Origin of the sequence: Novosphingobium sp. (genome assembly GCF_036803765.1) — a bacterium.
In the GTDB taxonomy this organism is placed as follows: domain Bacteria; phylum Pseudomonadota; class Alphaproteobacteria; order Sphingomonadales; family Sphingomonadaceae; genus Novosphingobium.
Map to the genome: position 1 here is coordinate 1 of NZ_DAIRTS010000023.1, position 53,786 is coordinate 53,786.

The window sequence follows — 53,786 nt, forward strand, 5'->3', positions numbered from 1 at the left end:
GCCCCCGCCCGGGCCGCCCCCGCCCGACGCCTGGCGCGTCCCGCGGGCATTCCGCATCCAGGTCGACACGCGTTCGCCGGCGCAGGCGGGCGACCTTGCGCGTCCCGATGTGGCCCAGGCCCTGCACGAGGTGCTCGTGACGCAAGGCTTCACGCACAAGACCGTGCTCGTGCTCGAGCGGGAGCCCGAAAGCGACGTGCTGATCGCCGGCTGGTTTCGCGACGTGCGCCAGCGCCTCGTGAGCTTTGGCGACACGCCGGGGCCGGCGCGGCTGTTCGTCGCCTCGGTGCGGCGCCCCGACGGGACCTGGCTTACCGCGCGCATTCTCAGTCCGGCCAACGAGCGGCAGGTGCTGGTCTCGTTGCTGATGCAGACGATCCTGCTCTATTTCGTGCTGGTGGGTGCCGTCGCGCTAATCCTGCGCCGCATCGCCCGCCCGCTCAAGGCGTTGACCCGCCGCGTCGAGGCCTTCGCCAGCGAGCGCAGCGTGGTGGGACAACTCCAGCCCGAAGGCCCGGACGACATTCGCGGCCTCATCGTTGCGCACAACGCGATGGAAGGGCGCATCATCGGCCTGCTCGACGAGAAGGATGTCATGCTCGGTGCGATCGGCCACGATCTCAAGACCCCGCTCGCCGCGCTGCGCGTGCGCATCGAGGCGGTCGAGGACGACACCGAGCGCGCGCGCATGGCTGCGACGATCGAGGACATCAACCGCTCGCTCGACGACATCCTCTCGCTGGCGCGTGTCGGGCGTCCCTCCGACCCGCTCGAGGTGACCGAACTGTCCGCGCTGGTGGCCGATGTCGTGGGCGAATACGAGGACATGGGCGAGGATGTCATCCTCGGCGATACCGTCCGCATCGTCCTGCCGCTGCGCGCCACCTGGCTGCGCCGGGCGATGCGCAACCTCGTGTCCAACGCCCTGCGCTATGGCCAGCGCGCGCGGGTCTCGTTGGCGCGCGAGGGCAACGACGCGGTACTTCGGATCGAGGACGACGGGCCGGGCATCCCCGAGCACGAGATCCAGCGGATGATGGAGCCGTTCACCCGGCTCGAGGCATCGCGCAACACCGCCACGGGCGGGACGGGCTTGGGCCTGACGCTCGCCCGGGCGATCGCCGACCAGCACGGGGGCGCGCTCGCGCTGGCCAATCGTTGGGAGGCCGGGCGGGTGGTCGGCCTTGTCGCCACGCTGCGCCTGCCGATCACGGGCTGAGCGCGACCGACCGGCCGAGGTAACGGCTCAGTTCGGCGCGGTGGCGGCGTTCCCCATGAGGCCGCGGGCGAAGATCCGCGCGGCGTGGGCACTGTGGTGCTGCAACTGGGCGGCGTCGGGCGGCGGCACCAGGCCGAGCGCGACGCGCATGTGCAGCTTGCCGCGCACCATGCCGAGGAACTGGTCGGCGGCGAGGCGAGGGTCGTCGAGGGCGATGCCGTGCAGCGCGGCATGGCGTTCCAGTAGTGCCGCCAGGACGATGCCGCCGCGATCGGGCCCGGCGCGGAAGAACATCTCCGCGGTCTCGGGAAAACGCAGCGCGGCCGAATGGACCATGCGATAGACCGTCAGCGCGCGCTCGGTGCACAGCGCCGACAGGAATTCGGTCCCGAATCGGGTCAGCAGGGCTTCCAGATCGCCGCTTGCACTCTCGGCCAGGGCCGCGAGGGCCTCGATCACGCCGTCGCAGCCGCGCCGCAGCACGGCCTCGAACAGGCTCTCCTTCGACGGAAAGTACTTGTAAAGCGTAGCCTTGCTGCCGCCGAGCCGGGCAGCGATCGCAGACATCGAGGTGCTGCCGTAACCGGTGCGGGTGAACGCCTCGGTGGCGACGCTGACGATGTGATCGCGCCGCTCGTCGGGCGCGCACCGCTTGAGGCGATCGTTAGTGACCATTCCGTACACATAGCTGTTGACACGCTGCGTACAAGGGACCAGTTATCCGCCTAGTGACCGATCCGTACACAAGCGGGTCGTGCCACGCGACATCCCCCATGAAGAGGCTCCCGATGCACCCGTCCCGCCCCGCCGCCCTCGGCGTTGCCGTGCTGATGGCCTCGCTGGGCCTCGTCGCCGGTTGCGCCCCTGTCCCCGATCTCGGCGAACGGCCGGTGATGCGCCAGGCCGCCGCCGCCGATCTGTCCCTTGCCGACGCGGCACCGGGCTCCACCGCCGCTGCTGCAGCCGCATGGCCGGGCGAGGATTGGTGGCAGGGGCTGGGCGACGCGCAGCTGCCTGCCCTGATTGCCGAAGGGTTGAAGGCGTCGCCCTCGCTCGCGATGGCCGATGCCCGCCTGCGTGCCGCACAGGCGCTGGTCCGCCAGAGCGATGCCGCGCTGCTGCCCCAGGCATCGGCCAATGCGGCGGCGTTCGAGACGAAGCAGAGCTATAACAACGGGATACCCGCAGCGTTCGTGCCCAAGGGGTGGAACGATGCCGGGCGCGCGACGCTCGACCTCTCGTACGAACTCGACTTCTTCGGACGCAACCGGGCCGCCTTGCGCGCGGCGACGTCGGAGGCTGAGGCCGCGGCGATCGAGGCGCGCGCCGCCCGGCTTGCCCTCGCGACCGGTGTCGCCGATGCCTATGCCACGCTGGCGCGCGCGGCCGCAGCACGCGAGGTGCGCGTCGAGGCCCTGCGCCTGCGCGAGGAAACCGCCAGGCTGGTGAGCCAGCGCGTGACCAACGGCCTCGACACGCGCGGCGAGCAGCGCCAGGCCGAGGCGGGCATCCCGGTCGCCCGCGCCGAACTCGTGGCGGCGGACGAGGCGATCGCGCTGGCCCGCCATGCCCTCGCCGTCCTCGTCGGCGCGCCGCCCGCGCGCGGGGATGCGATCACCTTGCCGCACCTGGCCACGATCACGCCGGCACCGCTGCCCGATCGTCTCGCGCTCGACCTGGTAGGGCGCCGCGCCGACATCGCCGCGGCGCGCGCCCGCGCCGAGGCGGCCGCCGCACGCATCCGCGTAGCGCACGCCGCCTTCTATCCCAACGTCAACCTCACCGCGTTCATCGGCGTCCAGTCGCTCGGGCTCGGCAACCTGACCTCTGCCGGGTCGGACATCGGGCAGGCAGGTCCTGCGATCAGCCTTCCGCTGTTTTCCGGCGGACGCATCGCGGGTGCCTACCGCCAGGCCCGCGCCGGGTATGACGAAGCCGTCGCCAGCTATGACGATACCCTGCTCCGCGCCATGCGCGACGTAGCGGACGCGGCCGCGACGCAGCGTTCGGTCGAAGGCCAGGTTGCGGACCTGCGCCGCGCGGTGGCCGCCTCCGAGGATGCCTGGCGCGTCGCACGGCGGCGCTACGAGGCGGGATTGTCGCCCTATCTCTCGGTTCTCTCGGCCGAAGACGCGCTGCTCGCCAATCGCCGCCTGCTCGCTGACCTCGAGGCCCGCCGGCTTTCGGCGCAGGTCGGACTGGTCCGCGCGCTGGGCGGCGGCTTCCGCGCCTCTTGACCTTCGGCAACCCCCTGCACAACCCCCGTTTCTTTCCAGAGGCCTCGTCCCATGGCTGATACCGAACCGCAAACCATCGAACATCCTGATGCCCAGGCCGAGGCTCGGGCCGAGGCGGGGGCCGACGCGCAGCGGCGCGCGAAGCGCAAGCGCGCCTTCCTCGTCTTTGGCGGCGTGGTGGTCCTCGTCGCCGCGGGCTTCGGGCTTTACGAATGGATCTTCGGCGGCCGCTATGTCGATACCGACAACGCCTATGTCGCGGCTGAAACCGCGCAAGTGACGCCGCTGGTGGCCGGGCCGGTGCTGCGCGTGGCCGTGACCGACACGCAAGTCGTGCGCAAGGGCGACGTGCTGGTCGAACTCGACGCCACCGACGCGAAGATCGCGCTGCAGACGGCCGAGGCTGACTACGCCGATGCCTTGCGCAAGGCGCGCCAGACCGTGGCCACCGGCGGTGCGCTGGCCGCGCAGGTGAGCGAGCGCGATGCCGAGATCGCGCGCATGGCCGCGCAGGTGCAGGTGGCCACCGCCGATCTGCAGCGCGCCGAGGTGGACCTCAAGCGGCGCCAGTCGCTGGTATCCGACGGCGCGGTCTCGGGCGAGGAACTGACCACGGCACGCAATGCCTATGCCCAGGCGCAGGGACAGCTTGCCGCCGCGCGCGCCAGCCTCGCGCAGGCACGGGCGGCACGCGGCACAGCGAACGGGCAGGAGGCCGCCAATGCGGCGCTGGTCGGCGGCACCGCAGCCGAGGCGAACCCGCAAGTGCTGGCGGCGAAAGCGCGGCTGGACAAGGCGCGCATCGACCTGTCGCGCACGATCATCCGCGCCCCGGTCAGCGGCGTCGTCACCCAGCGCAACGTCCAGGTCGGCCAGAGCGTGACGGCCGGCACCGTGCTGATGGCGGTGGTGCCGATCGGGCAGGCGCACGTCGATGCCAATTTCAAGGAAAGCCAGCTCACCAACGTGCGCCCCGGCCAGCCGGTGACGCTGACCTCGGACCTCTACGGCGACGAAGTCGTCTTCCACGGCCGCGTCGTCGGATTTTCCGGCGGCACCGGCTCGGCCCTGGCGGTGATCCCGGCGCAGAACGCCACGGGCAGCTGGATCAAGGTCGTGCAGCGCCTGCCGGTGCGGGTCGCGCTCGACCCCGAGGAGCTGCGCGCGCATCCCTTGCGCATCGGCCTGTCGATGGACGCCACGGTCGACACGCGCCCGCCGCACCGCTCTAGTACCGGAGCAGGCCAAGGCGCAGCCACGGGCGGGGCCCACTGACATGTCCGACGGACCGCCGATGGGCTTCGGCGACGCGACGGTGCCGCCGCTGCGCGGATGGAAGCTCGCGGTCGGCGGCTTCTCGCTCGCGCTCGCCAACTTCGTCGTGGTGCTCGACATCACGATCGCCAACGTCTCGGTCCCGCACATTTCGGGCAGCCTCGCCGTCTCGCCCACGCAGGGCACCTGGGTGCTCACCTCCTATGCCGTGGCGGAGGCGATCTGCGTTCCGTTGACCGGCTGGCTGGTGCGTACATTCGGGGCCGTGCGGGTATTCCTGACGGCGCTGTTCGGCTTCGGGCTCTGCTCGATGCTGTGCGGCATGTCGGGCACGCTCGGCCTGCTCATCGCCTTCCGCATCGCGCAGGGACTGTGCGGCGGGCCGATCATGCCGATGACCCAGACGCTGATGTTGCGCGTCTTTCCCAAGGAAAAAGCCGGCGCGGCGCTTGGTCTGTGGGCCATGACCACGGTCGTCGCGCCTATTGCCGGGCCGATCTGCGGCGGGCTCATCTCCGACAATCTGTCGTGGCACTGGCTGTTCTTCATCAATATCCCGATCGCGATCTTCGCGCTGGTCTCGGTTTGGAACCTTGTCCGACCATTCGAGACCCAGCGCCAGAAAGCACCGATCGACTTCGGCGGGCTGGCATTGCTGATCGTATGGGTGGGCGCCCTGCAGATCATGCTCGACAAGGGCCGCGAGGAGGAATGGTTCGCCAGCCCGATGATCGTGACGCTGGCGGTCACCGCGGCGATCGGCTTCGTCGCGTTCCTGATCTGGGAGATGACCGAGAAGCACCCGATCATAGACCTCTCGGTGTTCCGCAGCCGCGGCTTTACCGTGGCGGCGACGGCGCAGGCTGTGGCCTATGCCGCCTTCTTCGCCTTCCTCGTCCTCATCCCGTTGTTCCTGCAGACGAACCTCAACTACACCGCGACCTGGGCGGGCTTTGCCATGGGCTTCGTCGGGGTGCTGGCGGTGGTCTTCGCGCCGATCGTCGCGCGGCTGATCGGCAAGGTCGACACGCGCATGCTGATCATCTTCGGCATGTGCTGGCTGGGGGCGGTCGGCTGGCTGCGCACTGGCTGGATCAGCGGCATGGGCTTCTGGACCATCGCCTTTCCGCAGATGATCCAGGGGTTGGGCATGCCGTTCTTCTTCGTCGGCTCGACCGCGCTGGCGATCGCCTCGGTCCGCCCGGACCAGACCGCCTCGGCCGCCGGCATCCAGAGCTTCATGCGCACGATGGCCGGGGCCTTTGCGACCTCGATGTCGACGACGATGTGGGAACGCCTGACCAAGGCCAATCGCGCCGATCTCGTCGGGGTGATCCATCCGCCGATGCACACCGGTCTGCCGGCGGCGCAAGCCCGCGCCGCGCTCAGCCAGCTGGTGCAGACCGAGGCGGTCACGCTGGCAACGCGGCAGATCTTCACGGTATGCTCGCTGACGTTCTTCTTTGCGGCGGCGCTGGTCCTGCTCGCCCCGCGACCGCCCCAGCGATCGTGACCGTCCGCGCGGTCGTGGCCCTCAGCGCAAGGGCGGATCGCCGGGCTGCCGGCTCGACGGATCGACCATGATCATCGCCTCTGGCACCATCGGCGCATCCTCTCCATCACCGGCGATATTGATCGCCGCCGTTCCTCGGCTGCGATCCTTGGCGGCGTAGAGCGCCTCGTCGGCGAGCGACATCAGGTCGCTGCGATTGATCGCCCCGGCGCGGTGCAGGCAAACCCCGATCGTCGCGGTCGAATGCAGCCCGCCGCTGCCCGGTATCGGCAGGACCAGCTCGTCGAGCAGCCGCCGCACGGTTCCGGGCAGGTCGGAAATCAGCGCCGGGTCGGTGATGAGCAGCACCAGCTCGTCGCCGCCGAGCCGTGCGGGGAAACAGTTGGCCAGCCAGTCCGAGGTCAGCGCCGTTGCCGCGCGCAGCAGGACCCGGTCGCCGCAGTTGTGCCCGAAGCGATCGTTGACCTGCTTGAAATGGTCGAGGTCGATCAGGGCCAGTGCGAGCGGCTGCCGATCGCCGGCGCTGTCCATCAGCAGCGCGTCGCAATATTCGTTGAAGCGCCGCCGCGTGGCGATGCGCGTCAACTCGTCGGTGTCCGCCCGCTTGCGCAGCCGACGCTCGACCTCATAGCGTTCGGTCACGTCCTGCATCGCGCCGATCACGGCAACGAGGCTGGCGTTCTCGCGCTCGACATCGCCCATCACGCGAACCTTGCGCGGGTTGCCGCGTGCGGTGACGAAATCGAGGGTCAGGTCGAACGGCGCCCCGGTCTCGATCGTGTTAGCAAGCGCGCGTTCGAGAATGGTGCGATCGGGCTCGGGGTAATAGCCCAGCGCATCCTCGAGGGCCTTGACGCTCCCCGACGGCAACTCGTGAATGACGAAAATCTGGTCCGACCATTCGGCCTGCTGGCTGGGAAGGGCCAGACGCCACGAGCCGACCCGGGTCATTCGCTCGGCCTGTTGCAACTGGCGCTGGAAACGGTCGCGGGCGGCAAGCGTCTCGTGCAGCGCGCGGGCCATGTCCTCGGCGGTGACGGTGTTGACGCGCGCCTGGATCAGCTCGGACGCTGCACGGCCCAAGCCTTCGAGCAGCTCGCGGCAGTGGTCGTCGAGTTCGCGGGGTGCACCGCTGACCACGCAGAGCGCGCCGATCGGAACGGGTTTCTGGCCTGGCTCGACGCTGACGCGCAGCGGCTCGCCGGCATAGAACCGGATCGGCGGCTCGCCATTGGGTCCCGGGCCGGCGACGGTCGGGATCTCGGCGAAGCGGGCGTCGGCGCTGGCATCGGGCACCACCAGCATGCTGTCCTGCGCCACGGCCCAGCGACAGAACGACTGCTCGATCGGCGTTTCGGTGGCGACGATGCCGGCCATGGCGGGAAACCATTGCCGCTGTTCCTCGACGATCGAGACAAGCGCCGACGGGCATCCGGTCAATCGGGCGGCCGCGGCGGCCACCGCATCGAGCGCGGCGCGGGGGCGACCTTCGAGCGCGCGCTGCATTAGGATATCGATGTTCTGTTGAATCATTGTGCAACGGTTTGCCACAGGCAGACCCTGCCCGACCAGCAATTCCTTAAGCGATTAATCCATAAGCAGAATGGACATCCGGCGATTACGCGGATCGGTAATGTTGTCGGGCAGGAGTGGTTCCCGGTCTGCCACGCCCTCGATCCGGCGGAAGCGGGATTCGGCGACGCCGTCGTGCATCAGCGCCTGGCGCGTGGCTTCGGCGCGCCCGGCCGAGAGCGACCAGTTGTTGGCCGGGTCTCCCGGCTTCCACTGCAGCGCGTCGGTGTGCCCGCGCACGCTGATGCCGGCGGTGTCGGGCGCAATGGCCTGGGCGATCGCGCGCACCAGTTCGAGCGCGTCGGGGGTCAGGATCGTGGTGCCGAGGCGGAACATCGAGAAGTCCGCGTCATCGAGCATGTCGATGCGGATGCCCTCGGGCGTCATGGTCATTTGCACCTGGCGCGCCAGCTTGCGCAGCTTGTCGTTGGCGTCGAGCTTCTCCTTCAGCCGCTGTTCCATCACCTGCGTCCGCTTGACCTTGGAGCCGCCGTCCTTGGGACCGCCGGTGGCATCGCGCGGGATGGTCAGGGTGCGCGTGCCGGTCTGCCCGGCGCGGTGGGGATAATTGTCGGCATCGGTGAGCGAGGATCCGCCGAGCAGGCCGTTCGAGCCGGCACTGCCCTTGCGCGTCTGCGCCAGCGTCGGGGTGAAGTAGTCGGCGATGCCCTTGCGCTGCTTTTCGGTGGTCGCGCCCAGCAGCCACATCAGCAGGAAGAAGGCCATCATCGCGGTGACGAAGTCGGCATAGGCGACTTTCCACGCGCCGCCGTGATGGCCGCCGGCAACCACGGTGATCTTCTTGACGATGATCGGCTTGGGCGCTTCCTTGCCCTTGGGAGCCTTGGCCATGCCGCGCGCTCCTTACCGGCCGCGCAGCGCGTCGAGCAGTTCGGACAGGCCGGGACGAAAGGCATGGCCCAGGCCCGAGCGCGCGCTTTCCACCACCAGCGGCTGCGGCCAGCCGTGGAGCGAGGACACGATCACCTGCTTGACCGCCTGGAAGATCATCGCATCCTGGTCGAGCACCTGCTTCAGGCGCCCGGCGAGCGGCGCGACGATGCCATAGGCCAGCAGCACCCCCATGAACGTGCCGACCAGCGCCGAGCCGATCATCGCGCCCAGGATCGTCGGCGGCTTGTCGATCGAGCCCATGGTCTTGACCACGCCCAGCACGGCCGCGACGATGCCCAGCGCGGGCAGGGCGTCGGCCAGGCCCTGCAAGGCATGTTGCGCCTCGCCTTCCTCGTGGAAATGGGTCTTCATCGCGTGATCCATAACGTCCTCGACCGCATGGACCTCGAGCGTGCCCGACGAGACGACGATCAGCGTCAGCGTGTCGCAGATCAGCGAGACCAGCGCGCCGTGGGCCAGGATGCGCGGATATTCGGCGAAGAGCGCCGAGCTCTTGGGTTCGGCGACGTGGCTTTCGAGCGCGACCGGGCCGTCGCTGCGCAGGATCTTCATCAGCTTGGCGCAGAGTACGATGGCGTCGATGTGGTCCTGCTTGGTGTGGCGCGGGCCCTTGAAAACCTTGGCCAGCCCGCCGCCAATGCCCTTCAACTCGTGCATCGAATTGCCGGTGATGAGCGCGCCGATCGCCGCGCCGCCAATGATCAGCATCTCGTGCGGGATCGCCTCCGCGACGGGGCCGATCGCGCCGCCGGTGATGATGAAGCCGCCGAAGACCATGGCGAGCAGGACGACGATGCCGATACCAGCGAACATGAAGCGTCAACCTTGTCGATGAACCACGAAACACAGCAGGGGCGGTGCCGTCGCTGCGAGGGGAGGACGGCTTTTTCCCGGCAAAATTCAGGACATCAGGGCAAACAGCGACAGGCCCGAAATCTTGGTGAAGCTCGCCTGGCTGGCTTGCAACACGGTCGCCAGTTCCTGCAGGTGGGTATAGGCGGTGGCGATGTCGGTGGTGCCCAGCACCTGCTGCTCGTTGGCGCGTGCCTCGCTCATCGTTGTCTGGCGCTGGGTGTTGAGATCGATCCACGAGAGCCGCGCGCCGACCACCGTCTGCCCGGTGGAGACCGAAGTGATCGCATCGTCGAGCGTGGTGAGCGCGGCCCCCGCGGCCGACTGCGCCGCCGTGCCGCCCGCGCTGATCGCATCGGTGATCGCCTTCATCGCGGCAAAGACGTCGGTGGCGCTGCCGCCGCTGGAAAACGACAGGAACTCGGGGCCGGTAAGGCTGCGCTTCACGCTTTGCCCGTCGCCCAGCGACAGCGTGCCGGCGCTGCCCGTGCCGACATAGCTGACCGCACCGGTCGCGGCATCGAGCGTATAGGCATCGCCGGGCGCATCGCCGCCGAACAGCGCATTGCCCGCGCTGTCGCGCGCATTCGCCAGCGCCACGAGGTTGCCGCGCAGCTGGCCGAGCTCGGTGCCGATGCTCACGCGCTGCTGGTTCGACAGCGTGCCCGTGGCGGCCTGGTTGGCCAACTCGCGCGCGCGCTGCAGCGTGTTGATCATCTCGGTCATGGCCGAGTCGGTCAGGTTGAGATCGGCCGTGGCGCGCCCGGCCGAGGCGGCGTCGACCTTGGCCAGCGTATCGGCGCGCGACAGATTGCGCAGGCGCGAGGCGGCGAGCGGGTCGTCGGCGTCGTTGGCCAGCCGGTTGCCGGTCGCGATCTGCTTCTGCACTTCGCCCATCTGGACGCGCAGGGCCGTGAGGTCGAGCGCCGAACGTTCGTAGAAGGCGGAAGTCGAGGTGGTGACGCTGGGCATGGCGGCTCCTGTCTGTGACCGTTCAGCGGATGGCGAGGATGGCGTCGAACAGCGTGCCCGCGACCTGCATGACGCGGCCCGATGCCTGGAACGCCTGCTGGTAGCGGGTCAGGTTGATGGCCTCGGTATCGAGGTCGACGCCGGACTGGGCGGACAGCGCGGTGCTGGCGGCGTCAGAAATCGTCTTGAGCGCCGCGCGCGTGGTCGTGCTCGCCTTCACCGCCGAGGACGACTGGTAGAGCAGCGTGTCCATCGCGCCCGCAGGGTTTGCCGCGGTCAGGGCGCCGCGCATGGCGATGAGGTTGGAAATGTCGCGGCTGTTGGGCGCAGCACCCGCGCCCGCGGTGGCGATCGCGGCGCCGCTGGTGGTGGCCATGCCCATCGCGCCGGCGGTCGTGCCCGACAGCAAGGGCCCGCCCGGCGATCCATTAAGCGCGGTGCCCTGGGCCTGTGCGGTGTTGACCGTGCGCACCACGCTGTCGGCCAGCCTGTCGAGGTCGCCGTGCACCATGGCGAGGCGCGCCAGCACCTGCTGCTGCCCGGACAGAGACCCGGCGGCCAGCGCCACGGTCCCGCCGCCCACGGCATAGGTGATCGTGCCGTCCGCTGCGGTGGTGGCGGTCAGCGTCTGGGCGACGAGGCCCGTCACCAGCGGCGCGCCCGAGGTGCCGCCGAGCGTGACACTGACCGAGCCATCGGTCGCAAAGCTGGTGGCGATGTCGGCGTAGCCCGACAGCTTCTGCAGCAGCAGGTCGCGCTGGTCGAGCAGCCCGGCGCGGTCGGTCTGCGCGTCGGCCAGCCGCGACAGGCGGCCATTGACCTTGGCCAGTTCGGCCGCCAGCGAATTGACCTGCGCCACGCCGTCCGCCGCGCCCGATTGCTGCCCGGCGGCCACGGCGTCGAGCTGCGCGGCGGCGATGTTGAAGCTGTTGGTCATCGTCTGCGCCGAGGCGATGACCGCGGCACGCAGCGGCGTGTTGGTCGGGTCCTGCGACAATTGCTGCAGCGTCGATTCAAACCCGGTGATCGCATCATAGACGCCCGAGTCCGACAGTGCGGCCTGGATATCCTCCAACCCCGCAACTTCAGCATCGGCGCGCGCGGTATCGGCACCGGTGCGGCGCACTTCACCCTGGCGAAAGGCATCGGCGTTGCGGGTGATCCCGGCGATACGCACGCCCGAGAGCGAGACGTCGCGGTGGTGCGTCAGGTAGCCCGGCGTCATCACCTCCTCGGTGGTGGCGCTGCGCCGCACGTAGCCCTGGCTCGAGGCATTGGCGATGTTTTGGGCGGTCAGATCCAGCTGGATCCGCGCCGCCTTGACGCCGCTGCGCGCGATGGAAAGCAGGTCGGAGGCCATGGCGATCAGCCCTTCGTGCCGGTGGTGGCCGCGATGTGGGCCGACAGCTGCGCCTCGATCCGCGCGGCAAAGCCCAGCGCGCCGGCCTGCGACGCGATCTCGGCAAAGCGTTCGTCGCGCATCTGGGTGAACGTGTCGTCCTGATGGCCCAGCAGTGCCTCGCTCCCGCCCAGCGGCGTGCTGCGGCCCATCGCCAGGATCTGGCGCAGGAACATGGCCTCGAAACCTTGCGCGGCCTTGTGCAGGCGGGCCTGCTCCGTCGAGGGTGCCGGGGCCGAAGAGGCGGCGCGGGCGCCTGAAAGGGGACTTGTCGCAGTCATCAGATCACCACCATCTCGGCCTTGAGCGCGCCGGCCTGTTTGAGCGCCTCGAGGATCGCCACCAGATCGGACGGCGAAACGCCCAGTTTGTTAAGGGCATTGACCAGCGAGGAGAGCGAGGCGCCGGGCTTGAACAGCGCGACATGGCTGCCTTCCTCGCTCGCGCTGATCTGGCTGCTCGGCACCACGGCGGTCTGCCCATTGGAGAACGGCCCGGGCTGCGAGACCCGCGGCTTCTCGTCGATCCGCACCACCAGCTTGCCGTGGCTGATCGCGGCGGGCGACAGGCGCACCGCGCTGTTGATGACCACCGTGCCGGTGCGGCTGTTGACGATGACCTTGGCGGCAGCGTCGGCGGGGCTGACCTCGATCGTCTCGATCGCCGCCATGGCGCTGGCGCGCGCGTCGCTGCCTTCGGGCAGGCGCAGCGCCAGCGTCACGCCGTCCTCGACGCTGGCCGTACCCGGAAAGCGACGGTTGATTGCATCGCGCACCCGCGCGGCATTGAGGAAATCGGCGTCGAACAGGTTCCAGCGCAGGATCGCCGCGCTGTCGAACCCGGTCGCCACCGCCCGCTCGACGCTGGCACCCTCGGCAATGCGGCCGACGGTCGGCACGTTGACGGTCAGCTGCGACCCGTCCTTGGCGGTGATGCCCAGGCCCCCGACCGCGAGGTTGCCCTGCGCCATGGCATAGATCTGCCCATCCGCGCCATAGAGCGGGGCGAGGACCAGCGCACCGCCGCGCAATGACTTGGCCTTGCCGATGGTGGAGACCGTCACGTCGATGCGCTGGCCCGGCTTGGCGAAAGCAGGCAGGTCGGCGGTGATCATCACCGCGGCCGCATTCTTCAGCCCCGGTGCCACGCCCGGCGGCAATTGCACGCCCAGCCGGCCCGACACGCCGCGCATCGCCTGCGTCAGGTATTCGAGGTTGTCGTCGCCCGTGCCCGGCAGCCCGACGATGATGCCGTAGCCGGTCAGCTGGTTCGAGCGCACGCCCTGGAACCCGCCGAGATCGCGCACGCGCTCGGCGCGCACCGGCTGAGTCAGGATCGGCGCGGCCGCCATGGCGAGGGTGAGGGCCAGCATCACCCCGCGCCGGGGAAGCAGGGCAAGGGCCAGGCGCAGTACGGCGCCGATCGCGGCGGCGAGCATCAGGTCGGATGCGTCCATGACGGTCAGATCCTCAGAACGGGCTGATGATGTTGAAGAACCGGGTGAGCCAGCCCGGCTTGCCGGCGCGGCTGATGTCGCCGCTACCGGCATAGGTGATCCGCGCATCGGCGACCTGGCCCGACTGGATACGGTTGGCGGTGTCGATGTCGGCCAGCCGGACGATGCCCGACAGCTGCACCCACTCGCGGCCCTGGCTCAGCATCAGCTGCTTCTCGCCGCGCACCAGCGCGGTGCCGTTGCGCCGCAATTCGACGATCGTGACCGACACCTCGCCACCCAGCGAACTGGTCTGCGAGGCATTGCCGGTCCCGGAAAAACTGCTCGCGCCCGAATTGTTGAGGCCATTGGCCGAAAGGATCGACAGCGGACCCTTGCTGGGCGGCGTGATGCTGAACGCCGCAGACTTGGCGGTCTTGCTCGCCGCGGTCTTGGACGTGGACAGCTGTTCGGACAGCACGATCACCAGCGGATCGCCCACGGCGCGCGCGCGTGCGCCCTCGACCAGCCCGGCATAGCCGCCGGCCAGGTTGAGGATGCTGCCGTCGGCGGGCTTGTCGGGTGCGGCAACCGGAAGGGCGGCGGCATAGTCGGGCCTGGGCTTGCCGCGCGCCTCGGCGCGTTGCACCGGGATCGCGGCCACGATGATCGCCATGGCGGTGAAGGCCAACCCGGCCACGCGCAGGCGGCGTCGATCCTGGCGAGAGGCGATGTCCAATGCCCGGTCGAACGGCGATTCCATCATGGCTTGGTCGCCCCCGTCACAGCGTCTGGTTGGCGTTCTTGAGCATGTCGTCGATCGAGGCGATCATCTTGGAATTCACCTCGTAGGCGCGCTGGCACTCGATCATGTCCACCAATTCCTCCACCACGCTGACGTTGGACGCCTCGAGAAACCCCTGCTCGATCGAGCCGCGCCCGGCGTCGCCCGCCGGGCCGACTTGCGCGGGGCCGCTGGCGCCGGTCTCGGTGAGGAAGTTGTCGCCGATCGCCTTCAGCCCTTGGGGGTTGGCGAAGCTGGCCACGGTGATCTGCCCCAGCGTCGTCGCCTCGGTCGCGCCGGGCAGCGTCGCCGTCACCGTCCCGTCCTTGGCCACCGTTATCGCCCCGGCGGTCTCGGGCACGGTGATCGCGGGCTGCAGCGGATAGCCCTGCGCGGTCACGATCGTGCCATCGGCCGAGCGGCTGAAGTTGCCCGCGCGGGTATAGGCCAGCTGCCCGCCCGGCAGCGTCACCTGGAAATAGCCATCGCCCTGCAGCGCAAGATCGAGCGCGGCGCCGGTGCCCTGCAACTGCCCCTGGGTTTCCATGCGGCTGGTGCCCTGCAGCGATACCCCGGTGCCGAGGTTGAGGCCAGTCGCATAGGCCGTCTCGTTCGAGGACTGCTGCCCCGCCACGCGCGCGTCCTGGTAGGCGAGCGTCGCGAAATTGGTGCGGTCGCGCTTGAAGCCGGTGGTGGCGACGTTGGCGAGGTTGTTGGCGATGACGCGCATGCGCGTGTCCTGCGCCTCGAGACCGGTGCGCGCGACGAACAGGGCGGAACTGGGCATGGCTGGTACTCCGATGAAAGGGGCAGGCAGGTTCAGGTGTCGGGGCGTCTCAGGTGTTGAGGCGCATCAGGCTGGCGGATTTCTCGTCGACCTCGCGTGCCGTTGCGACGACGTGGGTGCGCATCTCGAACAGTCGCTGCGCCTCGACCATGTCGACGATGATCCGTGTGGGATCGACGTTGGACTGCTCGAGCGCACCCGGCGTCAGGCGGGCCTCCTCGTCCTGCGGCAGGGCGCCGGCGCCGCCATCGGCACCGGTCACGTGAAACAGCCCGTCGAGACCCTTGCCGACGCGGCTGCCCTCGACCGAGACGAGCTTGAGCCGGGCCACCGGCTGCGGCGGCGTGGTGGGGTTCTGCGGATCGCCGACCAGCACCGTGCCGTCCGGCCCGATCGTCACCGTGCCGCCGGGCGGCACCGTCACCGGGCCACCATCGCCGATCACCGGGCGCCCGTCGCCGTTCTGCAGCACGCCGTCCGCACTGACGCTGAGGTCACCGCGGCGGGTATAGGCCTCGCTGCCGTCCTCGGCCTGCACGCTCAGCATGGTCGTGCCCGACAGCGCGACATCGAGCGGATTGCCGGTGGGGACGGTGGTGCCCTGCTTCATGCTGGCGGCCTGGACATAGCCCTCGGTCATGGCGCGCGCCTCGAGCGCCGGGCCCTTGAGCGTGACCGGTACGGCGCTGAGCATTTCGGCGCGAAAGCCGATGGTCTGGGCATTGGCCATGTTGCTGGCGATGACGCGCTCGCGCAGCATCGAGCCGTTCATGCCCGAGTAGGCGGTATAGATCAGCCGATCCATCGCAGGCCGTCCCTAACCGTCAGCTGCGCAGGTTGAGCACGGCCTGGGTGGCCTGTGTCGCGGTGTCGATCGCCTTGGCATTGGCCTGGTAGTCACGCTGGGCGACGATCAGCCCGACCAGCTCCTCGGAAATCTCGACGTTGGAGCGCTCGCGATACCCCGACAGCAGCTTGCCGTACTGGCCGTTGGTCGGCTGGCCATAGCTCGCCGCCCCCGACAGGCCCGTCGCCGTCCAATTGGATGAGCCTTGCTGGCGAAGGCCCGTGGGGTTGAGGAACGTGGCGAGCCCGACCTTGCCAATCACCATGTTGCTGCCATCGGCATAGGATACCGCGACGTTGCCGTTCTCGTTGACGGTCAGCCCGGCGAAGGCCGAGCCGGCGCTATTGGTGGTCGGCACGAGGCCGTCGATCATGGTCGTGCCGGTGACGTTACCCGCAGCATCGGTGGGGAACAGCTGGACGCGATTGCCCGAAGGATCGACGATATAGCCCCCCGGATCGAGTTCGAAGGCACCGTTGCGCGAATAGACGGTCTGCCCCGTGGTGGGAGAGACCGAGGTGAAGAAGCCGTCGCCGCTGACCGCGAGGTCGAGCGACGAGCCGGTCGACTCCATCGGCCCTTGCGTGAAGTTCTGGGTGATCGCCTCGACTTTGGCGCCGATGCCCTCGATCAGGCGCGGATTGGTGAAGGCGGTGCCGGCGACGACGTCGGCAAAGGTGACCGTGCTCTTCTTGAAGCCGCCGGTCTCGGCATTGGCGATGTTGTTGCTCACCACGTTGAGGCTGGTCTGGGCATTCTTGATGCCGTTGAGCGACGTATAGAACGACATGGATCTGACCTTTCGAGGGGATGGTGGTTCAGGCGGCCTTGGCGGCCTGCTGCGCCGCGCCGATCGCGGCGAGCTGGGCCGAGATCGTCTTGAGCGTGGCGGCGATGTCGGCATTGGTGGCGCTCGCGCCGTTCAGCGTGTCGAGCTTGGCGGCGATGGCGGTGAGCGTGCCGCTCATCTGCGTCGAGTTCGACAGGGTCGAGAACTGGGCGAGCTGCGCCACCATCTGGGTGTTGTCGACCGGGCTGGTGGGGTCCTGGTTCTTGAGCTGCGCGGTCAGCATCTTGAGGAAATCGTCGGCGCCCAGGCTGCCCCAGCCACTGGCCTTGGTCGTGGACGGGGCGGACGCAGCGGACTTGGTTGCAGTCGTGGTGGTCATCACTTCATCCTCATCGTGTCGAGCATCAGCTGCTTGGCGGTCTGCATCGCCTCGACCACGTTCTGATACTGGCGGCTGGCCTCCATCATCTCGACCATCTCGGCGTTCTCATCGACGGGGCTGGCCCAGACATCGCCATTGGCATCGGCCATCGGGTGATCGGGATCGTGCGTCCGCACCGGGGTCGTATCGGTGCGATAGACGCCCTGGACCTTGACCGTGGCGAGGCCGCTGCGGGCATCGAGCTCGGCGGCGAAGACCGGGCGCAGCGGGCGGTAGGCGGCCTCGGCGCTGCCTGCGACGGTGCCGGCATTGGCGAGGTTGGACGCGGCGGCGTTCATGCGCACGAGCTGCGCCGACATGGCGCGGCCGGTCACGCCGAACAGGCTGAGCGGGGGCGTGGCGGGACGGCTCATGGTCACTCGCCCTTGAGCGCGCGGCTGACTTCGCCGACGCGGTCCTTGATGAACTCGAGCGTGGCGGAATAGCCGACGGCGTTTTCGGCAAAGGCGGTCTGCTCGGTCGCCATCTCGACGGTATTGCCATCGAGGCTGGGCATGACCGGCACGCGGTAGCGCGTCGCGATCGCCTCGGCCCGCGCTTCGCTGGCGCCGCGCAGACGGGCCTGCAGCGCGGCGGCGAAGTCGATGTCGCGTGCCTTGTATCCGGGCGTGCCGGCATTGGCGATGTTGGAGGACAAGAGGCCCAGCCGGCGGGCGCGCACTTCGAGCGCGGCGCCGTGGATGCCGAACAGGCTGTCGGGAGATGCAGGTTGGCTCATCGTCTGGGCAATCGCTCGTCGTTGCGGGGCGGGTGTTGCCAGGGGGTTTGCAAAGGGCGTGCCAAGTTTGCGGCCATGGCGGCGAACGCCACGGCGCAGGGTGAGCGAAATCTGCGAAAAGGCTGGTGCCACGCGGGCTTGCACGTAATGAACCGCGTCCGGGTCGTGCCCTTTGCCGGGATCGCGACGGCGCGTGCCGCAACGGCAACCGCTTGCCGAGGGGCGGCAAGGGCGGAACCGCGATCATGACGGGCATGACCCTGAATTTTTGTCGCGCCCGGCCGTCCTGCCGTCATCGCTTGCCGCCTGATGAGGCATCATGGACCTGACTCACCTGCTTGATGGCCAGTCGGCCGCCATCGTCGTCGGCGGTACGCTGCTCGGCACCGTGCTGCGCTGCGGATGGCAGGACAGCCGCGCCGCAGTAGGGGCGATCGGTGCCTTGCTGCGCCCCGGTTTCGATGCCGATGCGATGCGCGCCGACCTTGCGCACGAGGTCGCGCTGATCCGACGCGATGGCGTGATCCGCGCCAGCCCGCGCAAGCTGCGCGACCGCGAGTTCGACAATGCGACGGCAGCGCTGGTGCGCACGCGCTCGCTCGACGGGCTGGTCGAACAGCACGAGATCTCGCGCCGCGCCCGCTTGCGCCGCGCCACCGCCGCGGCCCGCACGCTGGCGCAAGGGGCAGACCTCGCGCCGGTGTTCGGCCTCGCCGGGACGCTCGTCGCGCTCAGCCAGCTCAAGCTCGAGGCCCTCGTGCATGGCAACTTCATCGGCGCCATCGCCACCTCGGTACTGACCACGCTCTACGGCCTGCTTTTGGCGCACATCGTCATGGCGCCGCTGGGCCGCGCGGTGGAGCGTGCCTCGGCCCGCGAGGAGGAAGCGCGTGCACACGTCATGACTTGGCTGGCCCAGCAGGTCGCACCGGCCTGTCCCGATCGCCCGCGCAGCCCCGTATCGATGCCGCGCGCAATCGGCCCGGCCGATCCCGACTTCGGGCTCGATGCTCGCTTCCATGCCGGGCTAGACGCGCAGGTCGGCCCGCAGGAGGCGGCATGATCGCGCGGCCGGGGCAGACCGGCTGGCAGACCATCCTAGCCGACCTGTCGCTGATCCTGTTCATGATCACCGCCTCGGCGCTCTCGGTCGCCGAAGCGCCGCACCCCGCGCCAGCAGCGCCCAAATCGGCCGCCGCGCCGCGCCCGGTCACGCCGTCCGCGCGGGCCGAGCCGGTGGGCGTGTGGCGCGAGGGTGAAGGTGCGCCCCCGCTCGCCCGCTGGCTGGCGGAACAGGGCAGCGACCCGCGCCTGCGCCTTTCGATCGTGGTACGTTATCTTGCCGGCGAAGGCCGGCGCGATGCGGCGCTGGGCCGGGCGGCCGCGCTGGCGGCGCAGGCCGGCCCGCGGGGGGCGAGCGCGCGGCTTGTGGTGGAACCGGGCGCCGTCGCCGGTGCCAGCGCGACTCTCGGCTACGACCGGGACAGCGACTGATCGGCACATGGCATGGTGTTTGCTGGATCGGGCACAGACCGTTCGACCCTCGCAAGGACATCGCCGATGCAGCGTTCCCTGATCCGACATCTCCCCCTGGTGCTGCTTGCGGCCACGGTGCTTGCCGTACCTGCGCTTGCCCAGACCCCGGTTGCTGGCACGACCACCGATCTCGCCGCGATCGACACCGCGGTGGCCGAGTTCACCGGGCGAGCGATCGGCCTGCCGGGCGGCGCGGCGCAACCGGTCGATCGGCGCCTGCGGCTGGCCCGCTGCGCGGCGCCGCTCGCGATCGGCTGGCGCACTGGCACGGCCGGCGAGCGCCGTGATACGGTGCTGGTGCGCTGCCCGGACGCCGGCGGATGGCGGCTCTACGTGCCGCTGGCGTCTGCACCGCCTGCGGCCAATGCGCCCGATGCCACGCCCGTCGTCCAGCGCGGCGAGGCGGTTACGATCGCGATGATCGGCGACGGCTTCTCGGTCGAGCAGGGCGGCGAGGCACTCGATCCCGGCCCCGTCGGCGGGTGGATCAGGGTGCGCAGCGCTGCCGCCCCCGGCACCGGCCCTGCCGCCCGCAGCGAAGCGATGCGCGCCCGCATCGTCAGGCCTGGCCTGGTCGAAGTGCCGGTCGAGTGACCTGGGCATAGCTCTAGCCACCTCTACGCAGAACCCGCATGGCGGCAAAAGTCCGCCGGTCGGTCTTAAAGCCCACGGCAAGGCGACGTTCTTCCCGGCATGATCCCCCCGAGGAGCTTCGACCATGTCCAGCTTTGAAATCGGACCGACGCGGCCGGTCGGCGCGACACCGGCGTCGGCACCAATCCCTTCCGGCCCAACGCCTTCGGTTCCGGCGGTTGCCGCCACGGCGGTCCCCGGTCCGGCCGTTGCGGCGGCATCGCCCGCCACAGCAGCGCCTGCACCCGCCGCGCCGCCGGCCAGTGCGGAAAAAGCCGTCGCGACCAGCGATGCCACCCGCGCCGGCGACGTCCCGGTCCAGAGCGAACGCGTGGCGCAAATCCGCCGTGCCATCGAGGAAGGCCGCTATCCGGTCCTGCCCGTGACCATCGCCGATGCCATGATTGCCGCAGGCATGCTGTTGAGGACCCCCGAATGACCCCTGACCTCGCGATCCGCAATCCCGCAGACCTGCGTGCCGCGCTGGCGCAGATGCTCAATGTCCTGGCCGAGGAACGCCAGGCCCTGTCCGGGTTGGACATGGATGCGATTCTGGGCTGCGCGGTCGACAAGGCGCAGCTGTGCACCCGGCTGGAAGACCTCGCCGAAGGTACGCTCGACATGGTGATGGACGAGGAATGCCGGGGCATGGCCGATGCCGCGCGCCGCATGAATGAAGCCAATCGTCGCGTGCGCAATCTCATCGCCGCCAATGTCTCGGCGCGGCTCGATGCCCTGACCGGCGCGCCGGCAATCTATCGCGCGCGCGCCGCCCAGGTGCATGCCCATCACGCCCGAACCGCCCGCGCGCGTTGACCTTCGGGCAATGCTGCGCCGCGAGGGGCGGCAGGATCTCTCCGCGCCGCGTGCCGCTTCGGTTTGCCGGAGCGGTGCGCGGCGATCGTGTTGCGCGGTATAGCGCTGCAAAAAATGGAGTTTGGCGCACAAGCCTGACTTGGCACGGCCTTTGCTGATCCCTGCTTGCCCGGCGCACCACGCATGGTTCGCGCCGGCCCAAGACAAGGGAATTCGCGTTGAGCTCAGTGCAAAACCCTGCCGGGTACGCTGCCGCATCGGCCGCCCCTGCAGTGCCGGCCACCCCCGTCCACGCTGCCATCGCGCGCGCCTCCGACGAGACCGGCGTCGACTTCGGCTATCTGCTCGCCCAGGCCCGGCTGGAGTCCGGCCTCGATCCCCGCGCCCGCGCCCGGACCTCCAGCGCCACCGGGCTCTATCAGTTCACCGGGCAGACCTGGCTGCGCACGCTGGCTCGCCACGGCGCGGACCACGGGCTCGACTGGGCCGGCGATGCGGTCGACGAGGCGGCAGGCGATCCGTCGCTGCGCCGCCGCCTGCTCGACCTGCGCACCGATCCGCAGTTGTCGGCGCTTCTGGCCGGCGATCTTGCCAACGACAACCGCGCCGCGCTGCAGGCAACACTCGGCCGCGTGCCCGACAATGCCGAACTCTACCTCGCGCATTTCCTCGGGGCCGAGGGGGCAGGGCGGTTCCTCGCCGGGTTGGCCAGCGATCCGGGGGCCAGCGCTGCGGCGCTGCTGCCCCGTGCGGCAGCCGCCAATCGCGGCATCTTCTACCAGCCCGGTGGGGCTTCACGCTCGCTGGGGGAAGTCATGGCCCTGCTGCGCCACCGGCTCGACGCTGCCGGCAATGCCGGCCCGGTGCTGCCCTACGGCGATCTCGCCGCGCTCGGCAGCGGGTGGGCTGACCAGCCATCGCCCTTGCCTGATGTGACCCCCGATCGCCCGTCGGGCGGCCCACTGGCCCAGGCGTTCGATCGCGCTGCAGGCGATCACGGCGCCGGCGCGCCATCCCACGGCTCGATGGCCGAAACGCTGCGTGCGACCTTCGCGCTCGGCGGGGCGGACGCCACGGCCCCGGCGGCGGCGCACGTCCGGCAGGCCTATGACCGGCTGCGGGCGATGGGGCTGTGACGATGGGCCTGATGCGAAACTTCGGCTCCCCGCGCGCGATGGCGCTGCCCGCCGGCATCCTCATGCTCATCGTGCTGATGATCGTGCCGCTGCCCGCAATGATGCTCGACGTGTTCTTCGTGCTCAACATCGCGCTCTCGGTCGCGATCCTGATGGCGGCGATGAACGCGGAAAAGCCGCTCGATTTCAGTGCTTTCCCATCGGTCCTGCTGTTCGCCGCGCTGCTGCGCCTCGCGCTCAACGTCGCCTCCACGCGCATCGTCCTGGTGCGGGGGCACGAGGGCGGGGCGGCCGCGGGCCATGTGATCGAGGCCTTCGGCGCCTTCCTGATCGGCGGCAATTTCGCCGTCGGCCTGTTCGTGTTCATGATCCTGATGATCATCAACATGGTCGTCGTCACCAAGGGCGCCGGCCGCGTCTCCGAAGTGTCGGCGCGCTTCACCCTCGATGCGCTGCCGGGCAAGCAGATGGCGATCGACGCCGATCTCGCCGCCGGGCTGATGAGCGCCGACGAGGCCAAGGCCCGCCGCCGCGAAGTGGCGACCGAGGCCGACTTCTACGGCGCGATGGACGGCTCGAGCAAGTTCGTGAAGGGCGATGCCATTGCGGCGCTGCTGATCCTGGGAGTCAACATCATCGCCGGCTTCTGCCTCGGCATGATCAGCCACGGCCTCTCGGCAGGCGACGCGGGGCAGCGTTATGTGACGCTGGCGGTGGGCGATGCGCTGGTGGCGCAAGTGCCCTCGTTGCTGCTTTCGATCGCGGCAGCCGTGATCGTCACCCGCGTGTCCGACAGCCGCGACCTTGCCGGACAGATCGGCCACCAGTTCGCCAATCCGGCCACCTGGCTGCCGGTCGCGATCATCCTCGCCGCGATCGGCGCGATCCCCGCGATGCCGCAATCGGTGTTCCTTCCCGCCGCCGCCGGTGCCGGCTGGCTGTGGTGGACGCTGCGCCAGCGCGCCCGCCGCCCCGCGCCGGTGATCGAGGAAGCGCCCGCCAGCGATCCAGCGCGCATCACGCTCGAGGATGTCAGCGACCATACGCTCGTCACCATCGAGCTGGGCTATGGCCTCGTCCACCTGGTCGACGAACGGCGCGGGGCACCGCTGGTCACGCGCATCACCGGCGTGCGCAAGCAGTTGAGCCAGGGCTTCGGCTTCGTCGTGCCGCAGTTCCGCGTCCGCGATTCGCTCGACATGGGGCCCAACGATTATCGCATCCTGCTGGGCGGCGTGCCGCTGGGCGGGGCGGTGGTGCGCGCCGACCGGGTGCTGGCGATCGACGCCGGCGAAGCGCGCGCGGGCCATGGCCTCGTCGGCGAGGAAACCCGCGATCCCAGCTTCGGCTGTCCGGCATTGTGGATCGACACACACCTGCGCGATGTCGCCATCGCCGACGGCTTCCTCACCGTCGATGCCAGCACGGTCATCGCCACGCATCTCAACCAGCTGCTCGCCGAACGCCCGCAACTGCTGCTTGGCCCCGACGAGGTCCGTGCGATCCTCGAGTCGGTACGCGAACGTGCGCCCGGCCTGATCGAGACGCTGCACCCGCAGCCGCTCTCGCTCGCCAGCATCACCCGCCTGTTCCATGCGCTGCTCGAGGATGGCGTGACGATCGCGCACCCCGTGCCGATCCTGCAAGCGCTGAGCCAGGCGGTCCTGCAGACCACCGACCACGACCGGCTGGTCGACCTGCTGCGCGCCGACCTCGGCGGCCTCATCGTCGCGCGGGTCTGCGGGCCCAACGAGCGCCTGCCTGTGCTGACGCTGGCCGCCTCGCTCGAAGGCATGATCGTGGGCGGGATGCACGATCCCGTGACCGGCCAGCCGGTGATTGAGCCGGACCTCGCACGCTCGATCGGAGAGCGCGTGAACCTCATCATCGACCAGCGCGGGCCCGGCGCCACCATACCGGCGCTCATCGTCCAGCCGCGTGCGCGGCGTGTGCTGGCAACGCTGCTGCGTCAGCGCGCGCCCGGGTGCCTGGTCCTGTCGATCGCCGAATTGCCACCGGCCCAGCCAATCGAGGTCGTCGCCGTCATCGGCGAGGAAGCGCCGCCCGGCACACCGCAACTCCCCGCCCCAATGCCGGCTGAAGCGCCGCTGGCCGCCTGATCCCCCCGCTTCGACGAGACGAGCTTCCCATGAAACACGACTATCGCAGCTTTGCTGCGGCGCGCGCCTATCGCGATCCCACGGCCGACCGCATCCGCCGGTTTCTCCCCATGGTCCGGCGGCTCGCCTGGCATGTCCACGGTTCGGGCCATGCCGGGGTCGATGTCGACGACCTCGTGCAGGCCGGTCTCGTCGCGCTGACCGAATGCGCGCAGCGGCATTCCGGCCCGACCGAGGATGGCTTTGCCGCTTATGCCAAGCTGCGCGTGCGCGGCGCGATGGTCGATCTCGTGCGCCGCACCATGCCGCTGTCGCGCACCGCCTCGGACCGGCGCCGCACCATTCGCGAAAAGACGCACCAGTTGACCATGGAACTGGGCCGCATGCCGAGCGAGCCGGAACTGGCGCGCGCGCTGGGCCTGACCGAGACCGAACTGGCGGAACTGCGTGCGGCGAGCGAGCCGGTGCGGATCGAGACGATCGACGACGCCTATTCTGACAGCGACCCCGCCTATGCCGACGAGCGCCCCGATGCTTTCGCGCAACTGGCGGACACGCAGACGCGCCAGCTGGTGGCGCAGGCCATCGCCGCGCTGCCCGAGCGGCTGCAGCTGGTGATCCAGCTCTATTTCGTCGAGGAACTCAACCTGGCCGAAATCGCGCAAGTGCTCGAGGTCTCGGTGCCGCGCGTCCACCAGCTCAAGGCACAGGCCCTCGATCGGCTGCGCGCCGGGCTGGGGGAGGGGTTCGAGGTGTTGTAAGTGAAAGTAATTTCAGGCCGCCACCACCCCCCGACCCCCTCCTCTGAAGAAGAGGGGGTTGGGGGGTGGTGGAACCCTTAAACGACGCCTAAAAAATCAGGCCGCCAGCTGGTACGGCGCGATCTCGCCCGACAGGTACAGCTTCTTGGCCTTGGCGCGGCTCAGCTTGCCCGAGCTCGTGCGCGGCAGCGTGCGCGGCGGTACGAGTTCGACCACGCAGTTCATCCCGGTGATCGCGCGCACCTTGTCGCGGATCTGCTCGCGCAGCTTCACCCGCTCCTCGGGGTCGGACACGCGGCAGTGGACCAGTACGGCAGGCGTTTCCTCGCCGTTTTCGGTCTCGACCGAGAAAGCGGCGATGTCGCCCTGGTGGAAGCCCGGCAACTGCTCCACCGCCCACTCGATGTCCTGCGGCCAGTGGTTCTTGCCGTTGATGATGATCATGTCCTTCGCCCGGCCGACGATGAACAGATAGCCCTCGGCGTTGACGTAGCCCATGTCGCCGGTGTCGAGCCAGCCATCGACCATGCAGGCCTCGGTCGACTCCGGATCGCGGAAGTACGAGTGCATGACCGACGAACCGCGGCACCACACCTTGCCGATGTGATGGTGAGCGACGGTGTCACCGTTCTCGCCGCGGATCGCCAGTTCCATGCCCAGCACCGGCAACCCGCAATTGACGATGGCGCGATAGCGCGCGGGCCGCGACAGGTCGCGCGGAGTGCCCGAGAGGCGCTCTTCCTCGACCAGTTCGACGCGGATGCCTTCGCCCGGGGGCATGATCGTGACCGCCAGCGTCGCTTCGGCAAGGCCATAGCTCGGCAGGAAGGCGCTGGCCTTGAACCCGGCCTCGGCAAAGGCGTTGACGAAGCTCTGCATCACGTCGGGGCGGATCATGTCGGCGCCGTTGCCCGCCACGCGCCAGCGCGACAGGTCGAAGCGTTCCGATACATGCGTCTGGCTCGAGATGCGGCGCGCACAGATGTCGTAGCCGAAGGTCGGCGAATAGGACAGCGTCGTGCCCTGGTTGCGGCTGATGAGATCGAGCCAAGCGAGCGGGCGGCGGGCGAAGTCCTCGGTGCGCAGGTAATCGACCGAAACCTGGTTGGCGATCGGCGAAAGGAAGCAGCCGACGAGGCCCATGTCATGGTACCACGGCAGCCAGCTGACGCAGCGATCGCCGGTGTCGATCTCCATCCCGTGCGAATGGCCGGCAAGGTTGGCCAGCAGTGCGCGGTGCGTGACGGCCACGCCGTGCGGGAAGCGGGTCGAGCCGCTGGAATACTGCAGATAGCAGATCGCGTCGGGATCGGCCTCGGGCAGCGGGGCCTCGGAAGGCGCGACGGCATCGAACGCAGCCCAGTCCAGCCCGGGGCAGCCCTGGCGCGCGGCGGCGGCGCCGCACATCTCAGCCAGTTCGCCGGGATAGACCAGCATCGCCGGGTCCGAGCTGGCGAGCTGCACCGACAGCTGGTCGATGTAGTTTTCCTTGCCGCCGAAGCTGGTGGGCAGCGGCAGCGGCACCGGCCAGGCGCCGGCATAGATAGCGCCGCAGAACAGCGCGGCGAATTCCGGGCCGGTTTCGGCGATCAGGGCGATCCGGTCGCCGGGCACGATCCCGCGCGCCAGCAGGCGGCGCGCGGCGACCAGCGCGTCGGCGCGCAACTCGGCAAAAGGATAGACGCGGGTCAGCGTGCCGCGCGGATCGTGGAAATTGAAGCCGCGTTCGCCTTGCGCGGCGTAGTCGAGCGCCTCGCAGAACGTGGCGAAGTCCGCATAACGACGCGGCTGGGCGTCGTCGTTTGGCGTGGAAACAAGGGCCGTCTTTTCTGCGACGGCGGCCGAAACGGTCATGCGAAACCCCGAGATATTGTCTGTCGGACCCTGCGCACCGCGTCCGGACCATGCAGGCGGGCGGCGGCTGGGGAGCCGCGCTCCTTGCCCCGGAAACGGTCCGGCGCAAGCCCGAATGGTCAAGAAACCGTAGCGCGAGGTTCTCATTTAATCCGGAGTGTGGCACGAATAAGGCGTGAACCGGCCGCCTGTATCAGACCGTCGCGCGCGCAGCGCACCCCGCCCTCTCGATGCCGCCCGACTCGACGAAATGGCGTTGGCCTACGTCGCGCGCTTCGCCACCAGCACCGGTAAGCTCGGCACCTATCTCAAGCGCAAGCTGCGCGAGCGCGGCTGGGATCCCGATGCGCCGGCCCCGCCCGACGTGGACGGCATCGTCGCGCGCATGGCCGGGGCGGGCTATGTCAGCGACGAGGGCTATGCCCGGATGCGCGGCGCGAGCCTGCGCCGGCGCGGCATGGGCGCGCGCCGCATCACGCAGGATCTAGGCCAGGCGGGCATTGCCGCCGACCTAAGCGCCGAGGCTGTGGGCACGCAAGCCGAGGCACGCAGCGCGGCGCTGGCCCTGGCCCGCAAGCGCCGCCTCGGGCCGTTCGGCCTGCGCGAGGAAGGCGCCGCGCTCGATCCCGCCGCGCGCGAAAAGCAGATCGGCGTGTTCCTGCGGGCCGGGCACCCCCTTGCCACGGCGCGTGTGCTGGTCAATGCAGGCTCCGTCGCCGAAGCGGAAGAATGGGTTTATGAAGCTGATGAATAAGATGGTCGCCCCTCGCAGCCTCGCCGCCATGATGGCGCTGGCCATCGCGGGCAGCATGGCCGCTGCCACCCCCGGAGTTGCCAAGCCGGCGCACCACGCCGCCCGTGCCGCGGCGGTCCACCCGGCTTCGGGGCTCAAGGTCGTGCCGCTGACGGTCACCACCGCCAAGGGGCGTCACGTGTTCCGCGTCGAAGTCGCCGTCACCGAAGAGGAGCAGGCCAAGGGCCTGATGTTCCGCACCGCGATGGGCGCCGACGAGGGCATGATCTTCCCGATGAACCCGCCGCGCGGCGCCGCGTTCTGGATGAAGAATACAGTGATCCCGCTCGACATCGTTTTCATCGGCCCCGACCACCGCGTGCTCAACGTGGCCGCCAATGCCGTGCCTTACGATCTGACGCCGCTGCCCTCGATCGGCCGCGCGGCCGGCGTGCTCGAACTGAACGGCGGGCGCGCCGCGCAGATCGGTCTCAAGGCCGGCGACAAGGTTGTGTGGTAAGCGCATCGCACAGGGCGGGCACCACAAGTCAGGCGGCGTAAGTCTGTCGTTCGGGCCAGCACTCTTGCCCCTCGCGCCCATCGGGGCTAAGCGGCGGGCTTCAACGGGAACACAGGTTTCATGAGCATCCTCGGCACGATCTTTACCTGGTGGAACGGCGCCACCTTCGGCACCTCGCTCGACAGCGCGCGCAATGGCGAACGCGTCGGCCACGATGCCCAGGGCAACGTCTATTACCGTGCGAAGAAGCCCTATCCCAAGGGCCACCCGTTCCAGGGGCGCGAGCGCCGCTGGGTGATCTACAACGGCGCCAACGATGCCAGCCGCGTTCCGGCCGAGTGGCACGGCTGGCTGCACGGCACGCTCGACGGCGTGCCCGAAAGCAACCTTCCGCCGCCGCGCATCTGGGAGGTGGAATACACCCCCAACGCCACCGGCACTGCGCAGGCCTATCGCCCGCAGGGCGCGCTCGAGCGGGGCGGCCACCGCGCCCCCGCCACCGGCGACTACGAAGCCTGGTCGCCCGAAGGCTGATGCGAAGCCGGTTTCTGCCGGCTGCTGCCTTGCTGGCTGGCCCGCTCCTGCTGGCCGGCTGCAACCGCGATCCCGCTGAAACCGCACCGCCGAGCGAGGCGACGGCTGCTGCCGCGCCGATCGCCATGGCCAGCGGCGCCTCGGGCGCGGCGGATTATGGCACGCCGGTCAAGGACCGCGTGGCGACGCTGGGTTTCCTCAACAAGCGCAACAACATCACCCAGGACATCGTCCTGCGCTCGGGCGAGGCGAAGCAGATCGGCAACGCGATCATCCGCCTCGGCACCTGCGAGCGCACTGCGCCGTGGGAAGACCCTGCGGAAACCGGCGCCTTCGTCCAGCTTTTCGTCGAGGAACGCGCGACCACCGCGCAGAAGCTGACTTGGCACAAGGTCTTCTCGGGCTGGCTGTTCAAGAACTCGCCCTCGCTCAACGTGGTCGAGCACCCGGTCTATGACGTCTGGGTCAAGGACTGCGCGATGAAGTTCCCTGGCGAGGAAGAATCGCCGGCATCGGCCGCATCGGCCAAGAGCGCGGCGAAGCCTGCGGGCAGGTCGAGCACGGTTACGGCGCCTGCCGCGGCCGACGATGCCGACGCCCCGGCCGACGAAGCGCCGGTCGAGGAAGACGGCGGCGCCGACACCACCGGATAGCGCAGGGCTTCTTCCAGCAGCGCAAGATATTCGACCTGCGGAATCTCCACCGCGCCCAGTGAGGCGAGGTGGCTTGTGGAAAACTGGCAGTCGAGCAGCGCGGCATTGCCCCGGCGCATCGCCGCGACCAGCCAGGCCAGCGCCACCTTCGAGGCATCGCTCTGTCGGCTGAACATGCTCTCGCCGCAGAACACGCGCCCGAATCCCACGCCGTACAATCCGCCGACAAGCTGGCGCTCGCCCGATTCGTCGCGCGCCCAGGTCTCGATCGAGTGGGCGTGGCCGAGCGCATGCAGCGCACGATAGCTGTCGCGGATGCGCTGCGAGATCCAGCTGTCGTCCGCGCCGGCACGCGGCGCCGCGCAGGAATCGATGACCGCATCGAACGCCGTGTTGCACGTCACGGCAAAGCGCCCGCGCCGCAGCGTCCGTGCCAGCGAGCGCGAACAATGAAAGCCGTCGAGGGGCAGGATCGCCCGCAATCGCGGCTCCACCCAGTAGATTTCCGGGTCGTCGCGGCTGTCCGACATCGGAAAGATTCCCGCGCGATAGGCCCGCAACAGGAGGTCGGGCGGGATGAGGGGGGCGGTCGTTTGCAACATCACGGTGAAAATCTTCATCCGCCGGTTGCACTGTCCGCGTCAACCCACTAGAGGCGCGTCTCCGGCACAGGAGTGTAGCTCAGTTGGTAGAGCATCGGTCTCCAAAACCGAGGGCCGGGGGTTCGAGTCCCTCCACTCCTGCCACCTCCTAGCAAGACGCTAGGACATACCGGTGGCTCCAAGCCTGGTTCGACAACCAGCGAACACACCGGTCAGCCAAATCCCACATCCGCCCGCTCAGCCATTGCGTGTGCGCGAGCGGATGAACGCCCAGAGCAAGAAGCCCAGACCCACCACGAACAGCACTGCGCTGGCACGGCCGAGGATCGCGATCAGCGGGTCCGCCTGCGGGCGCGCAAGGGCGGCGAGGGCGAGGGCGGCCACGAGCATGACGAGGCTCGTCATGAACGAGGACCAGATCGCGGGCTTCAGCATGGCAGGGGCACTCCGGTTCGCACCGTGGTGGCGCCGGCGGATGGCATATCGCGTCTTTCCCGGCCTATGCAATGACTTGGGGTTCGGCATGACCAAGCGCACGCGCGCCGCGCTTTTGCGCAGGGCGCACGCATGCTAGCCCATCGCGCATGGAGCTTGTGTTCGGGTGGCGCAGCGCCACGTTGCTGGTCGTCGTCGGCATTCTCGTGCCGCTTGCCATCGCCTTGGCGCGGACGCTGCGCAACCGGCTGGCCAATCGGCTGCTGGCGATCCTGATTCTCGTGCTGGCCGGCGTGCTGGTGCCCTGGCTGATCGGGTTCATGGGCGCCTACGATCGTTGGCCCTGGTTGACCTTCCTGCCGGTCGCCGTACCGCTGGCGGTGCCGGTCCTCCTGCGGTTCTACGTCGACGCGCTGCTGGGCGGGCGGTTGCCGCCGCGCTGGCGGCTGATGCTGGCGCCGGCGCTCGTCCAGTTCGCGTTCCAGGCGATCAGCTTCGCCCTGCCGCAGCCGCTCAAAGGGCGCTGGGCAGGCATCGTCTTTTCCGCGATCGACCCGCTGTTCACGCTCGCGCTGATCGCCACCTTCGCACTCCACGTTGCCCATTCCGCCCGTGCGCTGCGGCGCTATCGCGCGGCGCTTGCCGACGTGACCGGGGACGAGGCGCGGTTCGCCGCCCGGTGGCTGACCGCGGCGCTGATCGCCTTTGCGGTGCTGTGGATGGTCTGGGGCCTGGTGCTGCTGTGGGACTGGGCCTGGCCACTGGGCTATCTAGGGCTGCAGTGGCTCTATCTCGCCATCGCGGCGGTCGCGCTGTTCCTGGGAATCGAGGGGTGGCGCCATTCGGGCGATCCGTTCCCGACCTGGCCCTTCGTGACACCGACTGCGCCTGAAGCCGACGGATCGGCCGGCGAATCGGAAGCCGCCTCGGAACCTGCGAAGGCGGCGCGCGACTGGCAGGAGACGGGGGCGGACTGGGCCGCGCGAATCGAGACGCAGGGCTGGGCGCTCGATCCCGACATCGACCTTGCCGGGCTGGCGCGCCTGCTGGGCACCAACACGGCCTATCTGTCGCGCGCGCTGAACGAGGGGCTCGGGGTCAACTTCGCTACCTTCATAAACGGCCTGCGCAGCCGGGCGGTGATGCAGGCGATCGCCGCGGGGGACCGGCGCGACGTGCTGACGCTGGCGCTCGACGCGGGCTTCTCGTCGAAGGCCAGCTTCAATCGCGCCTTCGCGGCGACCGCAGGCATGACCCCCTCTGCCTGGCGAAAGCACGTCTCAGAACATGAAAAAGGCGCATGATCGGGGAAAGTGAGGCGACCTTGGGGCCAGGTAGCCGCCATCACCGGGGCATCGACACCAAGCTGAAGGAGTTCGACATGCCCAAGATCACTGCCGCCCCCATTGCCCTCATCGCCTCGCTTCTGACGCTCGCTGTTCCCGGCCTGGCCAGTGCCGCAGACATGACCCCGGCCACCGCGCTCGCCGCCACGGCCGGCGAATGGCGCGGCGAACTGCAGTACCGCGATTACCAGAGCGATCGCTGGGAAGGCCTGCCGATGACCGTTGCGGTCGTGGCACAGCCCGACGGCGTGACCACGCTTCGCACCGCGCAGTTCGACGATGGCCCGAAGGCCGGCATGGTGACCATCACCACCGCCACGATCGTCGATCCGGCGCGCGGCACGGCCGGCTATGCCATGTTGCGCAAGGGCCGCGCCGTCGATGCCGGCGAAGCGCGGGTGACCAGCTTCGTGCCCGGCGCCGATGCCGCCCACTGGACGCTCGTAACGCAGGAGCGCCGCCAGGACGGTGACGGCATGGCACAAGTGCGCGAGACGACGGTGCGCGACGGCGACAACCTGACGACCACCAAGGACGTCGATCCCGAGGGCGACGGCAAGACCGGCTGGCTGCCGCGCAACCGCACCGTGCTCAAGCGCATCGGCTGACCGGCTGCGACATCACCCCACACGCAAAGGCCGCCGTCCCGGGGAGGGGCGGCGGCCTCGTCGCGCGTACGGCGGGGGAAAAGGGGGCGCGGAGCGAACCGGGGCGGGGCTCAGAGCCCGGGAAGCCGTCCGCCTGCGCCGGCCATGGCGCCGGCCATAGAGGGGGCCATCGGGTCGATCGTGCTGCGCCCCGTGGAATTGAGTGCGCTGGCGGCGCTGCCCGTCGCGCCACCCTGGGCGCTGACGCTGTTGCCAGTGATCCGTGCCCCCGCATAGCCATCGGCATCGATGGCATTGCGTGCGCGCAGCGGATCGGTCGAGGGGGTGCCCGGCATCGGCGCGGTGCGCGTGGTTTCGATGCGGTTGTCGTGACGCATGGTCGTTGCCGTATTGGCGTTCACGCCCGACGGGCTGGCCGAGACGGTGGCGGCAGTCCCGCCTCGATGCGTGGCTGTGGCGGTCTGGGCCAGGGCGGCAAAGCTGGTTCCGGTGCCGATCACGAGGGCGGCGGTGGCGATGATGGCGCGCATGGTCGGTGCACTCCTTTTGCTGGGGTTACGCGCCGTGGCGGCGCATGTCATGGAGAAAGGAACCGCGCGGCGCCGGGTTGTATCCCCCCGGCTGCGCCGTAACGCCCGCACCGTGCGCCAGTGTGCCGAGCGCGCCGGTTTGCCTCGACCCTTGCCAAGCGGCGCCGATCGCCCTAGATAGGCCGGACTTTCCGACATCGGAGACCTGACCTGCCCCTCCCGGACCTGTCCGGGGCGGCGATGGCCCCTAGGCGGAAGGCGCGAGATTCATTCAGGCAACGAAGGCACCACGGCGATGGCCAAGACCAGCCCCGGCGAATTCTTCAATCAGGTGAAGGCGGAAGCGCGCAAGGTCGTGTGGCCGACGCGCCAGGAAACCACTACGACCGCGATCTTCGTGGGTTTGATGATGCTGATCCTGTCGGTGTTCTTCCTCGGGATCGACACCGTGTTCGGCATGATCGTCCAGTGGCTGCTGAAGCTGGCCTGACCTTTCAACACCGGTAAAGAGACGCAACAATGGCCCGCTGGTACATCATCCACGCCTATTCCGGTTTCGAGAACAAGGTTCGCGAATCGATCATCGCCGAAGCCGAGCGCATCGGCCTGTCGCAGCTGGTCGAGGCGGTCGAAGTGCCGACCGAGACCGTGACCGAGGTCAAGCGCGGCAAGAAGGTGGCGGTCGAGCGCAAGTTCATGCCCGGCTACGTGCTGGCCAAGCTGGCGATGAACGACGACATCTACCACCTCGTCAAGAACACGCCCAAGGTCACCGGCTTCCTTGGCCACAACGGCAAGCCGCAGCCGATTTCCGAGCGTGAGGCCGCCCGGTACTTCGGCGCGCGCGAGCAGGCCGCGGCACAGCCCGCCCGCCAGGTCGCCGTCGATTACGAGATCGGCGATTCGGTCAAGGTCAACGCCGGGCCCTTCGCGACGTTCAACGGCGTCGTCGAGGAGCTCGATTTCGACAAGCACCGCGTCAAGGTGTCGGTCTCGATCTTCGGCCGCGCCACCCCGGTCGAGCTGGGCTTCGACGAGGTCGAGCTGGTCAAGAACTGATCCCGGTCAGGAGCGCGGCCGACGTGCCGCGCCGCATGACCCATTGCAATTCGGGCGCATCCTGCTAGGGGCGCCCGCTTCCGGCAGGCTTTTTCGAAGGCCTGCCGATTCCGCTGCGGTAGGCGCACCGTCCAACAGCGCGCCGCTATCACCGCTAAATCTGCGGGGCCTCGTGCCCCAACAGGACGACAAAGGAGGCCATCATGGCCAAGAAGATCGAAGGCTACATCAAGCTGCAGATCAATGCCGGCGAAGCCAAGCCTTCGCCGCCGATCGGCCCCGCGCTGGGTCAGCGCGGTGTCAACATCATGGGTTTCTGTAAGGAATTCAACGCCGCCACCCAGGAAGTGGAAAAGGGCACCCCGCTGCCGACCGTGATTACGGTCTATGCGGACCGCTCGTTCACCTTCGTGACCAAGACTCCGCCCGCCACCTACTTCATCAAGAAGGCCGTGGGCATCAAGTCGGGCTCGAAGACCCCGGGCAAGGCTTCGGCCGGCACCATCACCCGCGCGCAGCTGGAAGAAATCGCTCAGTCCAAGATGAAGGACCTGAACGCGAACAGCATCGAACAGGCCGCCAAGATCATCGAGGGCTCGGCCCGTTCGATGGGCCTGCAGGTTGTGGAGGGCTGAGACCATGGCAAAGCAGACCAAGAAGCAGAAGGCCCTGGTTGAGAAGCTGGGCGACAATCAGCAGCTGCACGGCATCGACGCCGCGATCCAGACGCTGAAGGACCTCAAGAGCGCCAAGTTCGACGAGACCCTCGAGATCTCGCTGAACCTGGGCGTCGACCCGCGTCACGCCGACCAGATGGTCCGTGGCATGGTCACGCTGCCCTCGGGCACCGGCAAGGACGTCAAGGTCGCCGTGTTCGCGCGCGGTGACAAGGCTGAAGCCGCTCTCGCCGCCGGCGCCGACAAGGTCGGTGCGGAAGACCTGCTCGAGGACATGCAGAACGGCAACCTCGATTATGGCCGCGTGATCGCGACGCCCGACATGATGGGCATCGTCGGCCGCCTCGGCAAGGTGCTGGGCCCCAAGGGCCTGATGCCGAACCCGAAGCTCGGCACCGTGACCCCGAACGTCGCTGACGCCGTGAAGGCTGCCAAGAGCGGCCAGATCGAGTTCCGCGTCGAAAAGGCCGGCATCATCCACGGCGGCATCGGCAAGCTCTCGTTCTCGAACGAAGCGCTGCGCGCCAACTTCGACGCCTTCGTCGATGCGATCGTCAAGGCCAAGCCGTCGGGCGCCAAGGGCAAGTACCTGCGCAAGGTCGGCCTGTCGTCGTCGATGGGCCCCGGCATCAAGGTCGACGTGGCCGAAGTCCACGGCGGCTGATCGCCGGCGCAAGCCCGCACCGCAAAAACGGGGTCGGAAGGGTTCGCCTTTCCGGCCCCTTTTCTTTTGGCAGGGCGTTCCCTAGCACCATGCCGATGACGAAATCTGCGCCGGACACCTCGCCAGCCACGCTCGCCCCGCGCCTCGTCGACGAGGCCGAATGCGTCGCCTCGGTGCTGCTGGCGATCCTGGTGGCGCATGTCATCGGTGCAACCCATGTCTCGTGGGCCGCGTTTACCGGCTACATGGTCATGCGCGGCGATCCTCTCGAAACGCTGCGCCGCGCGATCCTGCGCATCATCGGCACTGCGGTCGGCGTCCTGCTCGGTCTTGCCGTGCTGGAGACCGCAGGTCACCAGCCGGCCGTACTGATGATCGCCATCGCACTGGCCGGCACGATCAGCCTTTATGGCGCGATCACCGCGCGCCATGCCTATGCCTGGCTGTTCATGGGCCTGACTTTCGCGATGATGCTGTTCGATCGCATCGCCATGCCCACCGCCGACCCGCGGGCCTTCGCGCATATGCGGATGATCGAGACGCTGGCGGGGACGGCGGCCTGCATGGCGGTCAGCCTTGCCTCGTCCTTCACGCTGCGCCGCCGCTGGCCCGCGATCCGCGCGCCCAAGCCCGTGGGCGTGGGCTGGCGGCCCGACGCGCTGTGGCATGGCGGGCGGGGTGGGGTGGCCCTGGCGCTGCTGCTGGCGCTGGCGACGATCACCGACCTTCCTGCGCTGGTCTCGGGCGCGATCACGATCATGGCGGTCATGCTGATTCCCGTGACGGCGGTCGATGGCGCGAACGGGTTGCGGCATGTCAGCCGCCGGCTGTGGCAACGCTTGCTCGGCTGCGCGGCGGGGGGGCTGCTGGCGGCGCTGGTGCTGGCGCTGGCCGGGCTGCTGCATGGCGAGGCGCGCGCAGTGGTCATGCTGGTCGGCACCGCTGCGGGGGTGGCGCTGGGCCGGCACCTCGAGAACGGCGATCATGGACGCGGCTATGTCGGCACGCAGTTCACGCTGGCCATGCTCGTCGTGCTGGTGCCCGACAGCTGGGACGCGGCGCACATCGCGCCCGGTTACGATCGCCTGCTTGGCGTGCTTGTCGGCATGGCGGTGCTGGAACCGGTGCTGCTTGCTTCCGCCGCGCTCTCACGGGCGCGCAGCGTGGTCATGCCCGATCAGCGCAGCGAGGCCGGCGGCGTCTGAAGCGCCGCGCGGGTATAGCATTCGACCACCACGCTGATCGCCGCGCCATCGGGCCGGCGGAGCACGGCGCGGTGCGACAGCACGGTCCCTGGCGGACACAACGCGAGGCGCCCACGTCGCTGCTCGAGCCGCTGGCGCGTGAACTGCAGCGGCGCGACGACCGTGCCGAAGGGGGTGTCGGTTTGATCGAGCGTGTCGGTCATCGCCCGCGTCAGCCGTTCGGGCACGAACCAGTTGTGCGCCACCGACAGCACCACGCCGCCGCACACCAGCCTCACCCGGCGATGGCCGAGTGGCGTGTCGGCGGCGATGCCCAGGGCCGTGCGCACCGCATGCGGGGCAGCAAGCGGCGTGCGGTCAGCTTCCGCCCGGATCACCGGCGGATCGGCCAGCCGGCGCTCCGCGCACCAGCCCTGTAGCGCCGCCGTCGCGCTGGGCTGTGCGGCCAGGGTCGCCTCCAGCCGGGGCAGGGCATGGCGGTCGGCCATCCCCGCACAGCCTTGCAGGCCCCATGCGGCGGCGAGGCCGATCCCCATGCGGAGGCGGTTGCGGGTCAGATCCCGCCCTCGGCAGGATCGAGACCGATGCCGCGAAGCCCCGCGATCAGGTCTGTCCGGCATGTCTCCAGCACGCCGGCATCGGTCGAGCGGATGACGAAGTTGGCCCCGACGCGGCCCTCGCGGAAGAAGGGGTAGGAGCCGATCTGGCACCCGGCATGGCTGCGTTCGGTCTCGCGCAGCAGGTCGGCCACCTCGCTCTCGGCAACCCAGCATCCCACGGTCGCCGACAGCATCGGCAGCCCGCCCTCGAGCGTCCCGGTCAGCGCGGCGAGCATTTCGCCCGCGATATGCGGCACGCCCGCCAGGATGAAGATGTTGGCGACCTTGATGCCCGGCGCGCCCGACAGAGCGTTCTCGATCAGGCTGGCCCCGGCGGGCACGCGCGCCATGCGCAGGCGCGCCTCGTTCACCCCGCCGCGCGGGGCATAATAGGCCTCGAGGATCGCGCGGGCCTGGGGGTGGACCTCGACCGGCACGCCGATTGCTGCGGCGACCGAATCCACGGTGATGTCGTCGTGCGTGGGGCCGATGCCGCCGGTGGTGAACAGGTAGTCGTTGCGCGCGCGCAGGGTGTTCACCGCCTCGACGATCGCGGCCTCGTCATCGGCGACGATGCGCACTTCGGCCAGGCGGATGCCCTGGACGTTAAGCCAGGTCGCCACTTGCGCGATGTTTTTGTCGTGCGTCCGGCCGGACAGGATCTCGTCCCCGATCACGAGGAGGGCGGCGGTGAAGATGCGATCGGTCATCGGCTGCGATGGTTAGCGCAAAGCGGGGCGGGCGCAAGCGCGCCTATCGTCATGTGAAGCGCAGGTGCCCGTCGTCGATCGGATCGCGGGCAAGAAAGGTACGGTCGGCCAGATAGTCGTGGTTGAGCCGCCAGCGCTGGTCGGTGGTGTTACGCGGCATGATCGCCCAGCCGCGCGCCAGATAACCCGACGAGAACGCCAGTTCCGGGTCCGGCTCCAGCCCGTGGTCTTGCGGCAGCACCGGCGTCGCCACCCGGGTGCCGGTCGCGGCCATGTGGTTGAGAACGCGCGTGGTGAAGACGGCGACGAGGTCGGCGCGCAGCGTCCACGAGGCGTTGAGATAGCCGAACACCAGCGTCAGATTCGGCAGGTTGGACAGCATCGCGCCCTTGTAGGGCACGTGGTCGGGAAAGTGCACCGGCCTGCCATCGACGCCAAGCGCGATCTTGCCGGCGATCGCGAGCTTGAGCCCGGTCGCCTTGACGATCACGTCGGCACCAAGCCGCTCCCCGCTGTCAAGGCGAATGCCGTCGGGCTCGATCCCGGCGATCGTGCCGGTGACGACGCGGGCCTTGCCGGCGCGGATCGCGGCAAACAGGTCGCCATCGGGCACCAGGCACAGGCGCTGCTGCCACGGGCCATAGGGCGGGCTGAAAGCGGCCTCGTCCCAGGCCGGGCCAAGCGCGCGCGCGGCCTGCCGCTTGAGCCAGGCCCCGACCTTGTCGGGCGCGCGGCGGGCGCGGTTGTAGAACCAGCCGTTGAGGCGGATGTTGCGCGTGCGGATCAGCGCTGAGGCCCAGCGCGCCGGGAGCAGGCGGTGGAGGGCAGCGCCGATGGAATCGCGCCGCGGGCTGGCGATGTACCAGGTGGGGGTCCGCTGCAGCATGACGACGCCTGCCGCCTCGTTGGCAAGAGCAGGCACCAGCGTCGCTGCGGTCGCGCCCGAGCCGATCACCACCACGCGCTTGCCCTGCCAGGCAAGATCGCGCGGCCAGAATTGCGGATGCACCATCTGCCCGGCAAAGGCCGCCTCGCCGGGAAGGGCCGGGTCATGCGCCTCGTCCTGGTCGTAGTACCCCGCGGCCAGCACCAGCCAGCGCGCGCGGATGCGATCTTCGCGCCCCGCCTCATCGATCGTGGTGCAGGTCCAGCAGGCGGCCTCCCTGTCCCAGTTGGGGCTGTCCCAGTCGGCATGGGTCACGCGCTGGCCAAAGCGGATGTGGCGCCGCAGGTCATGCTCGTCGACCACGCGGCCCAGATAGCGCAGGATCGCATCGCCATCGGCGATCGCTTCCGGGTCGGTCCAGGGCGCAAAGCCGAAGCCCAGTGTATGCATGTCGCTGTCCGAGCGCACGCCGGGATAGCGAAACAGGTCCCATGTCCCGCCCAGGTTGGCGCGCCGCTCGATCAGGGTGAAGCTGCGCCCGGGGCAATCGCGCGCGATGTGCGCGGCCATGCTGATGCCGCTGATCCCCGCGCCGATGATGGCGACATCGATGTCGGGTGCGCGCGAAACGGTGGTCATGCTCACCGCTATAGGCCACGCGCCCGTCTACGCCACAGCATTGGCGCAGGCCAGCTGCATTGCGCTTTTGCCCGCGCCGCCCCAAGTAGCGCGCCATGACGATCATTGCCGCGCGCCGCTACGTCCAGGATCCCAGCCATCAGTCGACCGTGCGGCAGCCCGGCCCGCTCAGCCTCGACGGCAGCCCCTGCAACGTGCCCGAGGGCGGCTTCGACTGGGTCGGGCTATGCGAGCCGACGCCCGAGGAAATCGATCTCGTCACCCGGCAATATGGCCTGCATCCGCTCGCGGTGGAGGATGCGATCAACCCGCAGCAGATGCCCAAGGTCGATGTCTACCAGCGCCACCTGTTCGTCGTGGCGCGCACCGTCACGCTCGGCAGCGGCGAAGTGCTGTCCTATGGCCAGACCGCGTTCTTCCTCGGCGCCGACTTCATCATCTCGGTCCGCTACGGCTCGAGCCGTGCGCATCACGACGTGCGCCGCACGCTCGAGGCGGACCCGGAGCGCCTGTCGGAGGGCGCCGACTACGTGCTCCATGCCGTGCTCGATTTCGTCGTCGATGGCTACATGCCGATCATGGATCGCCTCGAATCCGTGGCGCACGGCATGGAAGAATCGGCGATCGATACCTTCCCCGACCAGCAGACCATCCGCCGCATCTTCCGCCTGCGCCGCCAGTTGCGCGGGTTCGAGCGGATCATCGGGCCGATGGAGGAAGTGTGCCAGCGCCTGGCCGAGGCCGAACTGGCGATGATCGACCCGACCGCGCGGATCTGGTTCCGCGACGTGCTCGACCATGTCCGCCGCGCGATGGCGCGGATGCGCGCGGTCAAGGAAACGCTGGCGGCGATCGTCGAGACCGCCAGCCTGCTCGAACAGCACCGCCAGGGCGAAATGACGCGCCAGCTGGCGGCCTGGGCCGGGCTGCTCGCCGTACCGACCGCGATCGCCGGGGTCTATGGCATGAACTTCGAATTCATGCCCGAGCTGCACTGGCGCTACGGCTACTACTTCGCACTCGGCCTGATCGCGACGGTCTGCGGCTTCCTCTACCTGCGTTTCCGTCGGATCGGCTGGCTCTAGGCCGTGTAGTTCGGCGGGTTGGAAAGACGGGGGCTAGTGGATTCCCGCCTGCTCGGGAATGACAAGGAATAGGGCCGGAAGTGGTGCGCAGCGGCCTTTGTCGCATCCAACCTCGTCATTCCCGCGAAGGCGGGAATCCAGCGGCTCCAGAACAAGCTGGACTGTGTACCGGTTTCCGATCCTGGTCCGGGAAACGGATTGCCGCCTACGCGGGAATGATGAGTGAAATGACCCGAAGCGGCGGAACGTCCCCACGCCCCATCAGCGGGATGGGGGCTGCATCAGTTCAATCGTGATATGATCGGGGCCTGAAATATAGACCACCAGGGTTCCCTTGCGTGGCCCCCCCGCAATGGGCAGCGGGCCACCCTTCGCCTTCCATCCTGCTGCCTCGACGCGGGCAATCGCGGCGTGGATATCCTTCACGGTCAACGCGAGGTGGGCTGCACCGATCGCTCCCGCGCTATCGGGCACCGCCCCGTTCTGGTGCCCTTTTGAATATTGCAACAGCTCGACCACGTAACCGCTCGGCGCCCTGACGATCGCGGTTTTCACAGCCGGATCATCGACGCCTGTCACCTGATGCAGGAAGTCGCCCCCCATCTCGGATTGTCGCTCCAGTGTGAAGCCGAGCGCTTCCGTCCAAAATCGGATGGCTTCGTCCAAAGACGATACGGCGAAGCCCGTGTGGTCCACGGCAATCACGTTTGTCGCGTCGTTCATTGTTGCACTCTCACTGGGGCGTGCTTGCGCTGCCTGGACCTGCACTGCGGCTGTCGCTGATGCCAGCAGCATGACGAACATGATCTTCATCGCGATGCCCTAACGCGTCAGGCCCCTCCGGAGAAGGAGCCTCTTTCGAAAGGGAGTTGCCCTCGCGTTGCGTTTTGATGCCCGAGGTCTCCAGCCTTCGGTAACCCGCAAATGTCCCTATGCCGGCGCGGTCGCGGCCTTAATCGGTAAGCCGCCATCACCCCCGGGTACCGCGCGCAACGCAGCGCGCTCTGGCCTATGGGGATACGCGCATGGCGATGTTCGGCAATCTGAAGATCGGGGCAATCACCTACCTCGGCGTCGGCCTGCTGGCCGTTGCCGCGCTGTCCGGCGCGGGCACGGCCTATCTTGCTGCATCATCGCTCGGGCACGAGCTTGACCAGGTCGCCAACCAGTCGGTCCCCGCGCTCGATGCGCTGACCCAGCTGCGCGGGCTGAGCGGTGATACCCGTTCGCTGCTGGCCAGCGATATCGTCTCGACCAACGACGCCGAGACCCGGCGGCTGGATCAGGCCTTCCAGGACAAGCTCGATGCACTCAAGCAGCGGCTCGACGTCTATCGCGCCCACGTTCCGGCCTCGGATACGGTCAACGTCGCGGCGATCGAGGACCTGCGCGAGCGCGTGAAGGCGTGGGAGGACAAGGCGAGGCCGGTGCGCGACCTGTCGCTCGGCCAGCACAACACCGAGGCCTATGCCGCGTTCACGCGCACGCTCAACCCGATGGCCGAGGACATCGGCGATCGCATCGCGACGCTGGCCTCGCGCAACTCGAAGCAGGCGCAGGCCGACGTGGCCCGCGCCGTCGCCCATTCGCATATGCTCAATCGCATCGCGCTGGCCGTGGCGGCCGCCTCGCTCGCCCTGGCGATCGGTGTCGGCCTGGTGCTGCACCGGCGCGTGACCCGCGCGCTGGCGACGCTGGTCGCCGCGATGGAGGACATGGCCGGCGGCAACCTCGATCGCGACGTGCCCGGCCGCGATGCCCCCGACGAGATCGGCGCCGTCGCGCGCGCGCTCGATGCGATCAAGGACATGGTCGCTGTCCGCGCGGCCAAGGCGGTGGAACGCCGCGTGGCGGTGCAGCAGCAGGTGGTGGGGGCTCTCGGCAAGGGGCTTGCCGCCATGCGCGACGGCCGGCTCGACCATCGCATCGACGAGACTTTCCCCGAGGATTACGAGCAGTTGCGCGTCGACTACAATGCCTCGGCGCAGAGCCTGGCCTCGGCCCTCGCCGCGGTCAACCGGGCCGCGCAAGGCGTCCAGCTCGGCGCCGGAGAGATCGCATCGGCCAGCCACGACTTGTCGAGCCGCACGGAGAACCAGGCCGCCGCGCTCGAGGAATCCGCCGCCGCCGTGCGCCAGCTGTCGACGACCGTCGCCCAGACCGCGCAGACTGCCAAGGAAGCCAGTGACACCGCGCGCGAGACCAGCAACGAAGCGCGGTCGAGCGGCGACACCATGGCCCACGCCGTCGCCGCCATGGAGGAGATCAGCAAGTCGAGCCAGCGCATGCAGGAGATCGTCGCGCTGATCGAGGGTATCGCTTTCCAGACCAACCTGCTCGCACTCAACGCCGGGGTCGAGGCGGCGCGCGCAGGCGATGCCGGCCGCGGCTTTGCAGTCGTCGCCAGCGAAGTGCGCAGCCTGGCCCAGCGCTCGTCCGACGCCGCCAAGGAAATCACCGCGATCATCCAGACCAGTGGGCGCGACGTGGGCAACGGCGTGCGCATGATCGGCGACACGCAGGGCGCGCTCGGCCAGATCGTCGAGCGAACCTCGCGCCTGTCGGGCATGATCGAGACGATCGCGCGCTCGGCCGAGGAGCAGGCGGCGGCGATCCGCCAGGTCGATTCGGTGGTGTCCGACATGGATCGCATCACGCAGGCCAACGCCGCGCTGGTCGAGGAAGCGACCGCCGCCTCGCGCAGCTTGTCCAACGAGGCCAATGCGCTGGGCGGGCTGGTCGGCAAGTTCGCGGTGGGCAATGCCGCGGCGCTGGATGCCGCCGGGGGCCTCTCGCGCCTCGCGGCTTAGAGTGCTCTAAATTCTTTCGGGTGACATCCCCCGCCTTCGCGCGTTAGCCGGGTCAGGACCGCACTGACAGGGGATAGACACGGCGATGGCCGGGGGATCGACACGCACCATTCTCATCGCGCTCGGCGCCAATCTGGGCATCGCCGTCGCCAAGTTCGCCGCCGCGGCGGTGACCGGATCGTCGGCCATGCTCACCGAGGGCGTCCACAGCCTGGTCGATTCGAGCAACCAGCTGCTGCTGCTCCATGGTCGCCGCCGCGCGACCAAGCCGGCCGATGCGCTGCACCCCTTCGGCTATGGCCGCGAGCTCTACTTCTGGAGCTTCATCGTCGCGATCCTGGTCTTCGCGCTGGGCGCGGGCGTCTCGGTCTACGAGGGCGTGCTGCATATCCTGCATCCCGAACCGGCGACCAGCCCGCTGATCGCCTTCATCGTGCTGGGTGTCGCCTTCGCGCTCGAAGGCTGGTCGATCCTGGCGGCGCTGGGCGATTTCAACAAGGGCCGGCGCGGCACGGTGTGGGCCGCCATACGCGACACCAAGGACGCGCCGACGCTGGTTATCCTGCTCGAGGATTCAGGCGCGCTGACCGGCCTCGTCGTTGCCGCTGCGGGCCTGGCACTCAGTCTCCTGACCGGCAACCCGGTGTGGGACGGCCTCGCCTCGGTGCTCATCGGCGTCGTACTCGGTGGGCTGGCGCTGGTCCTGCTCTACGAGGCCAAGGGCCTGCTGATCGGCGAGAGCGCCGACCCCAAGCTGGTCGCGGCGATCCACCGCCTTGCCGCCGGGCGCCCCGGCGTGTGCAAGGTCCACGAGGTCCTGACCGTCCATAGCGCGCCGACGATGGTGACCGTCATCATCAGCGCCGACTTCGAGGACACGATCACCGCCCGCGACGTGGAGCGCATCGTCCTCGCGATCGAAACCGACGTCGCGGCGCAATTCCCGATCGTGGCGCGCGTGTTCGTCCGCCCGCGTGACAGCAAGGTCGAAGCGCTCGACGGCTGAGAAGGCCTCAGCCCCTCCGTCAGCCCGCTGCGCGGTCTGCCACGTCCCGATCGCTGATGGGGCGGACCTTATGATGCTCCCTGCCGGAGGCGGGGAGGGGGACCGCCCGCGCAGCGGGTGGTGGAGGGGCCCTCAGGCGCCCGCAATCACCCCGTACAAGTCGTGCGCATCCGCTTCCTCGACCAGCACGTCGACGAAGTCGCCGGCCTTGAGGCTTGCCGGCACTTCGCGCAGGTAGACCGCGCCGTCGATCTCGGGTGCATCGGCCTGGCTGCGGCCAGTGGCGCCGATGTCGCCGTCCTCGTCGGGTTCGCCCACCTCGTCGATGATGACGCGGATCGTCCGGCCGACCTTGGCGGCGAGCCGCGCGGCGCTGATCGCCTCGGTCTTGGCCATGATGCGCGCGAAGCGTTCTTCCTTGACCTCTTCGGGCACGGCATCGGGCAGCAGGTTGGCAGCGGCGCCCTCGACCGGCTCGAACCGGAAGGCACCGACGCGATCGAGCTGGGCTTCGTCGAGCCAGTCGAGCAGGTACTGGAAGTCCTCCTCGGTCTCGCCGGGGAAGCCGACCACGAAACTCGAGCGGATCGCGAGGTCGGGGCAGATCGCGCGCCAGCTCTTGATCCGGTCGAGCACCTTGGCCTCGTTTGCCGGGCGCCGCATCGCGCGCAGCACCTTGGGGCTGGCGTGCTGGAACGGAATGTCGAGGTAGGGCGTCAGCAACCCTTCCGCCATCAGCGGAATGACCTGGTCGACGTGCGGATAGGGATAGACGTAATGCAGGCGCACCCACGGCACCTGGCCGTCGGGTGTGCGCAACTGGCCCAGCTCGCGCGCAAGGTCGGTCATGTGCGTGCGCACCTCGTGGCCCTTCCACTGGCGCGTCTCGTGGCGCACGTCCACGCCATAGGCCGAAGTGTCCTGGCTGATCACCAGCAATTCGCGGGTGCCCGCAGCGACCAGCTTCTCGGCCTCGCGCAGCACGGCGTCGATCCGCCGGCTCGCCAGCTTGCCGCGCAGGTCTGGGATGATGCAGAACGAGCAGGCGTGGTTGCAGCCCTCTGAAATTTTCAGATAGCTGAAATGGCGCGGCGTCAGCTTGACTCCGCCCTCGTCGTCGAAGGCCTGGGGGATGAGGTCGAAGTACGGGCCCATCGACGGGGGCGCGGCCTCGTGCACGGCCTCGACCACCGCCTCGTACTGGTGCGCGCCGGTAACCGCGAGCACATCGGGGAAGCGGGCGCGGATTGCGTCCGCCTCGTTGCCCATGCAGCCGGTCACGATCACGCGGCCGTTCTCGGCGATCGCCTCGCCGATCGCGGCCAGGCTCTCTTCCTTGGCGCTGTCGAGGAAGCCGCAGGTGTTGACGAGGACGACGTCGGCGCCGGCATAATCGGCGCTCATGGCATAACCGTCGGCGCGCAGGCGCGTCAGGATGCGCTCGGAATCGACCAGCGCCTTGGGGCAGCCGAGGCTGACCATGCCGACGCGGCGCGGCTCGGGGGCGGGAAGGGCGGTGTCGATGGACTCGGGGGGAAGACTGGCCATTATGCGCGCGCCCATACGCGCAAATGGCGCCGGCGTCACCCTCTGGTGCATGGGGCCGGTGCGTCGGGGCCGGTTTGCCCGGCCTTGCGGCAGGGCGTGGCGGAAATTGCGTCGAAATCCAGTCACAGGTTTGCACCGGGCGGCCATGGGGTCTAGGCACGGCGGACACGGGGGCGTGGCACAGGAAAGAGGTGCAATGGGTCCGGTTAACTGGTTCGCGGTGGTCTTGGCGGTGCTTGGTGCGCTGGCGGTGCAGGGCCTGTGGTATGGCCCGCTGTTCGGCCGCGCCCGGCTCGCCGAAGTCGGCCCCGGCGGCCTCGGCCTGCGCATCGCGCCTGCACGCACGGTGCTGATCACCGCCGCGCTGCTGTTCGTCAGCGCCAGCATGATGGGCCACATGTTCGCCCGCGTCGGCCCGGCCACACTGGCGGTGAAGCCTTGGCTCTACTTCATGATGTCGGGGGGGCTGGCGGGGGCCTTCGTCATCCCGGGCCTGTGGATCAGCTATACTCAGCAACGCATCTCAACGCGCCTCGCGCTGATCGACGCGGGCTGCGTGCTGCTGAGTTATCTGGCAATGGGGCTGGTGTTCTTTCTGCTGCACTGAGGGCGCTTGCCCCCTCCACCACCGGCTGCGCCGGCGGTCCCCCTCCCCATTGCATGGGGAGGATCTGTTCCTCCCTGCCGCGCAGCGGCGGGGAGGTGGCAGCCCGCAGGGCTGACGGAGGGGTCGTGTTTAGCGTCGACCCAAGCGATCATGGCAGAACGCCGCGATGCCCTCGGCCACGCGGACAGGATCACGCAGAACGTCCTTCGCCGCAATGCGCAGCACCGTCATCCCGCGCTCCTTCATCCACTGGTTTCGCACACCATCGCGTTCCGGACGATCGCCCGTATCGTGGGCAAAACCGTCTATTTCGACCACCACCCTGGCTGCGGCGCACCAGAAATCGAGGACGTAAGGCCCGCAAGGATGCTGGCGCCGGAATTTGATGCCGGCGACCTGGCGTCGAAGGTGCTGCCAGAGCAGCACTTCGGGCAGTGACATCTCGCGGCGTAGGCGGCGGGCGAGGGCGATGGACATGCAGCATTGATGCGTCCGTCGTAGCCAATCCTGAACTTGAGTTCCTGCGGAAATGGCGGGATCACCCCTCCACCACCGCTTCGCGGCGGTCCCCCTCCCCACCTTCGGCAGGGAGGATTGGATCCTCCCCATGTGATGGGGAGGTGGCAGCCCGCAGGGCTGACGGAGGGGAAGGCGGCCTAGAACCGCACCGGCAGATAAGGCGCGGGGTCCCTCGGCACGTTGTTGCGCCGCAGTTCGAAGTGCAGCGTGGGCTTTCTGGCTTCGCCGCTGCGGCCGATGCGTGCGATCGACTGGCGGGCGGCGACCTGCTGGCCCTCGCGGACCTCGACCTTGCCGAGATAGGCATAGGCGGTGACCCAGCCGCCGCCGTGGTCGATCACGATCAGCTGGCCGAAGCGTTCGGGCTCGGTCCCGGCAAAGGCCACGCGGCCCGCCGCTGCGGCGTGGACCATCGTGCCGGGCAGCGCGGCGAGGTCGACGCCGTTGTTGGGGCGGCGGTTCACCAGTTCGCCAAAGCGCACCGCGATGGCGCCCGAGGTCGGCCATGACAGACGCGGGGCGCCAGCTTCTGGGCGATTGGCGGGCAGGGGGCGCGGCGCGGGTCTGGGGGCCGGCATCGGGCGGGATGGCGGTGCGCTGCGAGGAGGAACCGGGCGCGGCACGGGCGACGACGCGGGGATCGGCATCGGCGTCGTCGAGGGCCGGCGCAGCACCTGGCCCTCGGTAATCAGGTAGGGCAGCGGGATGTGGTTTTCCGCCGCCAGCGCCGCCATCGGCACGCCCATGCGCTGCGCGATGGTGGCGAAGGTATCGCCTGCGCGGACGACATAGGTCCACGCGACGATCGGAGGCTGGGTTTGCTGGGCCGGCTGGGCGGCGCGAACCGGCGTGGCGAGCGACAGCAGGGCGAATGCGCTGGCGCTGGTCCACCGCATCCTCATCGCCGCCGCCCCGCTCAGCCTTGCGGCACGAGGCGGGTGAGCCCGCCCATGTAGGGGTGCAGCACGGAGGGCAGGTCGACCGAGCCGTCTTCCTGCTGTCCGTTTTCCAGCACCGCCACCAGCGTCCGGCCGACCGCGAGGCCCGAGCCGTTGAGCGTGTGGACGAATTCGGTGCCCTTGCCCCCCTTGGGCCGGTAGCGCGCGTTCATGCGGCGCGCCTGGTAATCGCCGCAGTTCGAGCACGAGGAAATCTCGCGATAGGCACCCTGGCCGGGCAGCCAGACCTCGAGGTCGTAAGTGATGCGCGCGGTCGCGCCCATGTCGCCGGCGCAAAGGAGGACCTTGCGATAGGGCAGCTCGAGCGCCTGCAGCACCGATTCCGCCGCCAGCGTCATCCGCTCGTGCTCGGCCTCGGACTGCTCGGGCGCGCAGATCGTGACCAGCTCGACCTTCTCGAACTGGTGCTGGCGGATATAGCCGCGCGTATCGCGCCCGGCCGCACCCGCCTCGGAGCGGAAGCACGGCGTCAGCGCGGTGAGGCGCAGCGGCAGCGTCGCCTCGGGCAGGATCTGCTCGCGCACCGAATTGGTCAGCGACACTTCGGCGGTGGGGATCAGCCAGCGCCCGTCGGTGGTGCGGAACAGGTCCTCGGAAAACTTGGGCAGCTGGCCGGTGCCGAACACGGCCTCGTCCTTGACCAAGAGCGGCGGGGCGCATTCGACGTGGCCGTTCACGCCGGTCTGGTGATCGAGCATGAACTGCGCCAGCGCGCGCTGCAGCCGCGCCATCTGGCCGCGCAGGAAGGTGAACCGCGCGCCCGAGATCAGCGCCCCGGTCTCGAAGTCGAGCCCGAGCGCGGGGCCAAGGTCGGCGTGCTCCCGGGGGGTGAAGGCGAAGCTGCGCGGCGTGCCCCAGCGCAGCACTTCGACGTTGTCGGCCTCGTCGGCGCCATCGGGCACGCTGTCGAGCGGCAGGTTGGGCAGCGCGGCAAGGGCGGCCTGCGCCTCGGCGCTCAGCTGGCGCTCTTCTTCCTCGAGCGCGGGCAGCGTGGTCTTGAGCGTGGCGACTTCGGCCTTGAGCGCCTCGGCCGCGTCCTTGTCGCCCTTGGCCATGGCCGCGCCGATCAGCTTCGAGGCCTCGTTGCGGCGTGCCTGCGCCTCCTGCATCCGTGTCGCCACCTCGCGGCGGCGGCTGTCGAGCGACAGCAGGGTGTCCGAGGCGGGCGCGGCCCCACGGCGGGCAAGGGCGGCGTCGAAGCTTTGCGGGTTTTCGCGGATCAGGCGGATATCGTGCATGGTGCCGCGGGCTATGCCCGCAAGCCCGGCGCGATGCAACGCACGATGCACGGGGTGCGGGCTGCACAAGAGCCGGGCAGGAGAGAGCGGGACTTGTCTTCGCGCGTCATGCGGTGCCATGTCGGACCGCCCCAGAACCGCTACACACAGGAGACCCGAGGCGATGGCCAGTACGCAGACGCTCGACGCCGACCAGGCCGCACCCGCCGGACTCGACCTGTCGCATTTCTGGATGCCGTTCACCAACAACCGGCACTTCAAGGCGAACCCGCGGCTTTTCGCTTCGGCCAGTGGGATGCATTACACAACCACCGACGGGCGCCGGGTGCTCGATGCGACCTCGGGCCTGTGGTGCGTCAACGCCGGGCACGCGCGGGCGCCGATCACCGAGGCGATCCGTGCCGCCGCCGGCGAGCTGGACTTCGCGCCGACGTTCCAGCTGGGACACCCGCTGCCGTTCCAGCTGGCGAGCAAGCTGGCGGGGATGATGCCCGAGGGCCTCGATCGCGTGTTCTTCACCAATTCCGGCTCGGAAAGCGTCGAGACCGCGCTCAAGATGGCGCTCGCCTATCACCAGGCGCGCGGCGACCATGGCCGGTTCCGCCTGATCGGCCGGCAGCGCGGCTATCACGGCACCAACTTCGGCGGCATCTCGGTGGGCGGGATCGGTGGCAATCGCCGGCGCTATGTCTCGCAGCTGTGGGGTGTCGACCATCTCGGCCACACCCATGGCCAGGCGTTACGCTTCCAGCGCGGCTTGCAGCCCGGCAATGGCGGTCTGGCGGAAGAGCTGGAAGACCTCGTCGCGCTGCACGGAGCCGAAACGATCGCTGCGGTGATCGTCGAGCCGGTGGCCGGATCGACCGGCGTCCTCGTCCCGCCGCAAGGCTACCTCGAGGCTTTGCGCGCGATCACCCGCAAGCACGGCATCCTGCTGATCTTCGACGAGGTCATCACCGGGTTCGGCCGCGTCGGCGACGCGGCGACCGCGGCGGGCGTCTTCGGCGTCACGCCGGATATCCTGACGCTGGCCAAGGGCCTGACCAACGCGACGGTGCCGATGGGCGCGGTGGTCGCCAGCCGCGCGGTGCACGATGCGATCGTCGACCATGCGCTGCCGGGGATCGAGTTCTACCACGGCTATACCTATTCGGGTCATCCGCTTGCCGCCGCGGCAGGCCTTGCCACGCTGGCGCTCTACGAGGACGAGGCGCTGTTCGCGCGCACCGCCGCACTGGCGGGGCTGTGGGAGGAGGCGATCCATGGCCTTCGCGATTGCCCGCATGTGGTGGACATCCGCAACATCGGCCTCGTCGCCGCGATCGAGCTGGCCCCGCGCGACGGGGCGGTGGGGGAGCGCGCGATGGAGGTGTTCCACCGCGCCTTCGACAGCGGATTGTTGATCCGCGTGACCGGCGACACGATAGCGCTGTCGCCGCCGCTGATCATCGAGGAAGCGCAGATCGGCCAGATCGCCGAGACCCTGCGCGATTTGCTGCAGACCACCGCCTGAGCGGCGTCAGCATTCCTCGCCAACGATGCGCCGGCCCTTGATCCGGGTCGGCGGCGTCGGAGCGACGTGGAGGATCTTCACGAGCGCGAGGGCGATCTCCATCTCGCGCAGGTCGTCCGCCTCGCCGGCCTCGACCATCTGGGCATCGGCCGTGTATCCGCGCCCGCGCAAGTATTGCGCAGCGGCCTGGCGCGCGGCGACGAGCGGATCGACTGGCGGCATCACGGTGTCCTTTTCGCTGGCCACGCGGGCCGATGACCGCGCAGGCGGATGACTGCGCAGGAACGACCGGCCGGGCAGGTCCCAGTTAGGAAGCCTGCCCGGCCATCGCAACGCCTGCCACTATCGCGTCAGAACGTCACCCCTACACGGGTATAATAGAACCCGCCCGACAGGCCGAACGGCGCAAAGCTGCCATAGGCGCCCGATCCGTCGATCGCGACGAGGCCGTTGCGATCGGGATAGACATCGAACAGGTTGTTGGCGCCCACCGACCAGGTCACCTTGTCCGACAGGCGATAGCCCAGTTCGAGGTCGGTCACGACCTTCGCGCCGAACGTGCGGTCCGACGCGGCGACCGTGCTGCTCTCGGTGTATCGGCCGAAGCGCGTGGCGCGCAGCAGCGCATTGAAGCGCCCCAGGTCCCAGTTCGCCGAGGCGACGATCTTGCTCTTGGGCACGGCGACGAGCAGATCCTGCTGCACCTGCCGGCCGAACAGCACGACGTTGAGCGACGACAACTGGCGCGGGTTGGCGATGACGTGGAGGATCTTGGTGTCGAAGTAGGCCCACGCCGCGTTGAGCCGCAGCGTGCCCAGGCCTGCCGGGCGCCAGGTGTATTCGCCCACCACGTCGATGCCGCGGGTGCGCGTGTCGATCGCGTTGGTGAAGAACTGCGCGCTGTCCACTCCGGTCACGCCATTGGCGTTGAGGATCGCCGCGATCGCGCGGCCGCCGTTCGCCGCCGTGCCGAGGAAGTCGGTCTTCACGATCCGGTCGTCGATGCGGATCTGGTAGCCGTCGATGGTCAGGCGCGCACCGCCGCGCTCGAACGTGGCGCCGGCGGTAAAGCTCAGTGACTTTTCGGGCTTGAGCGGCTGGGCGCCGAGGGCGATGGCTGCCGCCGAGTTCACCGGCAGGAACTTCGAGGTGGTGAGGATGCGTTCGTTGCCGATCACCGTTACGGTGTTCTGCGTGGTCGAGAACGCGGTCTGCGCCAGCGACGGCGCGCGGAAGCCCGTGTTCACGCCGCCCCGCAAGGCGATGCCCGGCGCCAGCTCGTAGCGGGTCGAGAACTTGCCGCTGACCGTATTGCCCGCACTGTCGGTGTAATGCTCGAAGCGCCCGGCCAGCCCGACGTACCAAGCCGGCGTGACCTTGGTCGACACATCGACGTAGGCCGCGATGTTGTTGCGCGAGACTTGCGCGGCATCGGCCGGAGAGGTGCCGGTGAACGAGACGAGGCCCGGCGAGGGCGACTGCCCGCCATAGGCGGTGCCGAACGGCGTTGCATCGCGCGGGATGACATAGCCGCCGTCGCGATAGCTGTCGGGCTCGCCGGCGCGGCTGATGAACTGCTCGTAGCGATGCTCGACACCCAGCGCGACCTCGAGCTTGTCGGCAAGGCCGATGTCATAGCCGTGTGAGAGGTCGAGGTTGTTGACCCACAGCGTCTGGATCTGGCGCCCCATGCGGAAGCTGGTCTTGCTGCTCGGCCCGAGTGAGGGATTGAGCGCGTTTTCGGCCCCCAGCCGCACCGCATCACGGCCATAGCTGGTCGACAGGTCGGCCGCCCAGCCGCCCACGTCGGTCTTGACGCCCCAGGTGGTCTGGTAGTCCCATTCCCAGATCCGGCGATAGGCCTGGAAGCCGGCGGGGTAGATCTGCGGCAGCACCGCGTTGGAGGTGGCGGGCACGTAGGCGCCGCGTGCGTCCTTGATGTCGCGATAGCTCAACGTGGAAAAGCCGTAGAGCCGCGCGGCATCGGACAGCGGCACCTCGGCATTGATCGTGCCGTTGATGATCTTGTCACGGTTGGAACGGCCATAGCCGCCGGCGATGACGTGATTGACGCTGCCCTCGCGCGGGTCGGCCTGTCCGTTGACCAGCGGGAAGACCCGCGCGATCGGATCGGCGGAACTGTCGGCGCGGTCGTGGTACTTGGCTTCGACAGCCACGCGCACGAAGCCGTCGCCCGCCAGCCGCGTGCCGTAGCCCAGGGTCTGCTGCAGCAGCGCGCCGCCCTTTTCGTAGAGCTGGCCGGCGGTGGTGGTGAATTCGCCGCCTTCGGGCGCGTCGTCGAGGATCAGGTTGATGACGCCCGAGATCGCGTCGGAGCCGTATTGCGCGGCTGCGCCGTCGCGCAGCACCTCGATGCGCCCGACCGCATTGGTGGCAATGAGGTCGACGTCGACCGGGGTCGAGCCGCCCGACACTCGGCTGAGGTTGTTGATGAGCGAGGTGGTGTGGCGGCGCTTGCCGTTGACCAGCACCAGCAGATAGTCGCCCGACAGCCCGCGGATCGAGATCGGCCGCACGCTCGCTGAGGTGCCGCCGCCGCCCAACGCGGGCATCGACAGCGAGGGGATGATGTTGCCGAGGATTTCCTTGAGACCAGTGCGACCGGTCTGCTTCAGCTCGGCCGGGGTGATGACGTCGATCGGCACCGGGCTGTCGGCGACGGTCCGCGGCTGGCCGCCACGCACGCCGGTGACGATGATGCCGGTGGGGGCATCCTCAGGCGTTGCGGACTCGGTCGCGGGCGCAGGCGCGGGTGTCTCGGCGGCGCGCGCAGCAGGCACGGCCGCCACCAACGCCGTGGTGGCGAGCAGGAATTTCATGATTGTCCCCCTGGGAATGTTCGAAGTTTGGGTCTCGCCTGGCGCTCAGCCGAGCGCGACGAAGGCCTTGTCGAGTGGCAGCGGCGCCTTGACGTCGCCTGCCTTGCGGAAAGTATCGAGAACGACCTGCTGTGCGCCGATCGCCGTGGCATCGAGCGCCACGCGCTGGCGCGTGTTGCGCTCCACCGTCGCCAGCGCGATGGCCATGGGCAGGCCGGTTTCCTGCGCCAGCACCTTGGCATAATCTGCGCGGTGGCCGTTGGCCCAGTCGAGCGCGCGCGCCTCGCGGCCGAGGAAATCGACCAGCTGCGTGCGCTTGTCGGTGATGGCGCCGGTATTGGCGACATCGAAGCCGTAGCCGCTGGAATAGCGCCGCCCGTCGACGATGATGCGCGCGCCGTCGGCCAGCGCGGCGACGGTAAAGGGTGCCCAGGTGGCCCAGGCGTCGATCGCCCCGGTCTGCAGCGCGGCCTTGCTGTCGCTGGGCGTCAGGAACACGATCCTGGCGGCATCGCTGGCGAGCCCGGCCTCCTGCAGCGCGCGCAGGATCAGGAAATGACCGATGCTGCCGCGCGTGGTGGCGATGCGCTTGCCGGCAAGGTCGGCGATGCCGTGTGCGGGCGAGCGCGCCGGCACCACGATCGCGAG

The 53,786-nt window shown here is 69.0% G+C and carries 57 protein-coding genes, 1 tRNA gene and 1 pseudogene (1 of these 59 running past the window's edge); 29 read left to right on the plus strand and 30 right to left on the minus strand.

Annotated elements, in window-relative coordinates; translation table 11 throughout:
* Window positions 1-1,219, plus strand: a 1,219-nt coding sequence (locus tag V7Q48_RS14255) for a sensor histidine kinase (RefSeq protein ID WP_333838933.1), incomplete at its 5' end; no start/stop codon positions are given.
* A gap of 27 nt (window positions 1,220-1,246) precedes the next feature.
* Here V7Q48_RS14255 and V7Q48_RS14260 read toward each other — a convergent pair.
* Window positions 1,247-1,894 carry a TetR/AcrR family transcriptional regulator gene (locus tag V7Q48_RS14260; protein WP_333838934.1) on the minus strand — a complete coding sequence of 216 codons (648 nt, stop codon included), beginning with the start codon at window positions 1,892-1,894 and terminating at the stop codon, window positions 1,247-1,249.
* A gap of 113 nt (window positions 1,895-2,007) precedes the next feature.
* On the opposite strand from V7Q48_RS14260, the gene V7Q48_RS14265 reads away from it, so the two are divergent.
* From V7Q48_RS14265 to V7Q48_RS14275, 3 genes are read left to right on the plus strand one after another with little or no spacing between them, the layout of a single operon-like run.
* A complete protein-coding gene (locus V7Q48_RS14265; RefSeq protein ID WP_333838935.1) occupies window positions 2,008-3,456 on the plus strand; it encodes an efflux transporter outer membrane subunit in 1,449 nt (482 codons plus the stop codon).
* 51 nt (window positions 3,457-3,507) lie between these two features.
* Window positions 3,508-4,731 carry an HlyD family secretion protein gene (locus V7Q48_RS14270; protein ID WP_333838936.1) on the plus strand — a complete coding sequence of 408 codons (1,224 nt, stop codon included), beginning with the start codon at window positions 3,508-3,510 and terminating at the stop codon, window positions 4,729-4,731.
* A gap of 1 nt (window position 4,732) precedes the next feature.
* Window positions 4,733-6,244: a DHA2 family efflux MFS transporter permease subunit gene (locus tag V7Q48_RS14275; RefSeq protein ID WP_333838937.1), complete on the plus strand. Its 1,512-nt coding sequence runs from the start codon at window positions 4,733-4,735 to the stop codon at window positions 6,242-6,244.
* 21 nt (window positions 6,245-6,265) lie between these two features.
* On the opposite strand, the gene V7Q48_RS14280 is transcribed toward V7Q48_RS14275, so the two are convergent.
* From V7Q48_RS14280 to flgB, 14 genes are all read right to left on the minus strand, one after another.
* Complete coding sequence (locus tag V7Q48_RS14280; RefSeq protein ID WP_333838938.1) at window positions 6,266-7,750, minus strand: sensor domain-containing diguanylate cyclase; 1,485 nt, start codon at window positions 7,748-7,750, stop codon at window positions 6,266-6,268.
* Between the two features lie 81 nt (window positions 7,751-7,831).
* Window positions 7,832-8,668, minus strand: coding sequence for a flagellar motor protein MotB (locus V7Q48_RS14285; protein ID WP_333838939.1), 837 nt, complete (start codon window positions 8,666-8,668; stop codon window positions 7,832-7,834).
* A gap of 12 nt (window positions 8,669-8,680) precedes the next feature.
* Window positions 8,681-9,544 (minus strand): flagellar motor stator protein MotA, encoded by an 864-nt coding sequence (motA, locus tag V7Q48_RS14290; RefSeq protein WP_333838940.1) that lies wholly within the window; start codon window positions 9,542-9,544, stop codon window positions 8,681-8,683.
* Window positions 9,545-9,631: 87 nt separating this feature from the next.
* Window positions 9,632-10,555: a flagellin N-terminal helical domain-containing protein gene (locus V7Q48_RS14295; RefSeq protein ID WP_333838941.1), complete on the minus strand. Its 924-nt coding sequence runs from the start codon at window positions 10,553-10,555 to the stop codon at window positions 9,632-9,634.
* Window positions 10,556-10,577: 22 nt separating this feature from the next.
* On the minus strand, window positions 10,578-11,915 hold the full coding sequence (gene flgK, locus V7Q48_RS14300) for a flagellar hook-associated protein FlgK (RefSeq protein WP_333838942.1): 1,338 nt from the start codon (window positions 11,913-11,915) through the stop codon (window positions 10,578-10,580).
* Window positions 11,916-11,920: 5 nt separating this feature from the next.
* The gene (locus V7Q48_RS14305) at window positions 11,921-12,235 is read right to left on the minus strand and encodes a rod-binding protein (protein ID WP_333838943.1); all 315 of its coding nucleotides are present in this window, start codon (window positions 12,233-12,235) and stop codon (window positions 11,921-11,923) included.
* On the minus strand, window positions 12,235-13,326 hold the full coding sequence (locus V7Q48_RS14310) for a flagellar basal body P-ring protein FlgI (protein WP_333839003.1): 1,092 nt from the start codon (window positions 13,324-13,326) through the stop codon (window positions 12,235-12,237). The genes V7Q48_RS14305 and V7Q48_RS14310 overlap by 1 nt, the downstream gene beginning before the upstream one ends.
* 97 nt (window positions 13,327-13,423) lie before the next feature.
* Window positions 13,424-14,155: a flagellar basal body L-ring protein FlgH gene (locus V7Q48_RS14315; protein ID WP_333838944.1), complete on the minus strand. Its 732-nt coding sequence runs from the start codon at window positions 14,153-14,155 to the stop codon at window positions 13,424-13,426.
* A gap of 16 nt (window positions 14,156-14,171) precedes the next feature.
* Window positions 14,172-14,960 carry a flagellar basal-body rod protein FlgG gene (gene flgG / locus V7Q48_RS14320; protein WP_333838945.1) on the minus strand — a complete coding sequence of 263 codons (789 nt, stop codon included), beginning with the start codon at window positions 14,958-14,960 and terminating at the stop codon, window positions 14,172-14,174.
* Between the two features lie 49 nt (window positions 14,961-15,009).
* A complete protein-coding gene (locus tag V7Q48_RS14325; RefSeq protein WP_333838946.1) occupies window positions 15,010-15,765 on the minus strand; it encodes a flagellar basal body rod protein FlgF in 756 nt (251 codons plus the stop codon).
* Between the two features lie 19 nt (window positions 15,766-15,784).
* Window positions 15,785-16,597 carry a flagellar hook-basal body protein gene (locus tag V7Q48_RS14330; protein ID WP_333838947.1) on the minus strand — a complete coding sequence of 271 codons (813 nt, stop codon included), beginning with the start codon at window positions 16,595-16,597 and terminating at the stop codon, window positions 15,785-15,787.
* 28 nt (window positions 16,598-16,625) lie between these two features.
* Window positions 16,626-16,976, minus strand: coding sequence for a flagellar hook assembly protein FlgD (locus V7Q48_RS14335; RefSeq protein WP_333838948.1), 351 nt, complete (start codon window positions 16,974-16,976; stop codon window positions 16,626-16,628).
* Entirely contained in the window at window positions 16,976-17,392 is a 417-nt protein-coding gene (gene flgC, locus V7Q48_RS14340) for a flagellar basal body rod protein FlgC (protein WP_333838949.1), read from the minus strand. Before flgC ends, V7Q48_RS14335 begins: the two co-directional genes overlap by 1 nt.
* Before the next feature lie 2 nt (window positions 17,393-17,394).
* A complete protein-coding gene (flgB, locus tag V7Q48_RS14345; protein ID WP_333838950.1) occupies window positions 17,395-17,757 on the minus strand; it encodes a flagellar basal body rod protein FlgB in 363 nt (120 codons plus the stop codon).
* Between the two features lie 319 nt (window positions 17,758-18,076).
* Here flgB and V7Q48_RS14350 point away from each other — a divergent pair, with 319 nt between their 5' ends.
* The 8 genes from V7Q48_RS14350 to V7Q48_RS14385 all read left to right on the plus strand — a co-directional run bounded on the left by V7Q48_RS14350 (window position 18,077) and on the right by V7Q48_RS14385 (window position 24,759).
* Entirely contained in the window at window positions 18,077-18,820 is a 744-nt protein-coding gene (locus V7Q48_RS14350; RefSeq protein WP_333838952.1) for a MotA/TolQ/ExbB proton channel family protein, read from the plus strand.
* Complete coding sequence (locus V7Q48_RS14355; protein ID WP_333838953.1) at window positions 18,817-19,251, plus strand: hypothetical protein; 435 nt, start codon at window positions 18,817-18,819, stop codon at window positions 19,249-19,251. The genes V7Q48_RS14350 and V7Q48_RS14355 overlap by 4 nt, the downstream gene beginning before the upstream one ends.
* Before the next feature lie 66 nt (window positions 19,252-19,317).
* The gene (locus V7Q48_RS14360) at window positions 19,318-19,887 is read left to right on the plus strand and encodes a flagella basal body P-ring formation protein FlgA (protein ID WP_333838954.1); all 570 of its coding nucleotides are present in this window, start codon (window positions 19,318-19,320) and stop codon (window positions 19,885-19,887) included.
* A gap of 124 nt (window positions 19,888-20,011) precedes the next feature.
* Window positions 20,012-20,365, plus strand: a complete 354-nt coding sequence (locus V7Q48_RS14365) for a flagellar biosynthesis anti-sigma factor FlgM (RefSeq protein WP_333838955.1) — start codon at window positions 20,012-20,014, stop codon at window positions 20,363-20,365.
* Window positions 20,362-20,742 (plus strand): flagellar protein FlgN, encoded by a 381-nt coding sequence (locus tag V7Q48_RS14370; protein ID WP_333838956.1) that lies wholly within the window; start codon window positions 20,362-20,364, stop codon window positions 20,740-20,742. Before V7Q48_RS14365 ends, V7Q48_RS14370 begins: the two co-directional genes overlap by 4 nt.
* Window positions 20,743-21,014: 272 nt before the next feature.
* Window positions 21,015-21,878 carry a lytic transglycosylase domain-containing protein gene (locus V7Q48_RS14375; RefSeq protein WP_333838957.1) on the plus strand — a complete coding sequence of 288 codons (864 nt, stop codon included), beginning with the start codon at window positions 21,015-21,017 and terminating at the stop codon, window positions 21,876-21,878.
* 2 nt (window positions 21,879-21,880) lie between these two features.
* Window positions 21,881-23,998, plus strand: a complete 2,118-nt coding sequence (locus tag V7Q48_RS14380) for a flagellar biosynthesis protein FlhA (RefSeq protein WP_333838958.1) — start codon at window positions 21,881-21,883, stop codon at window positions 23,996-23,998.
* A 29-nt stretch (window positions 23,999-24,027) separates the two neighbouring features.
* Window positions 24,028-24,759, plus strand: coding sequence for a sigma-70 family RNA polymerase sigma factor (locus V7Q48_RS14385; protein ID WP_333838959.1), 732 nt, complete (start codon window positions 24,028-24,030; stop codon window positions 24,757-24,759).
* Between the two features lie 96 nt (window positions 24,760-24,855).
* Here V7Q48_RS14385 and V7Q48_RS14390 read toward each other — a convergent pair whose 3' ends face one another.
* Window positions 24,856-26,613 carry a fatty acyl-AMP ligase gene (locus V7Q48_RS14390; protein WP_333838960.1) on the minus strand — a complete coding sequence of 586 codons (1,758 nt, stop codon included), beginning with the start codon at window positions 26,611-26,613 and terminating at the stop codon, window positions 24,856-24,858.
* A gap of 250 nt (window positions 26,614-26,863) precedes the next feature.
* Here V7Q48_RS14390 and V7Q48_RS14395 point away from each other — a divergent pair, with 250 nt between their 5' ends.
* The 4 genes and pseudogenes from V7Q48_RS14395 to V7Q48_RS14410 all read left to right on the plus strand — a co-directional run.
* On the plus strand, window positions 26,864-27,367 hold the full coding sequence (locus V7Q48_RS14395) for a regulatory protein RecX (RefSeq protein WP_333838961.1): 504 nt from the start codon (window positions 26,864-26,866) through the stop codon (window positions 27,365-27,367).
* A complete protein-coding gene (locus tag V7Q48_RS14400; RefSeq protein ID WP_333838962.1) occupies window positions 27,351-27,866 on the plus strand; it encodes a DUF192 domain-containing protein in 516 nt (171 codons plus the stop codon). Before V7Q48_RS14395 ends, V7Q48_RS14400 begins: the two co-directional genes overlap by 17 nt.
* Before the next feature lie 120 nt (window positions 27,867-27,986).
* The gene (locus V7Q48_RS14405; RefSeq protein WP_333838963.1) at window positions 27,987-28,400 is read left to right on the plus strand and encodes an NADH:ubiquinone oxidoreductase subunit NDUFA12; all 414 of its coding nucleotides are present in this window, start codon (window positions 27,987-27,989) and stop codon (window positions 28,398-28,400) included.
* A gap of 125 nt (window positions 28,401-28,525) precedes the next feature.
* Window positions 28,526-28,816: pseudogene (locus tag V7Q48_RS14410) on the plus strand (DUF2155 domain-containing protein); the annotation flags it as partial.
* 35 nt (window positions 28,817-28,851) lie between these two features.
* Here V7Q48_RS14410 and aat read toward each other — a convergent pair.
* A complete protein-coding gene (gene aat, locus V7Q48_RS14415) occupies window positions 28,852-29,673 on the minus strand; it encodes a leucyl/phenylalanyl-tRNA--protein transferase (protein ID WP_333838964.1) in 822 nt (273 codons plus the stop codon).
* Window positions 29,674-29,723: 50 nt separating this feature from the next.
* Between aat and V7Q48_RS14420 the strand changes: the two genes are divergently transcribed.
* Window positions 29,724-29,799: transfer RNA gene (locus tag V7Q48_RS14420), tRNA-Trp, on the plus strand.
* Between the two features lie 93 nt (window positions 29,800-29,892).
* Here the strand turns inward: V7Q48_RS14420 and V7Q48_RS14425 are convergent.
* Window positions 29,893-30,090, minus strand: a complete 198-nt coding sequence (locus tag V7Q48_RS14425; protein WP_333838965.1) for a hypothetical protein — start codon at window positions 30,088-30,090, stop codon at window positions 29,893-29,895.
* Window positions 30,091-30,239: 149 nt separating this feature from the next.
* Here V7Q48_RS14425 and V7Q48_RS14430 point away from each other — a divergent pair, with 149 nt between their 5' ends.
* Entirely contained in the window at window positions 30,240-31,394 is a 1,155-nt protein-coding gene (locus V7Q48_RS14430; protein ID WP_333838966.1) for an AraC family transcriptional regulator, read from the plus strand.
* Complete coding sequence (locus tag V7Q48_RS14435) at window positions 31,391-32,044, plus strand: hypothetical protein (RefSeq protein WP_333838967.1); 654 nt, start codon at window positions 31,391-31,393, stop codon at window positions 32,042-32,044. Before V7Q48_RS14430 ends, V7Q48_RS14435 begins: the two co-directional genes overlap by 4 nt.
* A 110-nt stretch (window positions 32,045-32,154) precedes the next feature.
* Here V7Q48_RS14435 and V7Q48_RS14440 read toward each other — a convergent pair whose 3' ends face one another.
* Window positions 32,155-32,574: a hypothetical protein gene (locus V7Q48_RS14440; protein ID WP_333838968.1), complete on the minus strand. Its 420-nt coding sequence runs from the start codon at window positions 32,572-32,574 to the stop codon at window positions 32,155-32,157.
* 295 nt (window positions 32,575-32,869) lie between these two features.
* On the opposite strand from V7Q48_RS14440, the gene secE reads away from it, so the two are divergent.
* From secE to V7Q48_RS14465, 5 genes are all read left to right on the plus strand, one after another.
* Window positions 32,870-33,064, plus strand: a complete 195-nt coding sequence (gene secE / locus V7Q48_RS14445) for a preprotein translocase subunit SecE (RefSeq protein ID WP_333838969.1) — start codon at window positions 32,870-32,872, stop codon at window positions 33,062-33,064.
* A gap of 29 nt (window positions 33,065-33,093) precedes the next feature.
* Window positions 33,094-33,633: a transcription termination/antitermination protein NusG gene (nusG, locus tag V7Q48_RS14450; protein ID WP_333838970.1), complete on the plus strand. Its 540-nt coding sequence runs from the start codon at window positions 33,094-33,096 to the stop codon at window positions 33,631-33,633.
* Window positions 33,634-33,836: 203 nt separating this feature from the next.
* Window positions 33,837-34,268: a 50S ribosomal protein L11 gene (rplK, locus tag V7Q48_RS14455; RefSeq protein WP_333838971.1), complete on the plus strand. Its 432-nt coding sequence runs from the start codon at window positions 33,837-33,839 to the stop codon at window positions 34,266-34,268.
* 4 nt (window positions 34,269-34,272) lie between these two features.
* Window positions 34,273-34,974: a 50S ribosomal protein L1 gene (gene rplA, locus V7Q48_RS14460; protein ID WP_333838972.1), complete on the plus strand. Its 702-nt coding sequence runs from the start codon at window positions 34,273-34,275 to the stop codon at window positions 34,972-34,974.
* Window positions 34,975-35,069: 95 nt separating this feature from the next.
* On the plus strand, window positions 35,070-36,179 hold the full coding sequence (locus tag V7Q48_RS14465) for an FUSC family protein (protein ID WP_333838973.1): 1,110 nt from the start codon (window positions 35,070-35,072) through the stop codon (window positions 36,177-36,179).
* On the opposite strand, the gene V7Q48_RS14470 is transcribed toward V7Q48_RS14465, so the two are convergent.
* The 3 genes from V7Q48_RS14470 to V7Q48_RS14480 are packed head-to-tail and all read right to left on the minus strand — an operon-like array spanning window position 36,152 to window position 39,013.
* On the minus strand, window positions 36,152-36,715 hold the full coding sequence (locus V7Q48_RS14470; protein ID WP_333838974.1) for a hypothetical protein: 564 nt from the start codon (window positions 36,713-36,715) through the stop codon (window positions 36,152-36,154). The two genes, V7Q48_RS14465 and V7Q48_RS14470, sit on opposite strands and share 28 nt — an antisense overlap.
* Before the next feature lie 17 nt (window positions 36,716-36,732).
* Window positions 36,733-37,488, minus strand: coding sequence for a competence/damage-inducible protein A (locus V7Q48_RS14475; RefSeq protein ID WP_333838975.1), 756 nt, complete (start codon window positions 37,486-37,488; stop codon window positions 36,733-36,735).
* Between the two features lie 49 nt (window positions 37,489-37,537).
* Window positions 37,538-39,013 carry a flavin-containing monooxygenase gene (locus tag V7Q48_RS14480; RefSeq protein WP_333838976.1) on the minus strand — a complete coding sequence of 492 codons (1,476 nt, stop codon included), beginning with the start codon at window positions 39,011-39,013 and terminating at the stop codon, window positions 37,538-37,540.
* 95 nt (window positions 39,014-39,108) lie between these two features.
* Between V7Q48_RS14480 and V7Q48_RS14485 the strand changes: the two genes are divergently transcribed.
* Window positions 39,109-40,098: a magnesium and cobalt transport protein CorA gene (locus tag V7Q48_RS14485; protein ID WP_333838977.1), complete on the plus strand. Its 990-nt coding sequence runs from the start codon at window positions 39,109-39,111 to the stop codon at window positions 40,096-40,098.
* Between the two features lie 261 nt (window positions 40,099-40,359).
* Here the strand turns inward: V7Q48_RS14485 and V7Q48_RS14490 are convergent, their stop codons facing one another.
* Window positions 40,360-40,911 (minus strand): VOC family protein, encoded by a 552-nt coding sequence (locus V7Q48_RS14490; protein ID WP_333838978.1) that lies wholly within the window; start codon window positions 40,909-40,911, stop codon window positions 40,360-40,362.
* Window positions 40,912-41,123: 212 nt separating this feature from the next.
* Between V7Q48_RS14490 and V7Q48_RS14495 the strand changes: the two genes are divergently transcribed.
* On the plus strand, window positions 41,124-42,908 hold the full coding sequence (locus V7Q48_RS14495) for a methyl-accepting chemotaxis protein (protein WP_333838980.1): 1,785 nt from the start codon (window positions 41,124-41,126) through the stop codon (window positions 42,906-42,908).
* Between the two features lie 85 nt (window positions 42,909-42,993).
* Entirely contained in the window at window positions 42,994-43,914 is a 921-nt protein-coding gene (locus tag V7Q48_RS14500; RefSeq protein ID WP_333838982.1) for a cation diffusion facilitator family transporter, read from the plus strand.
* Window positions 43,915-44,046: 132 nt separating this feature from the next.
* Here V7Q48_RS14500 and rimO read toward each other — a convergent pair whose 3' ends face one another.
* On the minus strand, window positions 44,047-45,462 hold the full coding sequence (rimO, locus tag V7Q48_RS14505; protein WP_333838983.1) for a 30S ribosomal protein S12 methylthiotransferase RimO: 1,416 nt from the start codon (window positions 45,460-45,462) through the stop codon (window positions 44,047-44,049).
* A gap of 196 nt (window positions 45,463-45,658) precedes the next feature.
* Between rimO and V7Q48_RS14510 the strand changes: the two genes are divergently transcribed.
* On the plus strand, window positions 45,659-46,069 hold the full coding sequence (locus V7Q48_RS14510; protein ID WP_333838984.1) for a DUF1761 domain-containing protein: 411 nt from the start codon (window positions 45,659-45,661) through the stop codon (window positions 46,067-46,069).
* A 129-nt stretch (window positions 46,070-46,198) separates the two neighbouring features.
* On the opposite strand, the gene V7Q48_RS14515 is transcribed toward V7Q48_RS14510, so the two are convergent.
* The 3 genes from V7Q48_RS14515 to serS form a co-directional block, all read right to left on the minus strand.
* A complete protein-coding gene (locus tag V7Q48_RS14515) occupies window positions 46,199-46,546 on the minus strand; it encodes an endonuclease domain-containing protein (protein ID WP_333838985.1) in 348 nt (115 codons plus the stop codon).
* 179 nt (window positions 46,547-46,725) lie between these two features.
* Window positions 46,726-47,490 carry a M23 family metallopeptidase gene (locus tag V7Q48_RS14520; RefSeq protein ID WP_333838987.1) on the minus strand — a complete coding sequence of 255 codons (765 nt, stop codon included), beginning with the start codon at window positions 47,488-47,490 and terminating at the stop codon, window positions 46,726-46,728.
* Window positions 47,491-47,504: 14 nt separating this feature from the next.
* Entirely contained in the window at window positions 47,505-48,785 is a 1,281-nt protein-coding gene (gene serS / locus V7Q48_RS14525) for a serine--tRNA ligase (RefSeq protein WP_333838990.1), read from the minus strand.
* A gap of 163 nt (window positions 48,786-48,948) precedes the next feature.
* Here serS and V7Q48_RS14530 point away from each other — a divergent pair, with 163 nt between their 5' ends.
* On the plus strand, window positions 48,949-50,298 hold the full coding sequence (locus V7Q48_RS14530; protein ID WP_333838991.1) for an aminotransferase class III-fold pyridoxal phosphate-dependent enzyme: 1,350 nt from the start codon (window positions 48,949-48,951) through the stop codon (window positions 50,296-50,298).
* Between the two features lie 6 nt (window positions 50,299-50,304).
* Here V7Q48_RS14530 and V7Q48_RS14535 read toward each other — a convergent pair whose 3' ends face one another.
* From V7Q48_RS14535 to V7Q48_RS14545, 3 genes are all read right to left on the minus strand, one after another.
* Window positions 50,305-50,544 carry a hypothetical protein gene (locus V7Q48_RS14535; RefSeq protein ID WP_333838992.1) on the minus strand — a complete coding sequence of 80 codons (240 nt, stop codon included), beginning with the start codon at window positions 50,542-50,544 and terminating at the stop codon, window positions 50,305-50,307.
* Between the two features lie 104 nt (window positions 50,545-50,648).
* On the minus strand, window positions 50,649-53,138 hold the full coding sequence (locus V7Q48_RS14540; protein WP_333838993.1) for a TonB-dependent receptor plug domain-containing protein: 2,490 nt from the start codon (window positions 53,136-53,138) through the stop codon (window positions 50,649-50,651).
* Window positions 53,139-53,183: 45 nt separating this feature from the next.
* Window positions 53,184-53,786, minus strand: the 3' portion of a protein-coding gene (locus V7Q48_RS14545) for an ABC transporter substrate-binding protein (protein WP_333838994.1). The gene runs 357 nt beyond the window's last position; the window shows 603 of its 960 coding nt (coding positions 358-960); the start codon falls outside the window, past its right edge; the stop codon is at window positions 53,184-53,186.

Bases quoted from the DNA above. Each gene is read 5' to 3' on its own strand.
- serS (WP_333838990.1), bottom strand. From the start codon at position 48,785: ATGCACGATATCCGCCTGATCCGCGAAAACCCGCAAAGCTTCGACGCC.
- V7Q48_RS14270 (WP_333838936.1), top strand. From the start codon at position 3,508: ATGGCTGATACCGAACCGCAAACCATCGAACATCCTGATGCCCAGGCC.
- V7Q48_RS14430 (WP_333838966.1), top strand. From the start codon at position 30,240: ATGGAGCTTGTGTTCGGGTGGCGCAGCGCCACGTTGCTGGTCGTCGTC.
- V7Q48_RS14490 (WP_333838978.1), bottom strand. From the start codon at position 40,911: ATGAAGATCATGTTCGTCATGCTGCTGGCATCAGCGACAGCCGCAGTG.
- V7Q48_RS14355 (WP_333838953.1), top strand. From the start codon at position 18,817: ATGATCGCGCGGCCGGGGCAGACCGGCTGGCAGACCATCCTAGCCGAC.
- rimO (WP_333838983.1), bottom strand. From the start codon at position 45,462: ATGGCCAGTCTTCCCCCCGAGTCCATCGACACCGCCCTTCCCGCCCCC.
- V7Q48_RS14530 (WP_333838991.1), top strand. From the start codon at position 48,949: ATGGCCAGTACGCAGACGCTCGACGCCGACCAGGCCGCACCCGCCGGA.
- V7Q48_RS14480 (WP_333838976.1), bottom strand. From the start codon at position 39,013: ATGACCACCGTTTCGCGCGCACCCGACATCGATGTCGCCATCATCGGC.
- V7Q48_RS14380 (WP_333838958.1), top strand. From the start codon at position 21,881: ATGGGCCTGATGCGAAACTTCGGCTCCCCGCGCGCGATGGCGCTGCCC.
- V7Q48_RS14330 (WP_333838947.1), bottom strand. From the start codon at position 16,597: ATGTCGTTCTATACGTCGCTCAACGGCATCAAGAATGCCCAGACCAGC.
- V7Q48_RS14495 (WP_333838980.1), top strand. From the start codon at position 41,124: ATGGCGATGTTCGGCAATCTGAAGATCGGGGCAATCACCTACCTCGGC.
- V7Q48_RS14500 (WP_333838982.1), top strand. From the start codon at position 42,994: ATGGCCGGGGGATCGACACGCACCATTCTCATCGCGCTCGGCGCCAAT.
- V7Q48_RS14335 (WP_333838948.1), bottom strand. From the start codon at position 16,976: ATGACCACCACGACTGCAACCAAGTCCGCTGCGTCCGCCCCGTCCACG.
- flgK (WP_333838942.1), bottom strand. From the start codon at position 11,915: ATGGCCTCCGACCTGCTTTCCATCGCGCGCAGCGGCGTCAAGGCGGCG.
- V7Q48_RS14385 (WP_333838959.1), top strand. From the start codon at position 24,028: ATGAAACACGACTATCGCAGCTTTGCTGCGGCGCGCGCCTATCGCGAT.
- V7Q48_RS14470 (WP_333838974.1), bottom strand. From the start codon at position 36,715: ATGGGGATCGGCCTCGCCGCCGCATGGGGCCTGCAAGGCTGTGCGGGG.
- secE (WP_333838969.1), top strand. From the start codon at position 32,870: ATGGCCAAGACCAGCCCCGGCGAATTCTTCAATCAGGTGAAGGCGGAA.
- V7Q48_RS14260 (WP_333838934.1), bottom strand. From the start codon at position 1,894: ATGGTCACTAACGATCGCCTCAAGCGGTGCGCGCCCGACGAGCGGCGC.
- V7Q48_RS14365 (WP_333838955.1), top strand. From the start codon at position 20,012: ATGTCCAGCTTTGAAATCGGACCGACGCGGCCGGTCGGCGCGACACCG.
- V7Q48_RS14305 (WP_333838943.1), bottom strand. From the start codon at position 12,235: ATGACTGCGACAAGTCCCCTTTCAGGCGCCCGCGCCGCCTCTTCGGCC.
- V7Q48_RS14485 (WP_333838977.1), top strand. From the start codon at position 39,109: ATGACGATCATTGCCGCGCGCCGCTACGTCCAGGATCCCAGCCATCAG.
- flgC (WP_333838949.1), bottom strand. From the start codon at position 17,392: ATGAGCCGTCCCGCCACGCCCCCGCTCAGCCTGTTCGGCGTGACCGGC.
- V7Q48_RS14405 (WP_333838963.1), top strand. From the start codon at position 27,987: ATGAGCATCCTCGGCACGATCTTTACCTGGTGGAACGGCGCCACCTTC.
- V7Q48_RS14400 (WP_333838962.1), top strand. From the start codon at position 27,351: ATGAAGCTGATGAATAAGATGGTCGCCCCTCGCAGCCTCGCCGCCATG.
- V7Q48_RS14285 (WP_333838939.1), bottom strand. From the start codon at position 8,668: ATGGCCAAGGCTCCCAAGGGCAAGGAAGCGCCCAAGCCGATCATCGTC.
- V7Q48_RS14395 (WP_333838961.1), top strand. From the start codon at position 26,864: ATGGCGTTGGCCTACGTCGCGCGCTTCGCCACCAGCACCGGTAAGCTC.
- rplA (WP_333838972.1), top strand. From the start codon at position 34,273: ATGGCAAAGCAGACCAAGAAGCAGAAGGCCCTGGTTGAGAAGCTGGGC.
- V7Q48_RS14265 (WP_333838935.1), top strand. From the start codon at position 2,008: ATGCACCCGTCCCGCCCCGCCGCCCTCGGCGTTGCCGTGCTGATGGCC.
- flgG (WP_333838945.1), bottom strand. From the start codon at position 14,960: ATGCCCAGTTCCGCCCTGTTCGTCGCGCGCACCGGTCTCGAGGCGCAG.
- V7Q48_RS14435 (WP_333838967.1), top strand. From the start codon at position 31,391: ATGATCGGGGAAAGTGAGGCGACCTTGGGGCCAGGTAGCCGCCATCAC.
- aat (WP_333838964.1), bottom strand. From the start codon at position 29,673: ATGAAGATTTTCACCGTGATGTTGCAAACGACCGCCCCCCTCATCCCG.
- nusG (WP_333838970.1), top strand. From the start codon at position 33,094: ATGGCCCGCTGGTACATCATCCACGCCTATTCCGGTTTCGAGAACAAG.
- V7Q48_RS14360 (WP_333838954.1), top strand. From the start codon at position 19,318: ATGCAGCGTTCCCTGATCCGACATCTCCCCCTGGTGCTGCTTGCGGCC.
- flgB (WP_333838950.1), bottom strand. From the start codon at position 17,757: ATGAGCCAACCTGCATCTCCCGACAGCCTGTTCGGCATCCACGGCGCC.
- V7Q48_RS14475 (WP_333838975.1), bottom strand. From the start codon at position 37,488: ATGACCGATCGCATCTTCACCGCCGCCCTCCTCGTGATCGGGGACGAG.
- V7Q48_RS14425 (WP_333838965.1), bottom strand. From the start codon at position 30,090: ATGCTGAAGCCCGCGATCTGGTCCTCGTTCATGACGAGCCTCGTCATG.
- V7Q48_RS14280 (WP_333838938.1), bottom strand. From the start codon at position 7,750: ATGCAGCGCGCGCTCGAAGGTCGCCCCCGCGCCGCGCTCGATGCGGTG.
- V7Q48_RS14310 (WP_333839003.1), bottom strand. From the start codon at position 13,326: ATGCTGGCCCTCACCCTCGCCATGGCGGCCGCGCCGATCCTGACTCAG.
- V7Q48_RS14540 (WP_333838993.1), bottom strand. From the start codon at position 53,138: ATGAAATTCCTGCTCGCCACCACGGCGTTGGTGGCGGCCGTGCCTGCT.
- V7Q48_RS14390 (WP_333838960.1), bottom strand. From the start codon at position 26,613: ATGACCGTTTCGGCCGCCGTCGCAGAAAAGACGGCCCTTGTTTCCACG.
- V7Q48_RS14465 (WP_333838973.1), top strand. From the start codon at position 35,070: ATGACGAAATCTGCGCCGGACACCTCGCCAGCCACGCTCGCCCCGCGC.
- V7Q48_RS14520 (WP_333838987.1), bottom strand. From the start codon at position 47,490: ATGAGGATGCGGTGGACCAGCGCCAGCGCATTCGCCCTGCTGTCGCTC.
- V7Q48_RS14510 (WP_333838984.1), top strand. From the start codon at position 45,659: ATGGGTCCGGTTAACTGGTTCGCGGTGGTCTTGGCGGTGCTTGGTGCG.
- V7Q48_RS14370 (WP_333838956.1), top strand. From the start codon at position 20,362: ATGACCCCTGACCTCGCGATCCGCAATCCCGCAGACCTGCGTGCCGCG.
- rplK (WP_333838971.1), top strand. From the start codon at position 33,837: ATGGCCAAGAAGATCGAAGGCTACATCAAGCTGCAGATCAATGCCGGC.
- V7Q48_RS14325 (WP_333838946.1), bottom strand. From the start codon at position 15,765: ATGGATCGGCTGATCTATACCGCCTACTCGGGCATGAACGGCTCGATG.
- V7Q48_RS14275 (WP_333838937.1), top strand. From the start codon at position 4,733: ATGTCCGACGGACCGCCGATGGGCTTCGGCGACGCGACGGTGCCGCCG.
- V7Q48_RS14440 (WP_333838968.1), bottom strand. From the start codon at position 32,574: ATGCGCGCCATCATCGCCACCGCCGCCCTCGTGATCGGCACCGGAACC.
- motA (WP_333838940.1), bottom strand. From the start codon at position 9,544: ATGTTCGCTGGTATCGGCATCGTCGTCCTGCTCGCCATGGTCTTCGGC.
- V7Q48_RS14295 (WP_333838941.1), bottom strand. From the start codon at position 10,555: ATGCCCAGCGTCACCACCTCGACTTCCGCCTTCTACGAACGTTCGGCG.
- V7Q48_RS14350 (WP_333838952.1), top strand. From the start codon at position 18,077: ATGGACCTGACTCACCTGCTTGATGGCCAGTCGGCCGCCATCGTCGTC.
- V7Q48_RS14515 (WP_333838985.1), bottom strand. From the start codon at position 46,546: ATGTCCATCGCCCTCGCCCGCCGCCTACGCCGCGAGATGTCACTGCCC.
- V7Q48_RS14315 (WP_333838944.1), bottom strand. From the start codon at position 14,155: ATGATGGAATCGCCGTTCGACCGGGCATTGGACATCGCCTCTCGCCAG.